The sequence below is a fragment of the Nocardia sp. NPDC059180 genome, assembly GCF_042754945.1.
In the GTDB taxonomy this organism is placed as follows: Bacteria; Actinomycetota; Actinomycetes; order Mycobacteriales; family Mycobacteriaceae; genus Nocardia.
Genome location: NZ_JBHZBU010000004.1, coordinates 1 through 57,671, shown reverse-complemented (window position 1 = coordinate 57,671; position 57,671 = coordinate 1). Strand labels below are relative to the sequence as shown.

The following is a 57,671-nucleotide window of genomic DNA, read 5'->3' as shown; positions in this document are numbered from 1 at the left end:
GATCCGGGCCTGGTACTTGCCCATGTGGGTGAGCGCGACGCGATGGTTCACATCACCGACGGCGTACAGCCACGGCAGGCCGGGGACGGTCAGCTGATCGTCGACCTCGACATAGCCGGGCGCCAATCCGACCGCTTCCAGCCCGAGTTCCCAGGTGGCGGGTCCGCGTCCGGCCGCGACGACGATCTCATCGGCCTCGAGCTCGGATTCGCCGCTGCCGTCGCGGACGGTAACCGTCACCGGCCCGCCGTGGACCCGGCCTTCACCCGTGCCGCGAACGTCGGGTCGCGCCACCCGCACCGGCTCGGTTCCGAACCGGATCCGGACGCCACGCTCGGTCAACGCCTCGGCGATCCGGTCGCGGGCGAACGGCTCGACGCGCCCGAGCAGCGAACCACCGCGCACCGCCATGGTGACCACCGAGCCGAGCGCCGCCAGCCAGGTCGCGGCCTCGCACGCGACGACTCCACCGCCGACGATCAGCACCCGGCGCGGCACCTCGGTCAGATTGGTGACATCGCGCGAAATCCACGGCAGAGCCGCCCGCAGACCGGGCACATCGGGGATATTCGCGGTCGTCCCGGTCGCCAGCACGACGGCCTGCCGGGCGCGCAGCGTCCGGCCGTCGACCTCGACCAGGCGTTCACCGGCCAACCGACCCGCACCGCGCACCACTTCGATGCCGTTGTCGTGTGCCCAGTCGGCTTGCGACGAATCGTCGTGGTTGTGCACGAATTCGTCGCGTCTGCGCAGTACCGCGGCCACGTCGAGTCCGTCGGCGCGCACGCCGGGCATGGCACGCGCACCGCCGAGCACATGCCAGGGGCGCAGCAGCGCCTTGCTCGGAATACAGGCCCAATAGGAGCATTCACCGCCGACGAGCTCACGCTCGACGATCGCGGCGGTCCGCTCGCTTCCTGCGACGGCATACGAGGCGGCGTTCTCCCCCGCCGGGCCGCCGCCGATCACGATGACGTCGAATTCGGTGGTGTCCACGGGCCGCTACTGGAGGTAGCCCTCGACCTGTCTGGCGGAGCTGACCTGCGTATTGTCTGGTGACTCACCCGCTTCGATGCGGGCTCTGCGATGGCGGAGCAGATCCCAGCACTGATCGAGCATCACCTCGAGTTCGGCCAGTCGCTGCCGTTCCGATTTCGGATCCAGCTCGCCCCGCGTCGCCTGCGACCGCAGTTTGTGCTCCTGCTCGACCAATTCCTTGATGCGCCCCAGGATGTCCTGTTCGGTCATAGGGCTCACTCTACGGACCCAGCCGGTCGAGCCGGGTGATTCGCGCCGCGGCGGTTCAGTCGGGTGCGCGCAGCAGATAGGTGTCCATGATCCAGCCCTTGTCCGCACGCAACTGCGCCCTGAGCTCGCGGATCCGGTCGCCGACCTCGGCGACAACGCCTTCGATCAGCACCTCGTCAGCCATCCCGAGGTAGGCGCCCCACCAGATCCGGGTCTCGCCGGGCACGCTTGTGAAAGCGCAGTCGCCGTCGAGCATGACCACCGTGGATCCGCCGCCGAGCCCTTCCTCACGCAGCCGGCGGCCGGTGGTGATGTGTACTGGTTCACCGATGCGATGCAGCACCGTCCTGTGGCAGGCGGCCAGCGCCTGCACGCTGGTCACGCCGGGAATCACGGCGTAGTCGAAGCCGATGGTGCCGCGCGCGAGGACGCGTTCGACCATGCGCAGGGTGCTGTCGTAGAGCGACGGGTCGCCCCACACCAGAATCGCGCCGACGCCGTCGACCCGCGCGAACTCCTGCTCCAGCAGCAGCGAGCGGCGTTCGTGCCAGTCGGCGACCACCTCGCGGTAATCCGAGCCGTCCATCGGGTTGCGTTCGCGCGGCGGATCGGCGATCTCCACGATCCGGTACGGATGATCCATATGCTCGGCCAGGATGGTGGTGCGCACGTCGACGAGTTCCTGTTTCTCGGCACCCTTGCCGATCACGAAGAACACCTCGGCCTCGCGCATGGCCTTGATGGCCTGCACCGTCACTTGGTCCGGGTCGCCGGCGCCGATGCCGATCACGTACAGCTTCCGCATGCGGCGAGCCTATTGGCCCGGCCCGCCGCGTCGGGCGGGCCGGGTCCCCGAACTATGCTCGAGGTCGTGGCCACCACCCCAGACACCCAGTACGAAGAGTTGCTCCGTCAGGTGCTCACCTCCGGCACTAAGAAGGCCGACCGCACCGGTACCGGCACCCGCAGCGTCTTCGGCCATCAGCTGCGCTACGACCTGTCGGCCGGGTTTCCGCTGATCACCACCAAGCGGGTGCATCTGAAGTCGATCGTCTACGAGTTGCTGTGGTTCCTGCGTGGTGATTCCAATGTGGGCTGGCTGCGCGAGCACGGTGTGACGATCTGGGACGAATGGGCGGCGCCGGACGGCGAGCTCGGGCCTGTCTACGGCGTCCAGTGGCGATCTTGGCCCACGCCGGACGGCAGTCATATCGACCAGATCTCCCAGGTGCTGCGCACCCTGCGCGAGGACCCGGATTCGCGGCGCATGATCGTCTCGGCCTGGAATGTGGCCGAACTGGACAAGATGGCGCTGGCGCCGTGCCACGCGTTCTTCCAGTTCTACGTCGCCGACGGCAAACTGTCCTGCCAGCTGTATCAGCGCAGTGCGGACCTGTTCCTGGGCGTGCCGTTCAATATCGCCAGCTATGCGCTGCTGACCCAGATGGTGGCCCAGCAGACCGGGCTCGAGCCGGGTGAGTTCATCTGGACCGGCGGTGATTGCCATATCTACGACAATCACGTCGAGCAGGTCACCGAGCAGCTGACCCGCGAGCCGTACCCGTTCCCCGCTCTGCGGCTTCGCCAAGCGCCGTCGCTGTTCGACTACTCCTTCGACGACGTCGAGATCGTCGGCTACCAGCACCACCCGGCGATCAAGGCCCCGGTGGCCGTGTGAGTTCCGCGCGCGTCATCGGTCTCATCTGGGCGCAGACCCTCGACGGCGTCATCGGAGTCGACAACCGGATTCCGTGGCGGGTGCCCGAGGATATGGCCAACTTCAAAGCGGTCACCATGGACCATCCGGTGGTGATGGGCAGGCGCACCTGGGATTCGCTGCCGCCCCGGTTCCGTCCGTTGACCGGGCGCCGCAATATCGTCGTGACCCGCCAGTCGGACTGGGCCGCCGAGGGCGCCGAACGCAGCGGCTCGCTGCCTGAGGCACTGGAGCTGGCCGCACCCGAGGACGTGTGGGTCATCGGCGGCGGCGAAATCTACCGCGCCGCACTGGAATACGCCACCGAACTACTCGTCACCGAAATCGAGGCCGATATCACCGGCGACGCCTACGCCCCTGCCATCGATCCGCAATGGCAGGCCGACGCGGACACGCCGTGGCAGCAGTCGAGTGCGGGACCGCGCTACCGGATCCGCCGGTACACCCGACGCGGCTGAATACCGCGCCACTTCGCCCGGCTCAGCGCGGGCAACCCCGCAAAACGCCCGAGCGGCGGTCACAGGTCGGGCATACTCAGCGGTATCGGCCCCGAACACCAGCCCTGTTCCGGGGTGTGATCTGCGAAAGGCAGTCCATGGACAAGAAATCGCTGACCGCGGTCGCTCGCCAGCAACTCAAACTGGCAGCCACCGCCACGAGCGGCCGTAGCTCGCAAACGATCTACGGCGGCCACGCGCAAACCCTGCGCCAAACCGTCGTCGGTCTCACCGCGGGCCAGAGCCTGGCCGAACACGACAATTTCGGCGATGCCACCTTGCTGGTGCTCAGCGGCACCCTGACCTTGATCAGCGGCGCCAACGAATGGAAGGGCTCGTCGGGCGATCTGCTCGTCGTGCCCAAAGCGCGGCACAGCGTCAAGGCCGTCGACGACGTCGCTTTCCTGCTCACCGTCGCGAAATAGCCCGGCGCGTCGCGATGTAGGTGAGGCTTACGAAACAGCAACGCACGACCCATGATCCGGGTGAGTCCTAACACGCCAAAGCCGATTCGCTGCGGTCAGCACGCTCCCAGCTATTAGGCTTGGTGATCATGGGTGAGCCGCAGCCGATCCTCGAACCGCTCACACCGTCCGCGATCTTCCTCGTCGCCACCATCGACGAGGGTGGCGAAGCGGCGGTGCGTGACCTGCTCGCCGACCTCGCCGGACTGCGCCGTTCGGTCGGATTCCGGTTACCCGGGGCGGGACTCACCTGCGTCGCGGGCGTCGGCTCCGCAGCGTGGGACCGGCTGTTCTCCGGGCCGCGCCCCGCCGAACTGCACGAATTCCCCGGCTTCGACGGTCCGCGCCACCAGGCCCCCGCCACACCGGGCGACCTGCTGTTCCATATCAAGGCCGAGGTGCACGACGCCTGCTTCGAACTGGCGATGGCCATCGGCAACCGGCTCGCAGGCGCCGCAACCGTCGTGGACGAGACCACCGGCTTCCGGTATTTCGAACAGCGGGACCTGCTCGGATTCGTGGACGGCACCGAGAACCCCGAGGGCGCGCTCGCCGAATCGCCTGCCGGGCGGGTGGCGCTGATCGGCGACGAAGACCCCGATTTCACCTGCGGCAGCTACGTCATCGTGCAGAAATATGTGCACAAGATGGGCGAATGGGCGGCAACCTCGGTCGAGGAACAGGAACGCGTCATCGGACGCACCAAGCTCGACGATTTCGAACTGCCCGATGACGTCAAACCCGCGAACTCCCACGTCGCGGTGAACACCATCGTCGACTCCGACGGCACCGAACGGCAGATCCTGCGCGCCAACATGCCCTTCGGCAGCATCCGCGAGGACGAGATGGGCACCTATTTCGTCGGCTACGCGGCCACGCCGAGCGTCACCGAGGAGATGCTGATCCGCATGTTCCTCGGCTCCGACGAGGCCGAGTACGACCGGATCCTGGATTTCTCCACCGCCGTCACCGGCGGCCTGTTCTTCGTCCCCTCGCAAGACTTCCTCGATGATCTGCCCGACCCACCCGACGCGTCATCGGCAGACGACACCCCCGCCGCACCTGCCGCACACGGCTCTCTCGGTATCGGCACGTTGAAAAGGAGCAGCTGACCCATGAACAACCTGCATCGTGAACTCGCGCCGATCACCTCCGAGGCCTGGTCGGCGATCGAGGAGGAAGCCACCCGCACGTTCAAGCGGCATATCGCGGGCCGCCGGGTGGTCGACCTGTCCGGGCCGCACGGCACCGACTACTCCGCCGTCGGGCTGGGACGGACCGCGCCGATCGCCGCCCCCGACGACGGCGTGCAGGCCCGGCAGCGGCTGGTCGCGCCGCTGGTGGAACTGCGGGTGCCGTTCACGCTGTCGCGCGAGGAGCTCGACGATGTCGAGCGCGGCGCCCAGGACGCCGATCTGGACCCGGTCAAGGACGCTGCCAAGCGCATCGCCTGGGCCGAGGATCGCGCCATCTTCGAGGGCTACCCCGCCGCCAACATCACCGGCATCCGGGCCGCGGCGTCGAACGCGCCGGTCGCGGTGCCCGAGGATCCGCGCCTGGTGCCCGAGGCGGTCGCGCAGGCTTTGAGCGAGCTGCGGCTGGCCGGTGTCGACGGACCGTACTCGGTGCTGCTGAGCGCCGACCTGTACACCGCCGTCAGCGAGACCTCTGATCACGGTCACCCCATCCGCACCCATATCGAGCGCCTCATCCCCGAGGGCGAGATCATCTGGGCGCCCGCCATCGACGGCGCGTTCGTGCTCACCACCCGCGGCGGCGACTTCGATCTCCAGATCGGCCAGGACCTGTCCATCGGCTATCTCAGCCACGACGCGGAATCGGTGCAGCTGTACTTCCAGCAGAGCCTGACCTTCCTGGTCTACACCGCCGAGGCGGCTGTCGCGCTGCAGGCTTGAGGTGTTCCCGCGCAGATCACTGGTGGTCTCGCCCGCATCGCGGCAGTATGGTCCTGACCAGCGAGTTGCGGTAGCGGACGGAGACGAGATGACCCTGGTGCACGCGGGCGTGGTGCCCACCAAGCGGGCGATGAGCTACGGCGTGCTCGGCATCGCCGTGACGGTCGCGCTGTGCCTGGGGGTCATCGCCGTGTTCGGCGTGAACCGGGTGTTCACCGGGCTGCTCGCCGGTGCCGTCGCCGGCGTGGCGGTGCTCGTCGCCCTGTTCACTCGCGACGCGATCGTGCTCACCGAAGACGCGATCTACCAGCGCACCCCGTGGGCCGAGACCTGCATCGATTGGGGCCGGGTGGTTGCGGGCCGGTTCACCCTCGACGACAGCGCCCGGTGGTCGCTCGCACTCGACCTGGCCGGCGGCGACGAGCAGCACGGTGAACTGGTGCTGCTGTCGATCCCGCCCGTGAGCGGGCCGGTGTCGAGTGCCTACGACATGCGCAAACGCGAGCAGGTCGACCAGATCCGGGACATGCTGCGCCGCAAGAAGATCCCGGTGATGGTGCTGCCGGAGATCGCGGGCGCGCTGCATCAGCACTGGAAGATCGCGCCGCCGACCCACTGAGCGCACGCGGGGTTCGCGAGTGGCCGCGGCCGCGCACCTCGGATACGTTGGCAATCGTGTCGATGATGAAGGGCGCCAACGTCGCTGTTCCACTGGCCGCGGTTCGCGTCGAATTGGGATGGCGATCCGGGCCCGGCGTTCCCGACGCGGACGCGTCGGCGCTGCTGCTCGCCGGCGGCAAGGTCCGCTCCGACAACGACTTCGTGTTCTACAACCAACCCGCCCATCCGTCGGGCGCGGTCCGGCACGAGGGCAAGCAGCAGGGCGCCACGGTGCTCGATCTGCTGTCGGTACAGCTGGACCGGGTCGAGGCCCAGATCGACAGCATCGTCATCGCCGCCTCCGCCGACGGCGGCACCTTCGGCCAGTTCCACGGCCTGTACGTGCGGCTGGTCGATCCGGCGGGCGGCGCCGAGGTCGCCCGCTTCGACAGCACCGGCGCCAGCACCGAAACCGCATTCGTGCTCGGCGAGCTGTACCGCAGGCAGGGTGCGTGGAAGTTCCGCGCGGTCGGGCAGGGGTACGACACCGGGCTCTCCGGGTTGGCCACCGACTTCGGCATCTCGGTCGACGAGGACCCCGCCCCGGCGGCACAACAGCCGATCACGCCGCCGCCCACACAACAGTCGGGACAGGCGGGCGACCGGCCGATCAATATGACCAAATTGTCGCTCACCAAAGACGCGCCCTCGGCCTCGCTCACCAAACGTGGCGTTACCGGCGGCACAATGCGGGTGAATCTGAACTGGTCCAACGGTAAGAGCGGACTGTTCGGCAAGAAGAGCGGCACCACGGTCGATCTGGACCTGTGCTGCATGTGGGAGCTGACCAATGGGAACAAGGGGCTCGTCCACGCGGTCGGCAATTTCGGCTCACTCGAGACCGAACCCTATGTGCGCCTGGACAAGGACGACCGGACCGGCGACGACGACGCCGGCGAGAACCTCCATATCAACCTCGACCATGTCGGTGACTTCCGCCGACTGCTGGTGTACGCGAACATCTACGAGGGTGCATCGGATCTGCGTGGCGTGCAGGCGACCGCGACCCTCCATCCGGTGGGGTCGCCGCCGATCGAGATGAAGGTCGATGGCTGCAACGATAATTCCCGCGCTATCGTGCTCGCCCTGATCGAGAACATCGGCGGCGAGCTCGTCGTGCGGCGCGAAGGCGTATTCGTGCCGCCACCGGCCGAGCCGCCGCACTGGGTGAACCAGGCAGTCGACCAGGCCTACGGTTGGGGCCTGTCTTGGGTAGCGGGCAAGCGCAAGTCCTGAGACCCGTCCGCCACGCGGTGCGACAGGCACCCTGAACCGAATCAGCGCAGCTCGCGGAAGAACTCGCGAATATCGGAAGTAAGCAGCACCGGTTCCTCCAGTGCCGCGAAATGACCGCCGCGATCGACGTCGATCCAGCGGGTGATCGTGTCGGCGGTGCCCGCGTACTTGCGGATGGCGACATCGTGGGCGAACACGATGACCCCGGTGGGCACACCCGAGTTCTGCTTCTCGGCGCCCCACGGTTGCTCCTGCGCGTATCCGACATAGGCTGCCGTACCCGCCGTACCGGTGAGCCAGTACAGCATCACGTTGGTCAGCAACCGGTCCCGGTCGATGATCTTGTCCGGATCCACCGGACGCGGATGGGTCCACTCGCGGAACTTGTCCATGATCCAGGCCAGCTGGCCGATCGGTGAGTCGACCAGTCCGTAGGCCAGGGTCTGCGGGCGGGTCGACTGGATGGAGATGTAGCCGAACTCCTCCTCCATGAACGCCTCGGTGCGGCGTACCCGGTCACGTTCGAGTTCGGTCAGTGCTGCCATCTCCTCCTCCGGGAGGGGCAGCGGCAGGTAGTCGCCGACACCGCCGTTGACGTGCACGCCCGCGACCCGGTCCGGGGCGAAGCGGCCCAATTCCGGGCTCACCGCGCCACCGAAATCGCCGCCCTGCGCCCCATAGCGGGCATAGCCGAGCCGCGACATCAGCTCCGCCCACGTGGCCGCGATTCGTTCGACCGTCCATCCGGCTTCGCCGATCGGACCGGAGAATCCGAATCCGGGCAGCGAGGGAATGACCAGGTGGAACGCGTCCGCCGGATCGCCGCCGTGGGCGCGGGGGTCGGTCAGCGGACCGATCAGGTCGAGGAATTCGACGATCGAACCGGGCCAGCCGTGCGTCAGGATCAGCGGGAATGCGTCCGGTTCGGGTGAGCGGACGTGCAGGAAGTGGATCAGCTGTCCATCGATCTCGGTGGTGAACTGCGGGAGTTCGTTCAGCTGCCGTTCGGCTGTGCGCCAGTCGTAACCGTTGCGCCAGTAGTCGGCCAGCTCGCGAAGCCAGGCGGTGGGTACGCCGGTATCCCAGCCGTCGCCGGGCAGCGCCGCGGGCCAGCGAGCGGTGTCGAGCCTGCGATGCAGGTCGTCGAGTTCGCTCTGCGGGATATCGATGCGGAAGGGAGTGATCGCTGTCGTCATGAGAATTACAGTAGAAACCAGTTAGGGCAGATTCCGCCCTAAGCAAGCGGGAGAATCACAATTATGTGGGAGACATCGGGACGGCTGCTGCGCTTGCTGTCGCTGTTGCAGATGCATCGCGAATGGACCGGCGGCGAGCTGGCCGAAGAACTCGGTATCGACGTGCGGACCGTGCGCCGCGATGTCGATAAGCTGCGCACCCTCGGCTACCCGGTGGACGCGGCCCGCGGCGTCGCCGGATATCGGCTCGGCGCAGGCAGCACGCTGCCACCGCTGCTGCTCGACGACGACGAGGCCGTCGCGGTGGCGATCGGTCTGCGCACCGCCGCCAGCGGCACCATTTCGGGCATCGAAGACAGTTCATTGCGGGCGCTGACCAAACTGGAACAGATGCTGCCGTCGCGGCTGCGACATCGGGTGAGCACCCTGCATTCGGCGACGATCACCGTCGCCGCCGGCGGCCCCACCGTCGACCCGGAAACCCTCACCGCCCTCGCCTGCGCGATCCGTGACCGGCACCGCCTGCGTTTCGACTACCGAAGCCATGACGGGACAACGTCATTGCGGATCACCGAACCGCATCGGCTCGCCCATACCGGCCGCCACTGGTACCTCATCGCCTGGGACGTCGACCGCGCGGACTGGCGCACCTTTCGCGTCGACCGCCTGCTGCCACGCATCCCCACCGGCCCGCGCTTCGCCCCACGCGAAGCGCCAGAGGTGGATCTGGCGGGCTACGTCTCCGACAACGTGTCCGTGGCGCCCTACCGCTATGCCGCCCGCGTGACCATCGCGGTATCGGCCGATATCGCCACCGAACGCATCCCGCCGACGATCGGCGTCGTCGAACCGATCGACGCCGAATCCTGCCTGCTACGTACCGGATCCAACTCCCTCGACGAACTCGCGATCTATTTGGCGCTGTTCGATCTCCCGATCCGCATCCATGAACCGCCCGAGTTGATCGATCGGGTCCGCGCGATCACGGCGCGGCTCGGCGCGGCTGTCGACTGATCATCGCGTCGGCAGGTGTTCCGCCGAGCCGCGCGAAGTGGGGTCGGCGCCTACGAATCATGTGCCCACGCAGCACGATCGGCGAGGCCGGCAAGGATGACGTCCAGCCCGGCCCGGAATTCGTGTTCGGGTGTGACGGTCCGGGCATCGGCTGCGGTCTGCGCGAGGAAGGGATACTCCTCAGGAGAAAGACCCGCCATGATGGCGGTGCCCGGTCCCGACAGTGCGCCGTAGTGCTCGTTCTGCAGGAAGCCGAGTAGGTAGCCGATGAGGGTGCGTTGGGCGATGACGCGGTCGACGCCGGTGAGTCCGCCGTCGGTGAGCGCCGACAGCGTCGCATCGATCAAGCCGAGGGAACCGCGGGCCGACTGACGGTGGCGCAGAATCAGGGGCACCGCTTCGGGATGTTCGGCCGAGGCCAGACGCGTCCGGTTCAGTAGCACACGGACTCGTTCGCGCCAGTCCAGACCGGGCGGCAGCGTGAGGTCGATGGCGGCGAAGATGCGTTCGACCACGAGGATCTCGAGCGCCGCCCGGTCGGCGACGTAGCGGTACAGCGCCATGGTCGCCGTACCGAGTTCCTTGGCGACCGCGCGCATGGTCAGCGCGTCCAGGCCGTTCCGGTCGATGACGGCGAGCGCAGCACCGGACAGATCGTCGGTGGTCAGCGAACGAGGACGCGGCATGGATTGACAGCGTACGCGATACGCGCATACTGGTCGTAGGCGTACTTTGTACACTTAAGGAGACTCGATGCCACTCCCCACCACCGTGACCAGCCGCGATCTGGTCACCATCACCGGCGCTCCGGTGCCGCTACCCGATCCGGACTGCCTGATCCATCTACAGTTCCGCCGGTTCGCGGGCTGCCCCGTGTGCAGCCTGCATCTGCGTTCGATCGTCAACCGGCTGGATGAGATCGTCGCCTCGGACATCCGCGAGGTCGTCGTATTCCATTCCAGCGCGGAGGAATTGCGGAAATACGCTGCGGATCTGCCGTTAGCCGTTATCGCTGACCCCGAGCGGAGGCTCTACCGCGAGCTCGGGGTGGAATCGGCGCCGCGCGCGCTGCTCGATCCGCGCGCCTGGCCCACCATCGTCCGCGCTGTCGCCCGTGAACTGCGTTCTTCCAGGAAGCCGGGGCATATCGCGCCACCGAGCCGCCCTGATGGAGGTCGCTTCGGCCTGCCTGCGGACTTCCTCATCGCACCTGATGGCCGGGTGATCGCGGGCAAACGCGGTGACCACGCCGACGATCAATGGTCAGTCGATGAACTGCTCGCTCACGCCTCCCGGGTCGAGGCGTATCGATGAATATCGCTCGCCCACGCCTCGCCCAGGCCGCCGCACTGCTGGCCAGCGGCCTGCTCGGCGGCGCCTTCCTCTACGGCGGGGCCAATGTGCTCTACGCCTTCCGCGAGGTGCCTACCGATGTGCGCTTCACTTTCCACACCGCATTGATGTCGGCGAACAGCGTTGTCATGCAGGCACTCATGGCGTCCACATTCGTCAGCTGCCTGGTGCTCGCCGTGCGGTCCCGTGCGGCCGAACGCTGGGTTGCCGGTATCGCGACGATCATCTCGGTCGCGGTATTCGCGATCACCCGTCTCGGCAATGTGCCCATCAACCAGGACATCAAGGAGTGGGCGGTCTCCGGACCGTCCGCCGACTACGCCGACCTGCTGACCCGCTGGGAGAACTTCCACATCGCCCGCGTGGCCTGCGCCGTCCTGGTCTTCGTCCTGATCGTCACCACCACCCTGTTGCCAACGAAGGAGCCTCGCTCATGATGACCATCGATATCTTCGCCTCCGATCCCACGCTCGCCGGTGAACGCGGCGACGCCCTGGCTCAGCTGCTGCTGCGTACCCTCACCACCGAGGAATCGGCACCGGAGGCGGTGATGGAACGCGCTCGCGAGTTCACCCATGTGCTCGTGCACCACCCCGCCACCTGGGCCACCGGCGGCCCGAGCCCGTCCGGCGCACCGCGTTATCTGGTCCGCGTCACCGTTCCCGGTTCCTGGGTCGGACAGGACTTCGGCCAGGGAATGATCCCGCTGATCACCAACACCATCGCCGAGTTCGAGGGCGATCCGCAACGGCTGCACAGCAACCCCCATTGCGTCGTACAGATCCTCGGCGTCCGTGAACACAGCCTCGGCACCTTCGGCCGAGCCACCGACACCGCCGAACTCACCAGACTGATGACCGCCGACTACCGCCCCGAAGACGACACCCGCGACATCCCCGAGGGCTACGCCGTCGACCCGACCTGCGGCATGACCCTCGAAATAGCCACCGCCCCCTTCACTCTCGACCACAACGGCGAAACCCGCGTCTTCTGCGCCCCGGTCTGCCGCAAGGTTTTCGCCGAGGAGCACGCCCTCACCTGAGATCTCCGCGACATTCGTTGCGCGCCTTCTGGTTCGGTGCGCGGGGCGGCCCGCTTCCTGGGCCGCCCCCACGGGTGGAGGACGAACAGTCGCAAGATCAGGGCAGCAGGGCGGCCGGGTCGATCGTCACCTCGAACGGGCTTCGCAAGGTGACCTTCTCCCCCGCGGGCACCCGATGCGTCTGTTGGTAGGTGTTGTCGCTGCCGAGGACATGGGCAAAAAGAACCGGCAGTTCCTCTCCCGGCAAACGGCCCTTGAACGAGTTCATCTCGAATCGCCAATAGTTGGGGATTCCCGCGGCCGCATAGAGCACCGGCTTGACCATGCGGTCCTGCAGGGTCGTGGAGCCAGAAACGACCTCGACGGCCAACAACACCTGGTCAACGGGAATGCCGCGGCCGTCCATCGGAATATCGCCCTTTCCGACGACAAGATCGGGGATCGGCTCATCCTCGCCGATCAAGACCCCGACGCCAACGATCGTGAAGAGTCCGGGCGGCAACGAATCATCGAGTGCACGCTCCAGCCACTTGATGAGCCACTGGTGGCGCGGTTTGGGCGCGGCATTCACAACGAGCTGGCCATTCAGCACCTCGCAACGCAGTCCGTTTTCGGGCAGTTGATCGAGGTCTGCGGCTGTCCAACGATCCGACCGGGGAACCGGCATCGCCATCGGAACCACCTCCAGCCACATGGGAGTGAGCACCGGTAGTCGCGGTACCCAGCGAGTTTAGCTCACCTCGTTCCGTCGAGCCCGCCTGCGCCGGTCTACATGGTGACCTGCGCAGGCGGGACGAACGCGGCTACCCCTCACTCACTATCCGCGCCTCACCAGCCCCGTCGCTCGCTTCACCGGCAGCGGTGAACCAGTGCGTGACCTCCCCGTCGGCGATGTCGTCCGCAGGCTCGCCGCCGGTCGGGAGGACCGAGAGGGCGCCTGCGGTGGCGGAGGCCAGGAACTCGTCCGCTGCGGCACGACCCGCACCCACCGTGGTGAAGGTGGCCGATTCGTAGTCGATCTCGTTCACCTCGCGCAGGTGTTCGGCACGGTCGAGGGCCTGGGTTTGGGTCAGGACGCTCGGGGTGGCGTCGGTGAGGAGGACGAGGGCCGGGTGGTCTTCGCCGAGGGGGCGGGCCCGGTCGGCGTAGGAGACCGGGTGGCCGGGTGCTGCGGCTAGTTCGGCGGCGATCTCGGGATCCGAGGGGTCGATGCCGGGCAGGCCGTTGTTTTCCGCACCGATGACGAAAGCGGCTCCGGTGGCGGTGATCTCGTCGGAGGTCAGGCCTGCGGCGAAGAGCAGGGCGGCGCCTGCCTTCTGGACGGCCCAGGCCGCCACCACGGAATCCACCGAACGCGGCAGCGTCACCGCGACGACGTCACCCGGGCCCACCTCGCGAGCGATGAGCAGCCTCGCCAGCTGCGAGGACCGGCGGTCCAGCACCTGGAAGGCGATCTCCTCGTCACCGGCGAGCAACGCGGGCGCTTGCGGATCTTCCTCGACCACCTCGGCCAGCACCTTGGCGACGGTGCGGGCACCGACCCGGCCGACCGGTTCCGGCGCGGCGGTCGCGGCGGCGATCCCCGAATCGGCGAGCAGGCGGGCCCGTTCACCGGCGTCGAGGATGTCGATATCGCCGACCACCTTGGCCGGATCACTGGCCAGCGCGTCGAGCACACGCTGCAACCTGGTCGAGAGGATCTCGACCTCGTCGGCGGTGAACCTGCTGCTCAGGTACTTCAGCGTCAGCTCGATCGTCGATTCGGCCGTCACCAGCAGGGTCAGCGGGTAGTGCGTGGCGTCGTTGACGCCGACACCGGTCACCGACATGCCGTCGATGGAGCTGGCCGCCGAAATGGCTTCCTTGTCCATCGGATACGACTCGAACACCAGCAGTGTGTCGAACTGCGACGCCGGTCCGGCCACCCGCTGGATATCGGTCAGCCCGACATAGTGGTGGTCGAGCAGATCGGCCTGCTCATGCTGCAAGCCCTCCAGCAGTTCGCCGACGCTCTGCCGGTCATCGACACGCACCCGCACGGGCAGCGTATTGATGAACAGACCCACCATCGACTCCACACCGGGCAGCTCCGCGGGCCTGCCCGACACCGTCGCGCCGAACACCACGTCGCCGCGGCCGGTGAGCCTGCCGAGCAGGATGCCCCACGCGGCCTGCACCAGCGTGTTCACCGTGACGCCGAGTTCGGCGGCGTGCTTGGTGAGCTTGCGGGTGCGGTCGGCGTCGATCTGGGTGATCAGCTTGCCGATCTCGTACTGCTCGGCGCCGCGCGGCTGCGGAGCCAGCTGGGTCGGTTCGCCGACACCGTCGAGCGCCCGCGCCCAGGCCCGCAGCGATTCCTCGCGGTCGCGTCCGGCCAGCCAGCCGAGGAAGTTGCGGTAGGAGGTCACCCGCGGCAGCGCGGTCTGATCGGCGCGCACTGCGTACAGCACCAGCAGATCCCGCATGAGCAGCGGCATGGACCAGCCGTCGAGCAGGATGTGATGGGTGGTGATCGCCAGGTGCCACTGGGTCTCGCTGGTGCGCAGCAGGGTGAACCGCATCAGCGGCGGCACCGCCATATCGAAGTGCGTCGCCTGATCGGCCGCGATCCGGCGCCGCAGCTCACCGAGGCGCTCGGCCTCGGGCAGCTCGCGCAGATCCACCTCGGTCCACGGCGCCTCGACCCGATCCAGCACCACCTGCACTGCCTGCCCCGACGAATCGGTGACGAAGGCGGTCCGCAGGTTCGGGTAGCGGTCGATGATGCCCTGCGCTGCCGCCCGCAGACGGGAAACGTCCAGGCTGCCACCGAGATCCACCACGGCCTGCATGGTGTAGACGTCGACGGTGGCCTGCGTCATCAGCGCGTGGAACAGCAGTCCCGACTGCAGCGGCGACAGCGGCCACACCTCCGACAGCGCCGGGAACTCGCGCTCCCACTGCTCGAGGTCGGTCTGGCCGACGCGCACCAGCGCCATATCCGACGGCGTGAAACCACCGGCTTCGGGACGACGAGCGTGGCTCGCCAGCGCCTCGAGTGCGGCGACCCAGAGATCGGCGAACTCGCGCACCCGCTCCCGGCTCAGCAGCCCGGACGGGAACGCGAACGACGCGCCCAGCTCCGGTCCGTCCACACCGTCGGTGACGATGGCGTTGATATCGAGCACCGCATTGGCGGGCATATCCCGATCCATCTCGACATCGAGCGTTCCGAGATCGGCAACGGGCACCCAGCCGAGTTCGGTGAGTTCCTCGGGGATCTCACCGGCCGACATCCGGCCCAGGTAGTTGAAGCTGATCTGACCGGTCGAACCACCGTCGAGCTGTGCGCCGGTCTCGTCGTTCAAGTAGCGCAGCATGCCGTAGCCGAGGCCCTTGTCCGGCACACCGAGCAGCTGTTCCTTGACCGACTTGACGATCGCACCGAGCGCGGCGCCGCCGGCGAAGGCGTCGTCGAGATCGGCCTCGCCGAGCGCCAGCCGCACCGGGTAGGCCGACGTGAACCAGCCGACCGTGCGCGACAGATCCGCACCCGGAACGACCTCTTCCTCACGACCGTGGCCCTCGAGCTTGATCAGCGCGGACCCGTGCTCGTCACCGCGCCAGCGCGCGACCGCCATGGCCAGCGCCGAGAGCAGACCGTCGTTCACACCGCCCCGGTACAGGCCCGGCACCGCGGTGAGCACGGCATCGGTCACCTCGGCCGACAGTGTCACCTCGACCCGCTCCACTGTGGCGAAGGTGTCGACCTTCGGGTCGAACGCCCGCGTCCCCAGCTGCGGATCGGGAGTGGCCGTAACCTCCTGCCAGAACGGCAGTTCCGCGACCCGCTCGTCCTCGGCAGCGGCGTCGACCAGGCTGTGTGCCCAGCGCCGCATCGAGGTGCCGTTGGCGGGCAGCGTCACCTGCTGACCGGCCTCGAGCTGCGACCACGCCACCGCGAAGTCCGGGATCAGGATGCGCCAGGACACACCGTCGACCACGAAGTGGTGGGCGACGATCAGCAGCACATCGCGCCGGTCGCCGTCGAAGGCGAACCAGACGAACTGCGCCATGGCGGCTTCGGCCGGATCGAGTCGCCCGAGGGCGGCATCGAATTCGGCGGTAGCCAGCTCGGTCAGCTCGGCCTCGGTGATGTCCGCGGACGCCTCGACCCGGTGCACCAGCGCATCGACGTCGACCGCACCGCGTTCCAGCGCCTCGAACGTCCACGACTGCCCGTCGCGGCGCAACCGCGAGCGCAGCACATCGTGGTGATCGAACACGGCCGCGAGGGTGGCGACCAGCGTCTGCCGGTCGATGCCCTCGGGCAGCCGCAATGCCATGGACTGCGAGAACCGGTCGTAGGACGAGCCGCCCTCGAGGATCTGCGCCATGATCGGCGTCAGCGGGATTTCGCCGACACCGCCACCGGGCAGTTCTTCCAGGCGGATCTGGCCGGGCGCCGCGCCGAGCGTGGCGACCTCGGCCAGCGAGGCCACGCTGCGCCGCTCGAACACATCACGCGGGGTGAACACCACACCGCGCGCCTTGGCCCGCGACACCAGCTGGATCGACAGGATGCTGTCTCCGCCGAGGGCGAAGAACGAATCGTCCACGCCGATCTGGTCCACGCCGAGCACCTCGGCGAACACCTCGGCGATGACGGCCTCGATCTCGGTGACCGGCGCCCGGAATTCGCGCGGCGCGAGCTGCGGTTCCGGCAGTGCCTTGCGGTCGAGCTTGCCGACCGGGGTCAGCGGGATCTCGTCCAGTACCACGATCGCGGTGGGCACCATATGCGGCGGCAGGCCGCGCGAGACGAACTCGGTGAGCCGCTCGGTATCGATCTCGTGACCCGGCACGGCAAGCACGTACGACACCAGGATCGTCGCGCCTGCGTCGGTCTCGCGGCCGAGGGTGATCGCGAATTCGACGTCGGGATGCTTGCCGAGCGCGGTGTCGATCTCGCCGAGTTCGACACGGAAGCCGCGGATCTTCACCTGGAAGTCCGAGCGACCGACGTAGTCCAGCTCCCAATCCACTGTGTCGAGGGCGGTGTTGCCCGCACGCAGCTCGGGTTCGGCGTACCAGCGCACCACGTCACCGGTGCGGTACATGCGCGCGCCCTCGGTGCTCCACGGGTTGGCAACGAAACGGTCGGCGGTGAGGTCGGCCCGGTTGTGGTAACCACGCGCCAGCGCGCCACCGGCCAGGTACAGCTCACCGGCGACACCCGGCGGCACCGGGTTCATCCGCGCGTCGAGCACCAGCGCGGTCATGCCGTGGACGGGGCGGCCGATGGTGATGTGGCGGCCGGGGTTCAGGCGTGCATACGAGGAGATGATGGTCGTCTCGGTCGGACCGTAGGCGTTGAAGTACTTACGGCCCGGCTCCCACTTGGCCAGCAGTTCCTGGGTGGTGACGTCACCACCGACGGAGGCGACCTCGAGCGCTTCCATCCCCTCGGGATCGACAGTGCCGAGCACCGCGGGCGTGATGATCGTGTGCGTCACGCGTTCGGTGCGCAGCAGCTCCGCCAGGTCCGGCCCACCGATGATGGTGGACGGCACGATGACCAGCGTCGCGCCGGTGTAGCCCGCACACACCCATTCCAGCACCGACGGGTCGAAGCTCGGCGAGCAGATGTGCAGGAACCGGTGATGCGATTCCAGGTGGTACAGATCCGTTGCCACGTCGGCCAATCCACCGATACCGGCGTGGGTGACCATGACGCCCTTGGGCAGACCGGTCGAGCCGGAGGTGTAGATGACGTAGGCCGGGTGGCGCATGGCCAGCGAGCTGATCCGGTCGGCATCGGTGACCGGCGCCGCCGACTGTGCGGTGATCAGGTCACCGATGGCCGAATCGTCCAGGCTCAGCCATTCCACCTCGCGTGGCAGCCGGTCCAGGTACTCCTCGGCGGTCAGGCCGAGTACGGCACCGGAGTCGTTGACCATGTGGCGCATCCGGTCTTCCGGATACGTCGGGTCGATCGGCACATGCGCGCCGCCGGCCTTGGCCACCGCCCAGAACGCGGCCACCATCTCGTAGGAGCGCGGGAACGACAGCGCGACGATGCGCTCCGGTCCGACACCGCGGTCGATGAGCACCCGCGCCAGCCGCGAGGAGTACTCGTCGAGTTCCCGGTAGGTGATGGAGCGGCCCTGGTAGCGCACCGCGATCTGCTCCGGGTTCAGGGTGGCGCCCCGGTTGAGCAGATCCGGCAGCAGACCGGTGGCCATCACGTCTTCGCCGTGCACATGCGTCAGCAGCTCGAACTCGGCGGTGTCCAGGATCGGCAGGTCGCCCACCGGCTGCTGCGGCGCGGCGGTGATCGCTTCGAGCAGCCTGGTGAAGCGCTGCGCGAACACCTCGACGGTGGCGTCGTCGAACAGGTCACGTGCGAAGGAGAATTCGGCGTACATGCCGGCACCGTCGTCACCGGCGGCTTCCCGGATGGTCAGCGACAGATCGAACTTGGCGGTGTCGACGTCGAAATCGACGGCGCCGACATGCAATCCGGGCAGTTCGAAGCTGTTCTCCGGCAGGTTCTCGAACGACAGCGCCACCTGGAACAGCGGATGCCGCGCGGTCGAACGCTCCGGGTTGAGCAGTTCCACCAGCCGCTCGAACGGCAGATCCGCGTGCGCGAAGGCTTGCAGATCGGCGTCCTTGGTCGCGGCGAGCAGATCACCGAAGGTGAGTTCACCGCGCACATGCGAACGCAGCACCAGCGTATTGACGAACATGCCGATGACGTCGTCGAGTTCGGCTTCACCACGACCGGCGATCGGGGTGCCGATGGCGATGTCGTCGGTACCCGACATCCGTGCCAGGAACACCGCGAGCGCGGTGTGCACGACCATGAACATGGTCGCGTTCTGCTCCCGGGCGACCTCGGTCAGCCTGCGATGCAGGCCCGCCTCGATCGGGAACACCACGCGCCCACCGGCGAACGACTGGGTCGTCGGCCGGGTGCGGTCGGCGGGCAGGTTCAGCTCGTCGGGCAGACCGGCCAGCGCGCCGCGCCAGTAGTCGGCCTGCTTGCTGATCAGGCTCTCCGGATCCGATTCCGCACCGAGTACCTCGCGCTGCCAGACGCTGAAATCGGCGTACTGCACAGGCAGCGGCGCCCAGCCCGGCTCGACACCGCCGGCGCGGGAGGCGTAGGCCACCATGACGTCGCGGGTGAGCGGCCCCATGGACCAGCCGTCGGCGCTGATGTGATGCGCCACGAAGACCAGCACGTATTCGCCTGCATCGACCTGGAGCAGCTTGGCGCGCAAGGGCACTTCCACCGTCACGTCGAAGCCGGTGGAGATGACCTCGATGATCCGCTCGCGCAGCTCCTCGGCACCGACGGTGACCGGCGACAGATCCGGCACGGCCTGGTCGGCGGGCAGGACCACCTGGTGCGCGGCGCCACCCTGTTCGGGGTAGACGGTGCGCAGGGTTTCGTGCCTGCCGACGACATCGGCGACGGCCAGTTGCAGCGCGGCGACATCGAGGTCGCCGGTCAGCCGCACCGCGACCGGGATGTTGTTGACGGCCGATTCGGTGTCGAACTGGTTGAGGAACCACATCCGCTGCTGCGCCAGCGACAACGGCACCTGCTCCGGACGCGGACCCGCGACCAGCGCGCGCCGCCCACCGGCACCGGCATGCTGTTCGACCTTCACCGCGAGACCGGCAACGGTCGACGCCTCGAACAACGCACGCACCGGCACGCGAGCGTCCAACGCCGCACCGAGTCGGGCGGCGACCTGGGTGGCCAGCAGCGAGTTGCCGCCGAGTGCGAAGAAGTCGTCGTCGGCACCGACCCGCTCGGCCCCGAGGACCTCGGCGAACACATTCGCCACGATCTCTTCGATCGGCGTCGACGGCGCACGGAATTCCTGCACCTCGAACTCCGGCTCCGGCAGGGCCTTGCGGTCGAGCTTGCCGTTGACGTTGAGCGGCAGCGCATCCAGCACCACGAACGCCGACGGCACCATGTACGACGGCAGCGCGGCCGACAGAGCCGACTTCACCCGCGCCACATCGAGACCGGCACCCTGCCGCTCCAACCCGACCTCGTCCACACGCGCGGCGGAACCCGCGGTGGGCACCAGATACGCCACCAGACGATCGCCCGTGCGCGCATCCGACTTCGCCAGCACCGCGGTCTGTGCGATCTCCGGCAATGCGAGCAGCGCCGACTCGATCTCACCGAGCTCGATCCGGAAACCACGGATCTTCACCTGGAAGTCGGTGCGGCCCCGATACTCCAGCTCGCCCGCACCACCCCAGGCGACCAGGTCACCGGTGCGGTACATGCGCTCGCCGGTCCCGAACGGGTTGGCCACGAACCGATCCGCGGACAGATCCGCCCGGCCGAAGTAGCCACGCGCCAGCTGCGCGCCCGCCAGGTACAGCTCACCCGCGACACCGTCGGGCACCGGGTTCAGGCGTGCGTCGAGCACGTAGACCTGGCTGTTCCACTGCGGCGCACCGATCGGCACCGAGGTGATGTCGGCCGCGCCGACCCGGTGGGTGGTGATCGAGACGGCGGCCTCGGTCGGGCCGTACAGGTTGAACAGTTCGGTGCGCGGATGCTCGGCGCGGAAGCGCTGGGCCAGCGTGCCGGGCAGTGCCTCACCGATGGCAAGCACCCGCCACAGCGAATCCGGCAGCTCGCCGGTCAGCAGCGCGTCCAGCATGGACGGCACCACATGCAGCGTGGTCACCCATTCGCGCGCCATCAGCTCGTTCAGGTATGCGGGATCGCGATGGCCGTCGGGCGAAGCGATGACCAACCGGCCACCGCAGACCGCCGCCGACCAGAACTCCCACACCGACAGGTCGAAGGTCGCCGCGGTCTTGAGCAGCACCGCGTCGGCCGCGTCGAGCGCGAATTCGGCGATCTTGTACTGCAATTGGTTCGCGATCGCCGCATGCGGCACCGCGACACCCTTCGGGCGTCCGGTCGAACCGGAGGTGAAGATGACGTAGGCGGTGTGCTGCGGCAGCAGCGGCGCCACCCGGTCGGCGTCGGCGATCGAGGCATCGCTCAGTGCGGACAGATCCAGCTCGTCCAGCGAGATGACCGGCGCGGCATCCGAATCGAATTCGGCGTCGTCGTTGGTCAGCACGCACACCGGTGCGGCCGTCTCCAGGATGTAGCCGGTCCGCTCGGCGGGCTGATCCGGATCCAGCGGCACGTAAGCACCACCGGACTTGGTCACCGCGTACATCGCGACCACCAGATCCACCGAACGCCGCAGCGCAAGCGCCACCCGCGACTCGGGGCCGACCCCGAGCGAGATCAAATGCCGGGCCAGGCGGTTCACGCGGGCGTCGAGTTCGGCGTAGGTGAGCTGGGTGCCGTCGTCGGTGACCAGCGCGACCGACTTCGGCAGCGCCGCGACCGTGGCATCGAGCAGCGAGACCAGCGTGGCCTCGGTGTCGACGCGATGGTCGGTGGCATTGCGGCCGGCCAGCAGCCGGGTCCGCTCGGCGTTGTCGAGCAGTTCGATATCGCCGACGGCGGTGCGCGGCGCGGCGACGATCTCGCCGAGCAACCGGGCGAACCGGTCGACGAAGCCCTGAACCGTGCCGTGATCGAACAGATCGGTCGCGTAGGTGAAGAAGCCGGTGATGCCGGTGGGCTCACCCGCGTCGCCGTAGCGGTCGGTCGCGATCAGGTGCAGATCGAACTGGGAGAGCTTGGTGTCGATATCGAGACCCGACACCGCGAGACCGGGCAGTTCCAGGCTCGCCTGCGCCAGGTTCTGGAACGACAGACCCACCTGGAACAGCGGATGCCGTGCCGTCGACCGCACCGGGTTGAGCACCTCGACAAGGCGCTCGAACGGCACGTCGGCATTGGCGAACGCCTGGATGTCGGTATCGCGCTGGCGATTGAGCAGTTCGGTGAACGGTTCTCCGGCGTCCACCCGGGTGCGGAACACCAGCGTATTGACGAACATGCCGATCAGGTCGTCGAGCACGGCTTCGCCACGGCCGGCCATCGGGGTGCCGATGGCGATGTCGTCGGTACCCGACAGCCGCGACAGCAACACCGCGAGGGCGGTGTGCACGACCATGAACAGCGTCGCGCCCTCGGCCCGCGCCAGTTCGATCAGTGCGCGGTGAGTGTCGGCGTCCACATGCAGTTCGACCTTGCCGCCCGCGAAGGTCTGTACGGCCGGACGCGGACGGTCCGACGGCAGATCCAGCTGGTCGGGCAGATCGGCGAGCGCTTCGGCCCAGTAGGCGACCTGCTTGGCGGCCAGCGAACGCGCGTCGTTCTCGTCACCGAGCAGCTCACGCTGCCAGATGCTGTAGTCGGCGTACTGCACCGCCAGCGGCGCCCAGCCCGGCGCCTCGCCGCCCGAGCGGGCCGCGTAGGCGGTCATCAGATCCCTGGTCAGCGGGCCGACCGAGGAGCCGTCACCGGAGATGTGGTGCACGACCATCGCGAGCACGTATTCGTTATCCGCCGAACCGGTCTCGTTCGCGATCTGGAACAGCGCCAGCTTCATCGGCACCTCGGTGGTGACGTCGAAGATGGTGGAGGTCAGCGCCACCACGGCGGCTTCGATCTCGTCCGGCGCGACCACCCGCACGTCCAGGCGCGGGATCGCCCGCGCCGGCGGCAGGATCACCTGCACCGGACCGTCCTCGTGCTGCGGGTAGACCGTGCGCAGGATCTCGTGCCTGGTGACCAGGTCCGCAATCGCCGCACGCAGCGCCGCGACATCCAGATCGCCGGTCAGCCGCACCGCGATGGGCACGTTGTAAGCGGCCGAGGAGGTGTCGAAGCGGTTGAGGAACCACATTCGCTGCTGGGCCAGCGACAGCGGAATCTCCTGCGGCCGTTGACCCGCGGTGAGCGCCTTGCGCCCGCCCGCCTCGGCGTGCTGTTCCACCCGCACCGCGAGCGCGGCAACGGTGGACGCCTCGAACAGCAGACGCACCGGCACCCGGGTATCGAGTGCCTCGCCGAGCCTGGCCGCCACCTGGGTGGCCAGCAGCGAGTTACCGCCCCAGGCGAAGAAGTCGTCGTCGAGGCCGAGTCGCTTGGTCTCGGAGTCCGGCCGCTCGGCGACCCGAAGCACATCGGCGAAAACGTTCGCCACGATCTGCTCGATCGGGGTGACCGGCGCCCGGAACACCGCCTTCTCGAAGGTGGGTTCCGGCAGCGCCTTACGGTCCAGTTTGCCGTTGGCGTTGAGCGGCAGCGCGTCGAGTTCGACGACCACCGACGGCACCATGTACGACGGCAGCTCCGCCGCCAGCGCCGCCGTCAACGCACGCTGCTCGATCGCGCCGTCGGTGGGCACCACGTACGCGACGAGCCGGTCACCGATATTGGGGTCGGTGTGCGCGAGCACCGCGGCGGCACTCACGCCCGGTTGCCGCAGCAGCGCGGCCTCGATCTCGCCGAGCTCGATCCGGAAGCCACGGATCTTGACCTGGAAGTCGGTGCGGCCCCGGTACTCCAGTTCACCGTCGCCGTTCCAGGCCACCAGGTCGCCGGTGCGGTACATGCGCTCGCCGCTGCCGAACGGATCGGCGACGAAGCGGTCCGCGGTCAGGTCGGCACGGCCGAAGTAACCGCGCGCCAGCTGCGCACCGGCCAGGTACAGCTCACCGGACACGCCCACCGGCACCGGCCGCAGCCGCGCGTCGAGGACGTAGACCCGGCTGTTCCATTCCGGAGCACCGATCGGCACGGACGGCTCGTCGGCCACGGTGACGCGGTGGCTGGTGATCGACACCGCCGCCTCGGTCGGGCCGTAGAGGTTGAACAGCTCGGTGCCATTGCCTGCGAGGAACCGCTGTGCGGTCGCGGCGGGCAGCGCCTCACCGATGGCCAGTACCCGGCGCAGCGACGCGGGCAGCTGTCCGCCGGCCTCGGTCAGCAGCGCGTCCAGCATCGACGGCACCACATGCAGCGTGGTGACGGCGGTGTCTCGCATCAGCTCGTTGAGGTAGGACGGATCGCGATGACCGTCGGCGGTGGCGATCACCAGACGCCCACCGCAGACAGCGGCCGTCCAGAACTCCCACACCGACAGGTCGAAGGTCGCGGCCGTCTTCAACAGCACCGCGTCGTCGGCGCCGAGCGCGAATTCGGCCGTCTCCCACAGCAACTGGTTGACGATCGCCCGGTGCGGCACGGCCACGCCCTTGGGCTGACCGGTCGAACCCGAGGTGAAGATGACGTAGGCGGTATGGGCAGGCGTCAGCTCACCGCGCCGCTCGTCGGCGGCCACCGGACCGGCGGCGAAGCCGGACAGGTCGAGCTCGTCGATATGCACGACGTCGGCCGCATCGGCCCGGAAATCGTCGCGCGCGGTGGTCAGCACGCAGACCGGTGCCGCGGTGGTGAGGATGTAGTCGGTGCGCTCGGCAGGCTGATCGGGGTCGATCGGCACATACGCCGCACCGGTCTTGGCGACGGCGTACATGGCGATCACCAGGTCGGCGCTGCGCCGGATGGCCAGTGCCACCCGGTCCTCCGGTCCGACACCGCGCCCGATCAGGTAGCGGGACAGGCGGTTGACCTGCTCGTCCAGGTCGGAATACGACAGCCTCGCGAAGCGCGACGATGAGGGGTGGCGGTCGGGCGACGGGTGGGCCTCGCGAACGCCTGACGGCTCGTCGGCGACCAGCGCCACGGCGTCGGGGGTCGCGGCCACGGTTGCATCCAGCAGCGACACGAGAGTGGCCGACGCATCGACAGCGTGTGCCGTGTCGTTCCACTCGGTGACGATGCGCTCGGTCTCCGCCGGAGCCAGCAGATCGATCTCACCCACCGGCTGGGTCGCGTCCTCGACCACCGCATCCAGCACGCGCAGGAAGCGGTCGGCGAAGCCCTGGACCGTCGCCTCGTCGAACAGGTCGATGGCGTAACCGAACTCGGTGATGATCTCGGCCGGGGTGCCGTCGTCGGCGTAGCGGTCGTACAGGGTGACGTGCAGGTCGGTCTTGGCCAACTGCGAGTCGAAGTTGACCGCGCCGACCGACAAACCGGGCAGCTGGAAGGTGGTCTCGGCCAGGTTCTGGAACGACAGGCCCACTTGGAACAGCGGGTTGCGCGCGGTCGAGCGGACCGGGTTGAGCACCTCGACCAGCCGCTCGAACGGCACGTCGGCGTTGGCGAACGCCTCCAGGTCGCGTTCCTTCACATCGGCGAGCAGATCGGCGAACCGGTCGCCGGGCGTGATCGCGGTGCGGAACACCAGGGTGTTGACGAACATGCCGATCAGATCGTCGAGTTCGCGTTCGCCACGTCCGGCGATCGGGGTGCCGACGGCGATGTCATCGGTGCCCGACAGGCGCGACAGCAGCACCGCGAGCGCCGCATGCACGACCATGAACAGCGAGGCGTTGTTGGCCCGTGCCAGCTCGTGCAGGCGGGCGTGGCGCTGCGGATCGATCTCGAACCGGATGGCCTTGCCGTGGAACGACTGCGCGGGCGGGCGCGGCCGGTCGGCGGGCAGTTCCAGCTGATCGGGCAGATCGGCGAGTGCCGACTTCCAGTAGCCGACCTGCTTGGCGGCCAGCGATTCCGGATCGTCTTCGTCGCCGAGTACCGCGCGCTGCCACAGGGCGTAATCGGCGTACTGCACCGGCAGCGGCGCCCACTGGGGGGCGTCACCGTTGACCCTGGCCACGTAGGCGGCCATCACGTCACGGGCCAGCGGGCCCATGGACGAGCCGTCGGCGGCGACGTGGTGCACGGTGAAGGCCAGCACGTGATCGTCGGTCGCGGCGCCGGTGTCGTCGGCGACGATGCGGAACAGCGCCACCGCCAACGGCACCTCGACGGTGACGTCGAAGGTGGTCATGGCGAATTCGATGACCTTGGCGACCAGCTCGGATTCGGGCACCGCGATCACCGTCAGATGCGGCGCGGACCGCTCGGCGGAACCGATCACCTGGTGCGGGCCGTCGGCCGAGCGCGGGTAGATCGTGCGCAGCACCTCGTGGCGGGTGAAGACGTCGCCGATGGCCTGCTCCAGCGCACCGACATCCAGACGGCCCGACAACCGGACCGCCAGCGGAATGTTGTCCACCGCGGAGGTGGCGGTATCGAACTGGTTGAGGAACCAGTACCGCTGCTGCGCGGGCGAGAGCGGAATCCGATCCGGCCGCTCCCCCGCCGTCAGCTCGGGCCGGGTCCGGCCGGAACCGGCATTGCGCTCCACCCGGCCCGCCAGGGCGGCGACGGTGGACGCCTCGAACAGGTCGCGGACGGCCAGCTGGGTGTCGAGGGCCGCGCCGAGTCGCGCGGTGACCTGGGTGGCAAGCAGCGAGTTGCCGCCGAGGGTGAAGAAGTCGTCGTCGAGGCCGATCCTGGCCACACCGAGCACGTCGGCGAAGGTTCCGGCGACGATCTCCTCGATCGGCGTGGACGGCGCACGGAAGGCCTTGGCTTCGAATACCGGCGCGGGCAGCGCCTTGCGGTCGAGCTTGCCGGAGGCATTGAGCGGGAATTCCTCCAGCACGACGAACGCCGTCGGCACCATGTATGCGGGCAGTTCACCACCGAGCTGCGTGCGCACACCTTCGATGTCGATGCTCTGCCCGGCGGTGGCCACCAGGTAGCCGACCAGCTGGTCGCCGAGGCGGTCATCGGAGCGGACCACCACGACCGACTGGGCGATCTCGTCGAGCCCGGTGAGCGCGGCCTCGATCTCGCCGAGCTCGATACGCAGACCACGCAGCTTCACCTGGAAGTCGGTGCGGCCCAGATACTCCAGCTCACCGGCGGCATTCCACGCCACCAGGTCACCGGTGCGGTACATCCGCTCGGACATGCCGAACGGGTTGGCGACGAACCGATCCGAGGTCAAATCCGGACGGGCGACATAGCCGCGCGCCAGCTGCTCGCCGGCCAGATACAGCTCACCCGCGACACCGATCGGCGCCGGGTTGAGCCGTGCGTCCAGCACATACACCTGCGTGTTGAATACCGGAGCACCGATCGGCACCGACACCGTGTCGGCCTCGGTCACCTCATGGAACGTGACGTCGACCGCGGCTTCGGTGGGGCCGTACAGGTTGTGCAGCCGAGCGCCGGTCAGTTCCTGCATCCGCTGCGCCGTGGTGGCGGGCAGCGCCTCACCGGAGGCGAAAACGTTGCGCAGGCTGGTGCATTCGTCGGCGCGTTCCTCGGCCACGAAGACCGACAGCATCGACGGCACGAAGTGAGTGGTGGTGACCCGCTCGGCGGTGATCAGCTCGACCAGGTAGGCCGGATCGCGATGGCCGTCCGGCTTGGCGACGACCAGACGCGCACCGATCTGCAACGGCCAGAAGAACTCCCACACCGACACATCGAACGTCGCGGGCGTCTTCTGCAACACCACATCCGTGGCATCCAACTCGTACGCCGACTGCATCCACACCAGACGGTTCACGATCGCCCCGTGCGAGACCGCCACGCCCTTCGGACGACCGGTCGAACCGGAGGTGAAGATGACGTAGGCGGTATGCGTCGGCAGCAGCGCCGCGGTCCGCTCGGCATCGGTCACCGCGGCGGCCGAGTAGCCGGACAGATCGAGGGATTCGAGCTCCAGCGTGGTCCGCGCGCCTGCGTCGAATTCGTCGGCGGCCGTGGTCAGCACACACACCGGGTCCGCGGTGTCGAGGACATAGTGGGTGCGGTCGGCGGGATGATCCGGGTCCAGCGGCACGTAGGCGCCACCGGCGACGGTCACCGCGTACATGCCGACGACCAGTTCGATCGAGCGACGCATACCGAGCGCGACATGGGTGTCCGGTCCGACACCGAGCGAGATCAGGTGGCGGGCCAGGCGGTTCACCCTGGCGCTGAACTGGGCGTACGTCAGTGTGGTGTCGGCGAAGGTCAGTGCGGGCGCTTCGGGTGTGTGCGCGGCCCGGGCCTCGAACATCGCCACCAGCGTCGCGGCATCGGTGCCGGACGGGCTCGCCGACAGCGCGGCGGCCACATCGAATTCGGTCGCGTTCCACTCCCGGACCACCAGGTCACGTTCGCCCGCGTCGAGCAGTTCGGTGTCACCGAGGACTGCGGACGGATCCGTCACCGCCGAACGCAGGACCCGCAGCAGCCGCTCGGCGAGCGAGGCGACGGTGTCGCGGTCGAACATATCGGTGGCGTAGGCGAATTCGGCCGTCATACCGTCGGCGGCGTCGGTGAGGTTCAGGTGCAGATCGAACTTCGCCGTCACCACATCCAGCGGCATGCCCCCGACCTCGAGGCCGGGCAGCTCGAAGGTGGCCTCGCCGGTGTTCTGGAACGACAGCATCACCTGGAACAGCGGATGCCGCGCCTGTGAACGCGCCGGGTTGAGGATCTCCACCAGCCGCTCGAACGGCAGGTCCGCATGTCCGAAGGCGGCGAGGTCGGATTCCCGGGTGCGGGCGAGCAGGGCGGTGAACGGCTCATCCGCCCGCACCTCGCTGCGCAGCACCAGGGTGTTGACGAACATGCCGATAGCGTCGTCGAGCACGGCCTCACCGCGTCCGGCGACGGCGGTGCCGATGGCGATGTCGTCGCTGCCGGACAGCCGCGACAGCAATGCCGCGAAGGCCGCGTGCACGACCATGAACAGGCTGGCGCCGTGCTGGCGGGCGAGGGTGTTCAGCCCGTGCAGCAGTTCGGCGTCGATACCGAATTCGTAGACCTCGCCGCGGTTGGAGGCCACCGCGGGCCGGGACCGGTCCGCGGGCAGATCCAGTTGATCGGGCAGACCCGCCAGTGTGGCCGACCAGTAGGCCACCTGCTGGGCGATGAGCGAGGACGAATCCTCCTCCGAGCCCAGCGTGTCACGCTGCCAGAGCGCGAAATCGGCGTACTGCACCGGCAGCGGCGCCCAACCCGGCGCCTCACCGCGGGTGCGGGCCGCGTAGGCCACCATCACGTCGCGGGCCAGCGGACGCACCGACCAGCCGTCACCGGAGATGTGATGCACCACGAACACCAGCACGTGGGTGTCCGGCGCGTCGCCGTCGACCACGCGGAACAGTTCGGCGCGGACCGGGACCTCGGCGGTGACGTCGAACCCGGTCAGCACCAGTGCGCTGATGCGGTCGGCGATCTCGGCCTGCGGCACATCGATCGGGGTGAGGTCGATGCGATGATGCCCGGTCGGCAGCACCACCTGCACGCCCTGGCCGTCGGCGGTCTGCGGGTAGACCGTCCGCAGCACCTCGTGCCGGTCGATCACATCCGCGACCGCCAGCGCCAACGCGCCGGTGTCGAGTGTGCCGGTGAGGCGGACCGCGAGCGGGATGTTGTTGACCGCGGTCTGGTTGTCGAAGCGGTTCAGGAACCACATGCGCTGCTGCGCCAGCGACAGCGGCACCTCGTCCGGACGCGGTCCGGCCACGAGTTCAGGCCTGCGGCCGGTGCCCGCATGCGATTCCAGCTTGACCGCGAGCGCGGCGACCGAGGGCGCCTCGAACAGGGTCCGCACCGGGACGCGGGTGTCGAGGGCGGCGCCGAGGCGAGCCACGACCTGGGTGGCGATCAGCGAGTTGCCGCCGAGATCGAAGAAGTCGTCGTCCAGGCCGACCTGGCGTTCCCCGGGCAGGCCGAGCACCTCGGCGAAGGTCGCCGCGACGATCTCTTCCACCGGCGTGGACGGTGCACGGAATTCGCGTGCCTCGAACTCCGGTTCCGGAAGCGCGCGCCGGTCCAGCTTGCCGTTCGGGTTGAGCGGCATGGCGTCGAGCACCACGATCGCGGCCGGGACCATGTAGGACGGCAGGCGGCCGGACAGGTGCGTGCGCAACGCCTCGACGTCGACGATCGCGCCGCCGGCCGGCACCACGTAGGCGACCAGCAGGTCGCCGGTGCGGGCATCGGAGCGGACTACCGCCACCGACTGGGCCACCGATTCGTGTGCGGTGAGCGCATTCTCGATCTCGCCGAGCTCGATGCGCAGACCGCGCAGCTTCACCTGGAAGTCGGTGCGGCCGAGGTAGGTGATGGCACCGTCGGCGCCGCGGGTGACGAGGTCACCGGTGCGGTACATGCGGGCGCCTGCGCCGAACGGGTTGGCCACGAAACGATCAGAGGTCAGATCCGCGCGACCGAAGTAGCCGCGAGCCAGCTGATCACCAGCGAGGTACAGCTCGCCTGCGGCACCCGGAACGACCGGATGCAGACGCGCGTCCAGCACGTAGGCCTTGGCGTTCCACACCGGCAGGCCGATCGGCACGGCGCCGTCGACCTCGGCGGCGACCGGGGCGGCCGTCGCATGCACGGTGAACTCGGTCGGGCCGTACAGGTTGTGCAGCTCAGCGGTGCTGACCCGGCGGATCGCCTCGACCGCATCGCTGGTGAATGCCTCACCGGCGATGAACAGCGCACGCAGCGAGGCGAGTTCGGCACCGGCGACGCTGCCCGCGAACACCGTCAGCATGGACGGCACGAACGAGGTCATGGTGACGCGCTCGGCGGCGATCACCTCGGCCAGGTACTGCGGATCGCGATGACCGTCCGGGCTCGCGACCACCATGCGGCCACCTGTCGAGAGCGGGCCGAACAGCTCCCACACCGACACGTCGAAGGTCGCCGGGGTCTTGAACAGCACCACATCGTCGGCGCCGATGGCGTATTCGCCGGTGATCCAGCGGATCTGGTTCACCACCGCGGCGTGCGGCACCGCCACACCCTTCGGGCGTCCGGTCGAACCGGAGGTGAAGATGACGTAGGCCGGATGCTGCGGCCGCAGCGGCGCAACGCGTTCGGCGTCGGTCACCGGGGTCGCGTCGTAGCCGGACAGGTCCAGCTCGTCGAGCACGACGGTGGACAGACCTGCGGCGTCGAAACCGTCCCGCGCTGTGGTGATCACGCACACCGGTGCCGCGGAGTCGAGCACGTAGTCGATGCGCTCGGCGGGCTGATCCAGATCCAGCGGCACATAACCGCCACCGGCCTCGTGCACCGCGTACATGGCGACGACCAGGTCGACCGACCGGCGCAGCCCGAGCGCGACCAGGCTCTCCGGCCCGACGCCCGCGCCGATGAGGTGACGTGCCAGTCGATGCACCCGGTCACCGAATTCGGCGTAGCTCAACGATGTTCCGGTGGCCGGATCGACGATGGCGACGGCGTCCGGCGTGGCAGCGGCCTGAGCGAGGAACCCGTCCACCAGGGTGGCCGGGGCGCCGAGGTCGCGAGTGGTGTCGTTCCACGCGCGCAGCGCCCGGTCGGCCTCACGGGCGTCGAGCAGGTCGATATCGCCGATGGCGCGATCCGGTTCGGCGGCCAACGCCGCGAGCAGCCGGTTGAACCGGCGGCCGAACTGGGCGATGGTCGCGGCGTCGAACAGGTCGGTGGCGTAGATCAGTTCGGCGGTGATGCCGCCTTCCTCGCCGTTCTCCGACAGCACCAGCTGCAGATCGAACTTGGCGACGTCGATCGGCAGATCGACACCGCTGACCGTGAGGCCGGGCAGTTCCAGGCTGTTCTGGCCGGTGTTCTGGAACGACAGCATCACCTGGAACAGCGGATGCCGCGCCTGCGAACGCGCCGGGTTCAGAATCTCCACCAGCCGCTCGAACGGCAGATCCGCGTGCCCGAAGGCCGCGATATCGGTGGCGCGGACGGTGCGAAGCAGATCGGTGAATGTGGCGCCGCCGTCGATCGGGGTACGCAACACCAGGGTGTTGACGAACATGCCGATCAGATCATCGAGCGCGCGCTCACCACGACCGGCGATCGGCGTGCCGATGGCGATATCGGGCTCACCCGACAGCCGCGACAGCAGCACCGCCAGCGCGGCGTGGGTGACCATGAACAACGTCGCGCCGCGCGTGCGCGCCAGCTCGGTGAGCTTGGCGTGGGTCTCGGCGTCGATCGCGAACACCTCGGTGGCGCCCTGGCCGGAGGCGACCGCAGGACGCGGCCGGTCGGCAGGCAGATCGAGCTGTTCGGGCAGGCCGGTGAGGGTCCGCGACCAGAAGCCGATCTGCTCGGCGATCACCGATTCGGGATCGTCCTCCGAGCCGAGTACCGCACGCTGCCACAGCGCGAAGTCGGCGTACTGCACATCCAGCGGACGCCAGGCCGGTTCGCCGCCTTCGACGCGGGCGCCGTAGGCGGTCATCACGTCGCGGGTCAGCGGGCCCATGGAGAAGCCGTCGGCCGAGATGTGGTGCACGACAAGGGCGAGCACGTGTTCGGTCGGGCTGATCTCGAACAGCCGGGCCCGGAACGGCACCTCGCTGGTGACATCGAACCCGGTGCGCACCAGCTCGGCGACGCGCGCGGGCAGTTCGGCCTCGGTGACGTCGACCGGGCTCAGATCCGGGATCACCTTCGCGGTGGGCACGGCCTGCTGATACGCGGTGCCCTCGACCTCCGGGTAGAAGGTGCGCAGCGATTCGTGCCTGGCCAGCACATCGGCGACCGCGATCTGGAGGGCCTGCCGGTCCAGCAGACCCGACAGCCGCACCGCCGCTGGAATGTTGTCCACCGCGGAGTCGGGATCGAATCGGTTGAGGAACCACATCCGCTGCTGGGCCAGCGACAGCGGCACCAGTTCGGGACGCTGCTGCGGCACCAGCGCGGCGCGCGCACCGGCACCGGCGCGGGATTCGGCCCGTGCGGCCAGCGCGGCGACCGAGGACGCCTCGAACAGTTCGCGGACACCGAGATCGGTATCGAGCGCGGCCGAGAGCCGGGCGGCGACCTGGGTGGCGCTCAGCGAGTTACCGCCGAGGGCGAAGAAGTCGTCGTCGAGGCCGACCCGCTCCACACCGAGCACATCGGCGAAGGTGGTGGCCACGATCTCTTCGACCGGTGTGGTCGGAGCGCGGAACACCGCCGCCTCGAACACCGGGGCGGGCAGCGCCTTGCGGTCGAGCTTGCCGGAGGCATTGAGCGGGAACTCGTCGAGCACGACGACCACCGCGGGGACCATGTAGGAAGGCAGCTGCCGACCCAGATCCTCGCGCAAGGTCTCGGTGTCGATCGGAACATCCTGCGCAGCAACCACATACGCTACCAGCTGATCGCCGGTGTGCTGATCGCCGCGGACCACAACGACCGACTGGGCGACCTCGTCCAGACCGGTCAGGGCGGCCTCGATCTCGCCGAGCTCGATGCGCAGACCACGCAGCTTCACCTGGAAGTCGGTGCGGCCCAGGTAGTCCAGCTCGCCGTCGGCCGTCCAGGCCACCAGGTCGCCGGTGCGGTACATGCGCTCGGAGGTACCGAACGGGTTCGCCACGAACCGGTCGCTGGTCAGGTCTGGCCGCGCTACGTAGCCACGCGCCAGCTGGGTACCCGCGAGATAGAGCTCACCCGCGACACCGACCGGCACCGGACGCAGCCGCGCGTCCAGCACGTAGACCTCGGTGTTGTAGACCGGCGCACCGATCGGAACCGTATCGGTGTCGGCGTCGGTCACCTCGTGGAAGGTGACGTCGACCGCGGCTTCGGTGGGGCCGTACAGGTTGTGCAGGCTCGCACCCGTCAGCTCACGCAACCGGTGCGCGGGCTTGGGCGAGAGCGCCTCACCGGAGGCGAACACCATGCGCAGCGAGTCACACTGCGCAGCCGCGGCGTCGGCCACGAAGACCGCGAGCATGGACGGCACGAAGTGGGTGACGGTCACGCCCTCGGCGGAGATGATCTCGGCCAGGTAGGCGGGATCGCGGTGCCCGTCGGGCTTGGCGACGAGCAGACGCGCACCGATCTGCAACGGCCAGAAGAACTCCCACACCGACACGTCGAAGGTAGCGGGTGTCTTCTGCAACACCACGTCCGAAGAGTCGAGCTGGTACGCCGACTGCATCCACACCAAACGGTTGACGATCGCCCCGTGGGAGACCGCAACACCCTTCGGACGGCCGGTCGAACCGGAGGTGAAGATGACGTACGCCGTGTTCGACGGCCGCAGCGGCGCCTGCCGCTCGGCATCGGTCACCGGGCCATCGGCGTAGCCGGACAGATCGAGCAGGTCGATGCGGACCTGCGCGGTGTCGATATCGAGATCGTCACCGGAGGTCAGCACACACACCGGATCAGCAGTGGCCAGAATGTATTCCGTGCGCTCGGCCGGATGATCGGGATCCAGCGGCACATACGCGCCACCGGCCACGCTCACCGCGTACATGCCGACCACCAAGTCGATGGAACGACGCATACCGAGCGCCACATACGATTCCGCGCCGACACCGCGTTCGATGAGCCAGCGGGCCAAGGTATTCACCCTGGCGGTGAACTCGGCATACGAGAGACTTGTGCCCTCGAAGCTGACCGCAGTCGCGTCCGGAGTACGTGCCGCTTGCGCCTCGAACATCGAGACCAGCGTCGCGACGGCGTCCACCTCATGCGCGGTGTCGTTCCAGCCCGACACCACCAGCTCGCGTTCGGTGGCATCGAGCAGTTCGATATCGCCAACGGCCACAGCGGGTTCGGCGGTGATGGTGGCGAGCACCCGCAGCAGCCGGTCGGCGATGCGGCGCACGGTCTGCTCATCGAACAGGTCGCGCAGGTAGCCGGCGCGGATGCGCAGCTGGGTATCGAGCTGGGCGATGAGCGTCAGCGGGTAGTGGGTGGCATCGGCCGCGTCCAGGCCGGTCACCGCCATACCGTCGATATCGGCGGCCTGGGCCTGGATGCCCTCGGCGTCGACCGGGTAGGACTCGAACACCACCAGGGTGTCGAAGAGTCCACCGATTCCGGCGGCGGACTGGATCTCGGCCAGACCAACGTAGTGGTGGTCGAGCAGATCCGCCTGCTCGCCCTGGGTGCGGGTCAGCAGCTCACGCACCGATTCGGCGGCGTCGAAACGAACCCGCACCGGCACGGTGTTGATGAACAGGCCGACCATCGATTCGACGCCGGACAGCTGTGCCGGGCGGCCGGACACGGTGGTACCGAACAGGACGTCGTCGTGACCGGTCATCCGGCCCACCAGAATCGCCCAGGCAACCTGCAGCACCGTATTCGCGGTGACGCCGAGGTCGGCGGCAAGCGCGGTCAGCCGCGCGGTAGTGGCCTCGTCCAGCTCGAACAGGTACTCACCCGACAGCGAGGTGATCTCGCGACCGGCATCCGGGCGGGCCAGCAGGGTCGGCTCACCGATCCCGCGCAGAGCGTCGGTCCACGCCGCGACCGACGCGGTGTGGTCCTGCTGGGAGACCCATTCCAGGAAGTGCTTGTAGGAGCGCACCGCGGGCAGCGCGTTCACATCGCCGTGCACCGCGTAGAGCACCAGCAGATCCCGCATGAGCAGCGGCATCGACCAGCCGTCGAGCAGGATGTGGTGGTTGGACACCACGAACTGCCAGCGCGCGCCACCGTCGGCTGCGGCGTCGGCGACCTGGATCAGGGTGAATCGGATCAGCGGCGGTTCGGCCAGATCGAAGCGACGCATCCGGTCGGCGTCGATCAGGTCGGTGGCGTCACCGGTTTCGGTGCGGTCGTGTTCGGACCAGTCCACGCGGACGCTGTCCAGCACCACCTGCACCGGGTTGCCGTCGTGGTCGGAGACGAACGCGGTGCGCAGGTTCTCATAGCGGTCCACGAGCGCCTGGGCGGCCGAGCGCAGCCGGTCGGCGTCGACACGACCGGTGAGCGTCAGCACAGCTTGCGCGGTGTAGACGTCGACCGAATCGGCGGCGAGCCTGGCGTGGAACAGCAGACCCGATTGCAGCGCCGACAGCGGCCACACATCGGTCAGCGCAGGGAAGCGCTGCTCCCAGCCGTCGATATCGCGCTGCGCGCTGCGCACCAGCGCGAAGTCGGACGGTGTGTGCCCGCCCGCGCCGGTCGAATTGGCGTGCCGGGCAACCGCTTCCAGCGCGGCGACCCAGAGGTCGGCGAACTCGGCGACCGACGAGGCGTCTAGCAGGGTGGACGGGTAGCCGATATTGGCGGTCAGCTTGTCGCCGACCACGATCGCGTTGACGTCCAGCGGTGCCATCGCGGGCATATCGGCGTCGTATGCGCCGCCGAGGGAGCCGAGTTCGGGTGCGGGGATCCAGCCGAACCCGCGCAGCGATTCCGGCACGTCACCGTCGGACACCCGGCCCAGGTAGTTGAAGCTGACCTGTCCGGGCAGCTCGACCGGCAGTTCGGCGGCGGTGTCGTTGTTCAGGTAGCGCAGCAGGCCGTATCCGATGCCCTTGTCCGGCACCGCGAGCAGCTGCTCCTTGACCGCCTTGAGCGCGGCGCCGAGCGCGGGACCGCCGGCCAGCGCGGCATCAATGTCGATCCCGTGCAGATCGAAGCGCACCGGGAAGATCGCGGTGAACCAGCCGACCGTGCGCGACAGATCGGCACCGGCGACGATGTCTTCCTCGCGGCCGTGGCCTTCCAGGCGGATCAGCAGCGAGTCGTCGGCGCGGACGCCGCTCGCGCGCCGGGACCGCCACGCCGCGGTGGCCAGGGCCAGCGCGGTGAGCAGACCGTCGTTGACACCGCCGTGGAACAGTGCGGGCACCGTGGTGAGCAGGGCCTTGGTGACCTCGGCGGACACCTCGACCTGATGCTTCTCGATGACACCCGAGGTGTCGACCGCCGGGTCCATCGGACGTTCGGTCAACAGCGGATCGGCCGCGCCGACCACCGAACGCCAGTAGTCGAGTTCGGCGACCCGCCCGGCGCTGCGCGCTTCCCGTTCGAGACCGTGCGCCCAGGCACGCATCGAGGTCGCGGGGGCCACCAGCTCGGGGTCCTGGCCGGCGGTCAGCTGGCCCCAGGCCGCGACGAAATCGGGCACCAGGATGCGCCAGGACACGCCGTCGACCACCAGGTGGTGCGCGACGACGATCAGGCGTCCGGCGCGCTCGGCGCGATCGGGTTCCAGCCACACGAACCGGACGACGACTCCCTTGGCCGGATCGAGCCGGTTCAGCGTGGCGTCGAGTGCGTCGGTCGCGATCTCGAGCAGTTCCGCGTCGTCGGCGTCGGCGGCGAACACGGTGTTGTCGATCAGCGCCGCCACATCGACGGTGCCCGGTGCCGCGGTCTCGACGATCCACTCACCGCCGGCACGGCGCAGGCTCGCGCGCAGCATGTCGTGGCGGTCGATGACGGCGCCCGCGGTGGCCGCGATGCCCGCCCGGTCGATTCCGGCCGGAAGTTCCAGCGCGAGAGTCTGATTGAACCGGCTGAAGGAGCCGCGCCGCTGCGCCATGAACCGCACCACCGGGGTGAGCGGCATGGTGCCGACGCCGCCGCCGGGCAGTTCATCCAGTGCGGGTGCTGTGGTGCCCGTGCCGTCGGTGGTCTCGGCGACCGCGGCCAGTCCGGCGACGGTGCGCTGTTCGAAGACGTGACGCGGGGTGAACACCACGCCGCGTGCCTTGGCCCGGGAGACCAGCTGGATGGAGACGATGCTGTCGCCGCCGAGAGCGAAGAACGAATCGTCCACACCGACCCGCTCGACACCGAGCACCTCGGCGAAGACTTCGGCGATGGTCTGCTCGATCGGCGAGCGTGCGGCCCGGAACACGACCTCGGTCGCGAAGACCGGCTCCGGCAGCGCCTTGCGGTCCAGCTTGCCGACGGGGGTCAGCGGTACGCGGTCGATCACCATGATCGACGACGGCACCATGTACGCGGGCAGTCGCTCCTCGACGTGCGCGGTCAGCGTCGCCACGTCGATCGAACGGCCCTGCGAGGCCACCACATACGACACCAGCGAGACTGCCCCCGCGGCGTTCTTATGGCCGACGGTGACCGCGAAGTCGACGGTCTCGTGCGAGGCCAGTGCCGCGTCGATCTCGCCGAGTTCGATGCGGAAACCGCGCACCTTCACCTGGAAGTCGGAGCGGCCCACGTACTCGACCTCGCCCGTGCGAGTCCAGCGAACCACGTCGCCAGTGCGGTACATCCGCTCGCCGTCGCCATAAGGATTGGCAACGAACCGGTCGGCGGTCAGCCCCGGACGCGCGTGGTAACCGCGCGCCAGCTGCACGCCCGACAGATACAGCTCACCCGCGACGCCCACCGGCACCGGCCGGAGCTGGGCGTCCAGGATCAGCGACCGCATACCGCGGATCGGCCCGCCGATGGTCACCGTCTCGCCCGGCACCAGCGGATCGCTGATGTTGGTCATGATGGTGGTCTCGGTGGGGCCGTAGCCGTTGTGGAAGTGGCGGATCTGGCCGGCGTCGCCGTCGAGCGGCACCGCCCACTTGGCCACCAGTTCCGGCGGGCACGCCTCGCCACCGGCGACCAGCACCCGCAGGGTGTCGAGGCCGCTCGGATCGAAGGTGGCCAGCGCGGCCGGGGTGATGAACGCGTGGGTGACGCGCTCGGTGCGGATCAGCTCCGACAGCTCCTCGCCGCCGTACACACCCGGTGGGACCACGACAAGTGCGCCGCCGGGACCGACCGCGAGCAGCAGCTCGAGGATCGAGGCGTCGAAGCTGGGCGAAGCGAAATGCAGTGCGCGGGAGTCGGAGTCGAGGGCATAGCGCTCGATCTGCTCCGCGCTGAAGTTCGCGAGGCCGGTATTGGTGACCACGACGCCCTTGGGGACGCCGGTGGAGCCGGAGGTGTAGATGACGTAGGCCGGATGTTCCGGACGCACCGGACGGACGCGTTCGACGTCGGTGATCGGACCGCCGTCGACGGCATCCAGGTCGAGGTCGTCGAGTACCAGCCAGCGCGCCGATACCGGCAGACCGTCTCGCACCGAGGCAACGGTGAGGCCGACCGGCGAACCGGAGTCGGTGACCATATGCGCGATGCGCTCGGCCGGGTAGTTCGGGTCCACCGGTACGAAGGCCGCGCCGGTCTTGGCGACCGCCCAGGCCGCGAACACCGAATCCGCCGAACGCGGAACACCGACGGCCACCAGATCCTCGGCACCGATGCCTTCGGCAATCAGCAGGCGGGCCAAGCGGTTCGAGCGCTCGTCCAGCTCGCCGTAAGAAACTGCTGTCCCCTCGAACACCACTGCGGGCGCCTTCGGGTCGCGCGCGGCGGCTTCGGCGAGCAACTCGGCCAGCACACGCGGCGCCACTGCCGGTGCACCCGTGCGGCTGACCAGATCGGTGCGTTCGGCGGCATCGAGGACGTCGATGGCGCCGACGGTGATCGACGCGTCGGCCGCGATGGCGTCGAGCACCCGGCGCCAACGCCGAGCGATCTCGGTGACGGTGTCCTCGTCGAACAGTTCGGTGGCGTAGGTCAGGGCCAGCGCCATACCGGAACCGGGTTCGCCGTGATCGGACAGCGTGAACTGCAGATCGAACCGGGCGACGTTCTCTTCCAGATCGAGCGCCGAGACCGAAAGGCCGGGCAGTTCGAGGCTGGTGCGGTCCAGGTTCTGGAAGGCGAGCATCACCTGGAACAGCGGGTTACGCGCCTGCGAGCGTTCCGGGGCGAGCAGTTCCACCAGCCGCTCGAACGGCACATCGGCATTGCCGTAGGCGTCCAGGTCGGTGCGGCGCACGCGGTCGAGCAGGTCAGTGAACGATTCGGCCGGGTCGATCCCGGTGCGCAGCACCAGCGTGTTGACGAACATGCCGACCAGATCGTCGAGCGCTTGCTCACCACGGCCTGCGATGGGGGTGCCGACCGCGACGTCGTCGCTGCCGGACAGCCGCGACAGCAGCACCGTCAACGCGCCGTGCATGACCATGAACAGCGAGGCGCCGCTGCGGCGGGCGACCTCGTCCAGCGCGGCGACCAGATCGCCGGGCAGCTCGGTGTGCACGGTGGCGCCGCGCAGCGACGCGATGGCGGGACGCGGCCGGTCGGTCGGTAGAGCCAGCTCGTCGGGGATGCCGTCGAGCACGCGCTGCCAGTAGCCGACCTGACGCGACATCAGCGACTGCGTGTCGTCCTCGGAGCCGAGCACCTCGCGCTGCCAGAGCGCGAAATCGGCGTACTGCACGGCCAGCGGCTCCCAGCCGGGAGCGCTGTCCTGGATGCGCGCGGTGTAGGCCAGCATCACGTCACGGGTGAGCGGCCCCATGGAGAAGCCGTCGGCGGCGATGTGATGCACCACCACGACGAGCACATGCTCGTCCGCGCCGACCTGGTACAGCCGGGCGCGCAGCGGAACCTGTTCGGCCACATCGAATCCGGTGGATACGAACGCCGTGACGACCTCGATCAACTCGGCGGACTCGACCGAGACCGGGCTCAGATCCAGGCTGATCTGTTCAGCGGGCACGATCACCTGCACCGGGGTGCCGCCGTGCTCCGGGTAGCGAGTGCGCAGCGATTCGTGCCTGCGCACCACATCGGCCACCGCGAGCCGCAGGGCCTCGGCGTCGAGCGCGCCGGACAGCCGCAGCGCGATCGGCAGGTTGTAGGCGGCGGAGGTGGTGTCGTATTTGTTCAGGAACCACATGCGCTGCTGCGCGAACGACAGCGGCACGGTTTCGCCGGTGGCGCGCGTACGGGCCGTCAGCCGGGTCCTGGCATCGGTGCCGGTATGCGATTCCACCCGCGCGGCCAGCGATTCCACCGTGGATGCCTCGAACAGCGCACGCACCGGCACCGTGGTGCCCAACGCCGCGCCGATACGCGAGACGACGCGGGTGGCGATCAACGAGTTACCGCCGAGATCGAAGAAGTCGTCGTCGACGCCGACCCGCGGCAGATCGAGGACCTCGGCGAATACCGCGGCCACCGTCTCCTGCACCGGGGTGACCGGTGCACGGAACGCGCGCGCCTGCACCGCCGGCGCGGGCAGCGCCCGGCGATCCAGCTTCCCGTTGACCGTCAGCGGAATCCATTCCAGCCGCACCACGGCCGAGGGCACCATGTAGGCGGGCAGCAGTCCGGCCGCGCCGTCGCGCACCTCGTCCAGGTTCGGCGCGGTATCCGGATCCGACACCACATAGGCGACGATCCGCTGGTCGCCCGGCTGATCCTCGCGCACGATGACCGCGGCCTGGGCGATATCGGGCTGGGCAAGTACGGCGGATTCGATCTCACCGAGTTCGATGCGGAAGCCACGCACCTTCACCTGGTCGTCGGCGCGACCCAGGTATTCGAGTTCACCGAAGCGGTTCCAGCGCGCAAGGTCGCCGGAGCGGTACAGCCGCGATCCCGCGCCGTCGGCGTCGCCGAGCGGGTTGGCCACGAACCGGGCAGCGGACAGATCCGGGCGGCCGAGGTAACCGCGGGCCAATTGCGGTCCGGTCACATACATTTCGCCTGCGACACCGACCGGGACCGGACGCAGCCGGTTGTCGAGCACGAACACCCGCAGACCGGCGATCGCACGACCGACCACGCTTCCCGCGGCATCGGCGATGGTCGCCGCGTCGAGCGCACGGTAGGACACGTGCACCGTGGTCTCGGTGATGCCGTACATGTTGACGAGCACGGGCGCCGTATCGCCGTGCCGGGCAACCCAATCGGAGAGCCGGCGCAGTTCGAGCGCCTCACCGCCGAACACCACGTACCGCAGCGACAGTGGTGTGGCGTCCTGCGCATTACGGTCCGCCTCGGCCAGCTGATAGAAGGCCGACGGCGTCTGGTTGAGGACGGTGACCTTCTCGGCACGCAACAGTTCCAGGAACTGCTCCGGCGAGCGCGAAGTGTAGTAGTCGACGACCACCAGGGTGCCGCCGAACAGCAGCGGACCCCACAGCTCCCACACCGAGAAGTCGAAGGCGTAGGAGTGGAACAGCGTCCACACGTCGTCGGGTCCGAAACCGAAGTCGCGATCGGTATTGGCGAACAGCCGCACCACATTCCGGTGCGCGACCGCGACGCCCTTGGGGCGGCCGGTCGAACCGGAGGTGTAGATGACATAGGCGACATGGTCCGGGTGCAGCGGTGCCCGCCGGTCGGCGTCGGTGATGGGCGCGTCGTCGGCGTCCTCGACATTGCCCGCCTCCACGGCGAACCCGTCGAGCACCACGCTCGGCAGATGGGCCGGCACCGTGACCTGGACCGTCGAATCGATGACGACGCTGGTCGGTGCGGCATCGGCGAGCACGTAAGCGATGCGGTCGGCGGGGTAGGCCGGATCGACGGGCACATAACCCGCACCGGTCTTGACCACCGCGAGCAGCGCGACCACCAGGTCCAGCGACCGCGGCAGGATCACCGCGACCAGCGACTCCGGGCCTGCACCGTCGGCGATCAGCCTGCGCGCCAGCACATTCGCGCGCCGATCCATTTCCGCGTAGGTGAGGGTGTCGACCCCGAAACGAGCCGCGATCCGGTGCGGATGTGCGACGGCAGCGGCGTCGAACAGGGTCGACAGCGTCGCGCCGGAGTCGGCGAAGATGCCTGCGCGCTCCGTTGCCAGCAGGTCGGTGCCCGAAGACACCCACCGCTGCGACACATCGAGCCGCTCGGCCTCACCCAGCAGATCGATATCTCCGACGGCGACCGACGCGTCCTCGGTGACACCGCGCAGGATCCGCACCAGGCGGTCGGCGAACGCCGAGACCGTCTCCGAGTCGAACAGTTCGGTGGCGTAGTTCCACGACAGCGACAGCGCGCCGTCACCGATCTCGCCGACGGTGAGCTGGATGTCGAATTTCGCGGTGCCCGGGTCGAAGTCGACCACATCCAGGTCGAGGCCGGGCAGCGCGATGGTGCCCATATCCGCGGCCGAGGCGGCCTCGAAGGTCAGCGCGATCTGGAACAGCGGGTGATGGGCCTGCGAGCGGGCCGGGCTGATGACGTCGACCAGCCGCTCGAACGGCACATCGGCGTGGGCGAACGCCTCGAGATCGGTCCGGCGGACCTGCGCGAGCAGTGCGTCGAACGCCACGGCCGGCTCGACCTGAGTGCGCAGCACCAGGGTGTTGACGAACATGCCGACCAAGTCGTCGAGGGCCTGCTCACCACGTCCGGCGATCGGGGTGCCGATGGCGATATCGCTGCTGTTGGACAGCCGCGCCGCCCAGGTCGCCAGCGCCGCGTGCACCACCATGAACAGGGTGACACCGTTGGCGCGGGCCAGCTCCTCCAGTTCGCCGCGCAGCTGCGCATCGATCGAGAAAGTGTGCGTGCCACCGGCATTGGTGGCGATCTCCGGGCGCGGCCGGTCGGCGGGCAGCTCGATCTGGTCCGGCAGATCACGCAGCCGCTCGGTCCAGTAGGCGATCTGCGCGGCGGACACCGATTCCGGATCGGTCTCCTCGCCGAGCACCTCGCGCTGCCACAGCGCGTAGTCGGCGTACTGCACCTCGAGCGGTGCCCAGGCGGGGATCTCGCCCCTGGTGCGCTCGGCGTAGGCAGTGACCACATCGCGCAGCAGTGGACGCAGCGAGAAACCGTCCGAGCTGATGTGGTGCATGACCAGCACGACCACATGGGTCCGCGGATCGACCGACAGCAGCGCGGCCCGGAACGGGATCGCGCCGGTCACATCGAAGTAGGTGCTCGCCAGTGCCACGATCCGCGCCGGGAGCTCCTCGGCGGTGACCGATTCGGCACTCAACCGCACCCGGACCTCGTCGACGGGCAGAACCCGCTGGTAGCCGGTCCCCTCCACCTCGGGGTACACCGTGCGCAATGCTTCGTGCCTGGCCAGCACATCGCCGAGGGCGGCGTTCAGGGCGGCGATATCGAGTTCACCGGTGAGCCGGATGGCGACCGGGATGTTGTTGACCGCGGTCTGGTTGTCGAATCGGTTGAGGAACCACATCCGCTGCTGTGCGGGCGAGAGCGGCACCAGTTCGCCACGCTCACGCGGCTCCAGCGGAATCTGCCCGCCCGCACCGGCGGAGGACTCCACCCGGGTGGCCAGCGCCGCGACGGTCGGCGCCTCGAACAGCACCCGCACCGGGATCTGGGTGTCCAGTGCCGCACCGAGACGCGCCGCGACCTGGGTGGCGACCAGCGAGTTGCCGCCGAGGCCGAAGAAGTCGTCGTCGAGACCGACACGCTCGACGCCGAGCACGTCGGCGAAGGTGCCTGCCACGATCTCCTGCACCGGAGTCACCGGTGCGCGGAACGCCGTCGCCGCGAAGGTCGGCTCCGGCAGCGCCTTGCGGTCCAGCTTGCCCGAGGCGTTGAGCGGGAAGGCGTCGAGCACCACATAGGCCGCGGGCACCATATAGGCGGGCAGCTGCTGCGCGAGTTCGGTGCGCACCGCGTCGACGTCGACCACGCGGTCCGGGTCGGCGACCACGTAGGCGACCAGCTGATCACCGGTGTGCTCATCGGCGCGCACCACGACCACGGCCTGTGCGACCGATTCCAGTGCGGTGAGCGCGGATTCGATCTCACCGAGCTCGATCCGCAGACCACGCAGCTTCACCTGGAAGTCGGTGCGGCCCAGGTACTCCAGCTCGCCGTCGGCCGTCCAGGCGACGAGGTCACCGGTGCGGTACATCCGCTCAGCGGTGGTGAACGGGTTGGCCACGAACCGATCCGTGGTCAGATCCGGCCGTCCCACATAGCCGTGCGCGAGCTGGGCGCCCGCCAGATACAGCTCACCCGGGACGCCCGCCGGGACCGGCCGCAGCCGCGAATCCAGCACGTACACCTGGGTGTTGAACACCGGGGCACCGATCGGCACCGAGGTGGTGTCGGAATCGATCACCTCGTGGAAGGTGACGTCGACCGCGGCTTCGGTGGGGCCGTACAGGTTGTGCAGCCGAGCACCGGTCAGCTCGCGCAAACGCTGCGCGGTGACCGCGGGCAGCGCTTCACCGGAGGCGAACACGTTGCGCAGGCCCAGGTATTCGGCAGCCAAGGGCTCGGCGACGAACACCGAAAGCATCGACGGCACGAAGTGCACCGTGGTGACCTGCTCATCGGCCATGAGCTGCGCCAAGTAGGCCGGATCGCGGTGGCCGTCCGGCTTGGCGACGACCAGGCGCGCACCGACCTGCAAGGGCCAGAAGAACTCCCACACCGACACGTCGAAGGTCGACGGCGTCTTCTGCACCACCACATCGTCGGCGGCCAGACCGTACTCGGCGTGCATCCACACCAACCGGTTGACGATCGCCGCATGGCTGACCGCGACGCCCTTGGGGCGGCCGGTCGAGCCCGAGGTGAAGATGACGTAGGCGGTATTGCCGGGACGCAGCGGACGATGCCGGTCGACATCGGTGAGCACCTCGTCGGAGAACTCCGACAGATCCAGCTCATCGATGCGGACCTGCCGCGACAGTGTGCTGTCCAGGTCGGCGCCGGAGGTGAGCACGCACACCGGGCGCGCGGTCTCCAGGATGTAGTCGATGCGCTCGGCCGGATGATCCGGATCCAGCGGCACGTAGGCGCCACCGGCAACGTTCACCGCATACATGCCGACGACCAGGTCGATGGAGCGCCGCATACCCAGCGCCACATACGATTCCGGGCCCACACCGGCCTGCTTGAGCCAGCGCGCCAATTGGTGCACCCGGGCGGCGAACTCGGCGTAAGTGAGACTTGTCCCCTCGAAGGTGACCGCGTACGCGTCCGGAGTGCGTGCCACCTGCGCCTCGAACAGCGAAACCAGCGTGGCTGCGGCATCGCCGACCGGCGAGGTCAGCGCGGCGTCGACCGGGAATTCGGTGTCGTTCCACCGGTCGAGCACGCGGGTGCGTTCGATCGAGTCGAGCAGCTCGATATCGCCCACCGCGGCGCCCGGCGCGTCCGCCACACCACGCAGCACCCGCAAGAACCGCTCGGCGAAGCTGCTCGCATAGCCGGAGTCGAACAGGTCGGTGGCGTAGACGAGTTCGGCTTCCATCTCCGAATCCGCGCCCGGCACCTCGCTCAGCGTGAGCTGGAGATCGAACTTGGCCGTCGGCTGATCGATGCCGAGTTCGGTCACGGTCAGGCCGGGCAGCTCCAGCGACGTGCGTCCCAGGTTCTGGAACGACAGCATCACCTGGAACAGGGGATGGCGGGCCTGCGAACGCGCCGGGTTCAGCACCTCCACCAACCGTTCGAACGGCACGTCGGCGTGTGCGAAAGCCGCCAGATCCCGTTCGCGGACCTGGGCCAGCAGCTCGCCGAACGACTGCGCCGGATCGATCTCGGTACGCAGTACCAGGGTGTTGACGAACATGCCGACCAGATCGTCGAGCGCCTGCTCACCACGGCCTGCCACCGGGATGCCGACGGCAATGTCGTCGGAGCCGCTCAGTCGCGCCAGCAGTGCCGCGAACGCACCGTGCACCACCATGAACAGCGTGGTGCCGCTGCCGTGCGCGACCTGGTTCAGTTCCTCGATCAGCGCGCCGGGCACCCGGAACCGGTGCGTGCCCGCACCGTAGGTCGCGACGGCGGGACGCGGGCGTCCGGCCAGCCGCAGCTCATCGGGCAGACCGGCCAGCGCGGTGCGCCAGTAGTCGAGCTGCTCGGAGATGAGCGAGGTCGGATCGTCCTCGGAGCCGAGGGCATCGCGCTGCCAGAGCGCGAAGTCGATGTACTGCACCGCCAGCTGCGGCCAGCCCGGCTCGACCGACGCTGTCCTTGCCACATAGGCGGTCATCAGATCGCGAACGAGCGGCCGCATGGAGAAGCCGTCCGCGGCGATGTGGTGCACCACCACGGCCAGGATGAAGTCCTGCTCCCCCACCTGGAACACCCGCAGCCGCACCGGGAGTTCGGTGGTGACGTCGTAGCCGTGGCTCGCGAATTCGTAGAGCGCCGAACCGATCTCGTTCTCACCGAGCGCGATGACGTCCAGCTCCGGAATCGCCCGTGTCGAAGGCAGCACCCGCTGATAGGCGATCCCGTCGTGCGACGGGTAGATGGTGCGCAGCGATTCGTGCCGCACGATCACATCCGAGATCGCACCGCGCAGCGCCTCGAGATCGAGCACACCCTGCAACCGCACCGCCGCCGGAATGTTGTTGGCGGCCGAATCGGCGTCGAAGCGGTTGAGGAACCACATGCGCTGCTGTGCCAGCGACAGCGGCGGACGCTCCGGGCGCACCTGCTCGGTCAGCGCCTGCCTGGCACCGGTGCCCGCATGGGATTCCATCCGTGCGGCCAGCGCGCCGACCGTGGGTGCCTCGAACAAGGTGCGCACGCCGACCTGGGTGTTCAGCGCGGCGCTGAGCCGTGCCACCACCTGAGTGGCGACCAGCGAGTTGCCGCCGAGTTCGAAGAAATCGTCGTCGACGCCGACGCGAGTCACGCCGAGCAGATCGGCGAAGACCTCCGCCACGATCTCCTCGATCGGCGTCGAGGGCGCGCGGAAGCTCTTGGCCTCGAACACCGGCGACGGCAGCGCCTTGCGGTCCAGCTTGCCGCTGGCGTTCACCGGGAAGGCATCCAGCACAACCAGAGCGGCCGGGATCATGTAGCCGGGCAATGTCGCGCCGAGCGCGGCTTTCACCGCGTCGGTGTCGACCACGGCATCCGGTTCCCTGACCACGTAACCGACCAGCTGATCGCCGGCATGCGCGTCCGTGCGCACCACGACGACCGACTGCGCGATCCCCGGCTGCGCCAGCAGCGCCGCCTCGATCTCGCCCAGCTCGATGCGCAGGCCGCGCAACTTCACCTGGAAGTCGGTGCGGCCCAGGTACTCCAGCTCGCCATCCGCCGGCCCACCCGTCGCCCGGCCACCGCCCCTCATCGAATCGCTTCGCGATGCAGTCGTCCATCGGACGAGGTCGCCGGTGCGGTACATGCGCTCGCCGGGCACCCCGTACGGATTGGCGACGAACCGGTCGGAGGTCAGATCGGCGCGGCCGAGGTAGCCGAGCGCCAGCTGATCGCCCGCGAGATAGAGCTCTCCCGCGATACCGGGGGCGACCGGTCGCAGCCGGGCGTCGAGCACGAAGACGCGGGTGTTCCACACCGGGCGGCCGATCGGCACCGAGACGGTATCGGCGTCGGTGGCCTCGTGGTAGGTGACGTCGACGGCAGCTTCGGTGGGGCCGTACAGGTTGTGCAGCCGGGCGCCGGTCAGCTCACGCAGCCGGGCCGCGGTCGGCGCGGGCAGTGCCTCACCGGAGGCGAACACCTGCCGCAGCCGCGGCGAAGGCAGCGCGGCGGCGTCGCCGTTCTCGTTGCCGAGCGTCGCGACGAACACCGACAGCATCGACGGCACGAAGTGTGCGGTGGTGATGCCCTGTTCGGCGATGATGCGCGCCAGGTAGACCGGATCGCGATGACCGTCGGGCTTCGCGACGACCAGGCGCGCACCGGTCTGCAAGGGCCAGAAGAACTCCCACACCGACACGTCGAAGGTGGCGGGCGTCTTCTGCAACACAGCGTCGGCGGCGTCGATCGGGTATTCGTGCTGCATCCACAGCAGCCGGTTGACGATCGCCGCGTGGCTCACCGCGACGCCCTTGGGGCGGCCGGTGGAACCGGAGGTGAAGATGACGTAGGCGGTCGCCGCACCCAGGATCGGCTGCGCCCGTTCGGTATCGGCGATCGGCGCGATGCCGAACTCGGTGAGGTCGAGCGTGTCGACCGCGAGCACCGGCACGGTGGCGGCATCGAAATCGTCACGCGTGGTGGTCAGTACGACCGCAGGGCGCGCGGTTTCCAGCACATAGTCGGTGCGGTCGGCCGGCTGATCGGGATCGATCGGGACATAGCCCGCACCGGTTTCCAGCACCGCGTACATGGCGACGACCAGATCCACCGAACGCCGGATGGCCAGTGCCACCAGCGAATCCGCGCCCACTCCGTCGGCCAGCAGGCGGCGGGCCAGCTGATGGACCCGCCCGGCGAATTCGGCGTAGGTGAGCAGTTCTTCGCCGAAGACCAGCGCCACGGCGTCAGGCGTCGACGCGGCCTGCTGCTCGAACAGCGACACCAGCGTGGCATCCGGCACCGGGTAGGCGGTGTCGTTCCAGTCGGTCAGGACCTTGGCCCGCTCATCGGAGGCGAGCAGGTCGATATCGCCGATGGCGATGGTCGGGTCGGCGACGATCGCGGCAAGCACCCGGTCCAGGCGACGCGCGAAATCGGCGACGGTCGATTCGTCGAACAGGTCGAGCGCGTAGGAGAACTCGGCCGACATACCGGCGGCCTCGCCCAGCTCGTCCTGGGTCTCCGAGAGCGTCAGTTGCAGATCGAACTTGGCCAGGCGTGCGTCGTAATCGATGCCGTTGACCGAAAGCCCTGGCAACTCCAGGCTGGCCTGCCTGGTGTTCTGGAAGGTCAGCATCACCTGGAACAGTGGATGGCGCGCCTGCGAACGGGCCGGGTTGAGCACCTCCACCAGTCGCTCGAACGGCACATCGGCGTGTGCAAAGGCGTGCAGGTCGGTTTCGCGGGCCCGCGCGAGCAGATCGTCGAAACCGGCGGCACCGTCGACCTCGGTGCGCAGCACGAGGGTATTGACGAACATGCCGATCAGGTCGTCCAGCGCGGCCTCACCACGGCCGGCGACCGGGGTGCCGATGGCGATATCGCTGGTGCCCGACATCCGCGCCAGCAACACCGCCAGCGCCGAATGCATCACCATGAACAGCGACGCGTTATGCCTGCGGCCCAGTTCCACCAGCGCACGCTGGGTCTGCCCGGAGATGACGAACGGGTAGGTACCGCCGCGATAGGACGCCACCGCGGGACGCGGGCGATCCGAGGGCAGCACCAATTCGTCCGGCAGGTCGGCGAGTTCGTGCGACCAGTGCCGGATCTGGTTGGAGATCAACGAGTTCGGATCGTCCTCGGAGCCGAGGACCTCGCGCTGCCACAGCGCGTAGTCGGCGTACTGCACCGGCAGCGCCGACCAGGCGGGCGCCTCCCACGAGGTGCGCGCGGCGTAGGCCACCATGACGTCGCGGGCCAGCGGCCCCATCGACCAGCCGTCGGCGGAGATGTGGTGCACCACCATGCCGAGTACGTACTCGGACTCGTTGATCTCGAACAGGCGCGCGTGCAGCGGCACTTCGCTGGTCACGTCGAACGCCATCGAGGCCAGCTCGACCAGATGGTCGATCAGATTGTGCTCGGTGACCGGGATCGGGGTCAGGTCGGGCACGATCTGGGCGGCGTCGAGCACCACCTGCACCGGCCCGGCGCCCGTCTCCGGGAACACCGTGCGCAGTGACTCGTGGCGGTCGATCACGTCGATGACCGCGACCTGGAGCGCGGCGACGTCCAGATCACCGGAGAGCCGGATCGCGACCGGAATGTTGTTGACCGCGGAGGCGGTGTCGAAGCGGTTGAGGAACCACATCCGCTGCTGTGCCAGCGACAGCGGCACCTCTTCCGGACGTACCCGGGCCACCAGCGCCTTGCGCGCACCGTCACCGGCATGCGATTCCACCCGGGCGGCCAGCGCCGCGACGGTGGACGCCTCGAACAGCATGCGCACCGGCACCCTGGTGTCCAGTGCGATGCCGAGGCGGGAGGCGACCTGGGTGGCGATCAGCGAGTTGCCGCCGAGTTCGAAGAAGTCGTCGTCCACACCCACTCGGGTGACGCCGAGGACCTCACCGAAGATCTGCGCGACGATCTCCTCGATCGGCGTTGTCGGAGCGCGGAATTCGCGCACCTCGAACACCGGCGCGGGCAGCGCCTTGCGATCCAGCTTGCCCGACGGGTTGAGCGGCAGTGCTTCCAGCACCACGATCGCCGACGGCACCATGTACGAGGGCAGCGTGCGGTGCAGCGCTCCCTTGATGCTGTCGATATCGACCGGGCCCGCCTGCGTGACGACATAGCCGACGAGCTGATCGCCCGCGACGGTGTCGAGGACGAGCACCACGGCCTGGGTGACGGCGGGATGATCCAGCAGTGCGGTCTCGATCTCACCGAGCTCGATGCGCTGACCACGGAACTTGACCTGGAAGTCGGTGCGGCCGATGTATTCCAGCACGCCCGCCGAGCCGACCTCGGGATCGTGCGGTTCGGTCCAGCGCACCAGGTCGCCGGTGCGGTAGAGCCGCGATCCCGGCGGGCCGAACGGATCGGCGACGAAGCGTTCGGCGGACAGGTCGGCGCGGCCGTGATAGCCACGCGCGGTCTGCGTGCCACCCATGTACAGCTCACCGGGGACACCGACGGGAACCGGCGAGAGCCCCTCGTCGAGCACATAGGCGCGTGCGTTCCACACCGGACGGCCGATCGGCACCGTGCTGGGCGCGACCTCGGTCAACTGCCACGCGGTGGCGTGCACGGTGAACTCGGTGGGGCCGTACAGGTTGTGCATCGCGGCGGTGGAGAACTGCCGGAACGCGGTCACCGTGGCAGGCGGCAGCGCCTCACCGGCCACCAGAACCGCACGCAGCGAAGCACATTCGGCCGAGTTCGCGGCACCGGCGAACACCGAGAGCATCGAGGGCACGAACGAGGTCATGGTGACCCGGTGCCGTCCGATGATCTCCGACAGGTACAGCGGATCGCGATGCCCGTCCGGCGCCGCGATCAGCACACGGGCGCCGACGGCCAGCGAACCGAACAGCTCCCAGACCGACACGTCGAAGGTGACCGGCGTCTTCTGCAACACCACATCGCCGGGGCCGATGCGGTATTCGGCGGTGATCCAGGCGATCTGGTTGACCACCGAGGCATGGCTGACCGCAACACCCTTGGGGCGACCGGTCGAGCCGGAGGTGTAGAGCACGTACGCCGTATTGGCCGGACGCAACGGCGCACGGCGGTCGGCATCGGTGACCGGGGCGTCGGAGTACTCGCTCAGATCCTCGGTATCGAGGAAGATGACCGGCACATCACTCGCGGTGACGTTGTCGGCGATGGTGGTCAGCACGCAGACCGGTGCCGAGGATTCGAGCACGTATTCGGTGCGCTCGGCCGGATGGTCGGGGTCGATCGGCACGTAGCCGCCGCCCGCGGTCATGGTGGCGTAGAGCGCGACGAGCATGTCGACCGAACGCCGGATACCGACGGCGACCAGCGATTCCGGGCCGACACCTGCGTCGATCAGCTTGCGCGCCAGGCGGTTGACCCGGCTCGCGAACTCCGCGTAGGTGAGTTCCTCGTCGAGTCCGTCGATTCGGCCGCTGCCGTCGAAGATCACACCGAGGTCGTCCGGGCGCTGCCGGACCTGTTCGGCGAACAGATCGAGCACGGTGGCCGCGGGCACGTCGTGGGTGGTGTCGTTCCAGCCCGCGAGGACGGTGGAGCGCTCGGCGTAGTCGAGGATCTCGATATCGCGCACGGCGGTAGCCGGTTCGGCGACAACGGTTTCCAGCACCCGCAGATAGCGGCGAGTGAATTCGTCGACGGTATCGGCGTCGAACAGATCGGTGGCGTAGGAGACCACGGCCGACATGCCGGCCGGGGCACCGTCGCCGCCGCGCTCCTCGGTGACCGTCCATTGCAGGTCGAACTTGGCGATATCGACCTCGAGCTCGTCGGCGGTCACCGACAGCCCTGGCAGCTCCAGCGCCGCGTGCGACATCTCCTGGAACGACAGCATCACTTGGAACAGCGGGTGGCGCGCCTGCGAACGGGTCGGGTTGAGCACCTCGACGAGCCGCTCGAACGGCACATCGGCGTAGGCGAACGCCGCGAGATCGGTTTCCCTTGTCCGGGTGAGGAATTCGGTGAACTGCTCGCTGCCGTCGACCTCCGAACGCAACACCAGGGTGTTGACGAACATGCCGATCAGATCATCGAGAGCCTGCTCACCGCGACCGGCCACCGGCGTACCGATGGCGATATCGCTGGTCCCCGACAACCGTGCCAGCAGCACCGCCAGCGAGGCGTGCATGACCATGAAGAGGCTGACGCCCTGCGCGCGGGCCAACGCGGACAGTTGCTGATGCAGGTCGGCGTCGATGGTGAAACCGACCCGGCCACCCTGGAAACTCTGCACCGCCGGACGCTGCCGGTCGGCGGGCAGATCCAGCTGATCGGGCAAGCCGGCCAGCGCCTGCTGCCAGTAGCCGATCTCGCGGGCGGCCATCGACTCCGGATCCGATTCCGAGCCGAGCAGTTCACGCTGCCAGATGCTGAAGTCCTGGTACTGCACCGGTAACGGCGACCAGCCGGGCTCGGAGCCCTCGGCGCGCGCCAGATAGGCGGCGGCCACATCGCGGGCCAGCGGGCCGAAGGAGAATCCGTCCGCGGCGATGTGATGCACCACGAACGCCACCGCGTACTCCGGCGTGCCGTTGCCGCGACCACCGGTCACCTCGTAGATGCGCACCCGGATCGGCAGCTCGCGGGAGACGTCGAATCCCATGGAGGCGAATCCGGCCAGCACACCGTGCAATTCGGATTCATCGATCGGCTCGACCGTGATGCCGAGATCGACCTGCTCGACCGGGATGACGAACTGATAGCCGCCGTCACCGGATTCCGGGAAGATCGTGCGCAGCGATTCCTGCCGCGCCACTACATCGTTCAACGCCGTCTGCAGCGCTTCGACGTCCACCCGGCCGCGCAACCGCACCACGAACGGCAGGTTGTAGGTCGGCACCGTGGGATCGAACTGGTTGATGAACCACATCCGCTGCTGCGCCAGCGACAGCGGCACCCGCTCGGGCAGACGCTGCGCCACCAGCGGCGGTCGCACACTATCGGCGGGCACCGAATTCTCCGCCCGCGCCGCGATTCCCGCGACGGTCGGCGTCTCGAACAGCGCACGCACACCCAGCTGGGTGCTGAACGCCGCACCGATCCGCGACACCACCTGCGTCGCGACCAGCGAGTTGCCACCGAGATCGAAGAAGTTGTCGTCGATGCCGATCCGGTCCTGGCTCAGCACATCGGCGAAGATGCCCGCCACGACCTGTTCGGCCTGGGTGCGCGGGGCACGGAACCCGGAGGCGTCCGCCGCGAACACCGGCTCCGGCAACGCCTTACGGTCCAGTTTGCCGCTGGTGTTGAGCGGGAAGGCGTCCAGCACCATGATCGACGCGGGCACCATGTAGCTCGGCAGCTTCTCCGCGACGAACCGCGTCAGCTCGGCCGATTCCACGCTCAGGCCCGGCGCGGGCACCACGTACGCGACCAGCTGCTGGCCGGTGGCGGTGTCGACCACCAGCACCACGGCCTGGCTGACCGCGGTGTGCGCGAGCAGATCGGTTTCGATCTCACCGAGCTCGATGCGCTGACCACGGAACTTGACCTGGAAGTCGGTACGGCCGATGTACTCGAGGACACCGGCCGCGTTCCAGCGCACCAGGTCGCCGGTGCGGTACATGCGCTCGCCGTCCGGCGAGAGCGGGTTGGCGACGAACCGGTCCGAGGTCAGATCCGGGCGGCCGCGATAGCCCCGCGCGAGCTGACGTCCACCCAGGTACAGCTCGCCCGGCGCACCGATGGGCGCGGGCCGCAGCCGCGAATCCAGAACATAGACCTCGACATTCCACTCCGGAATACCGATCGGCACCGTCACGGTGTCGGCGGCCGTGGCCTCCCAGTAGGTCACCGAGACCGCGGCCTCGGTCGGGCCGTACAGGTTGTGCAGGCCTGCGGAGGTGATCGCGCGGAACGCCGCCGAGGTCTCCGGCGGCAGCGCCTCACCGATAACGAACACCGCGCGCAACGAGTCGACCTGCGCGGGCGTGGCATGCGAGACGAACACGGTGAGCATCGATGGGACGAAGTCGGTGAACGTCACCCGATGCTTCGCGATCATGTCCGCGACGTAGATCGGGTCGCGATGCCCGTCCGGTGCGGCGATGACCAGCTTCGCGCCGACCATCAGCGGCAGGAAGTAGCCCCACAGCGACACGTCGAAGGTGGTCGCGGTCTTCTGCAGGTACACATCGTCGGCGGTGAGCTGGTACTCGTCCAGCATCCACAGCTGCTGGTTGACGATCGCGTGATGGGTGACCGCGACGCCCTTGGGGCGGCCGGTCGAACCCGAGGTGTAGATGACGTAGGCGGTGTTGTCCGGACGCAGCGGGGCCGAACGGTCCGCGTCGGTGATCGGCTCGGCCGAGAAGTCCGCGACATCGAGGGTGTCGATCTCCACGCGCTGCACCGATTCGGGCAGCTCCAGCTCGTCGGTCGAGATGGTCAGCACACAGACCGGTGCCGCGCTGTCGAGAATGTAGGCGGTGCGGTCGGCCGGATGATCCGGGTCGATCGGCACGTACGCGCCACCGGCCTTCAGCACCGCGTGCATGCCGATGACCAGCTCCAGCGAGCGGCGCATACCCAGCGCGACCAGCGACTCCGGGCCGACACCGTCGGCGATGAGGAACCGGGCCAGCCGGTTCACCCGCTCGTCGAACTCGGCGTAGGTGAGGGTGGCGCCCTCGAAATCGAGCGCGATGTTGTCCGGGGTCAGCGGGATCTGCGCGTCCAGCAGCGCGGGCAGCGTGGTGGTCGGCACCTCGTGCGCCGAATCGTTCCACTCCACCAGCGACTCGGAGCGTTCGGCGGCTGAGGTGACCTCGAGCTGCCAGACCGAGCTGTCGGCGTCAGCAGCCAGGAACCGGTCGAAGAACTCGAGGAACCGGCCGTGGTGGCGGCCTGCCTCGTCGTCGGTGTAGAGGTTCGGGTTGGTCTCGAAGTCGATATGCGAGCGGGTGCCCGCGACCGACTGATAGAAGTTGACGCCGAGATCCTCGATGCTGCCGGTGGACAGCACGCTGAGCTGGCCGACCATCGGGCCGAGCACCAGCTCGTCGTGGAACAGCATGATGTTGACCCACGGACCGAAGAACTCCGTGGTGACGACACCATCACCGGCCGCGTCACGGCGGATGTCCTCATGCCGGTAGCGCTGATGACGCAGCGCCCCCGACACCTCGACCTGCACCTCACGCAGCAGTTCGGTGACCGAGGTGTCGTATCCGACGCGCAGCCGCAGCGGCACGATATTGGAGGCCACACCACCGGAACGGCGCATCGCCGCCGTGGTCCGGGCGGTGACGGGGAGGCTGAGGATGACGTCCTCGGTGCCGGTCAGCTGCGCCAGGTAGGCGGCGAAACCGGCGATCAGCATCGCGGCAGGCGAGGAATCGTGCCTGGTGACGGCCTCGGCGAGCAGCGAATCCTGCTCCTCCGATAGAGCAGCGCTGACGATCCCGTTCACCGGAGACGGCGGCGCCGAACGTCCGGCCAGGCTCGAGCCCTCCTCGAGGCCTGCCACCCGCTGCGCCCAGTGCTCCTTATCGGACTGGAAGCGTGTGCTGTCGCGGTAGGTGATCTCGGTTTCGTAGAGCTTGCGCAGGTCGGTCGACTTGCTCGGCGCGGGCTCGGCACCGGTGACGTAGGCGGTGTAGAGCTCGGCGATCCGGGTCATGAACGTCATGGCGCCGAAGCCGTCGAGGGCGATGTGGTGGGCGCGCGAGTACCAGAACCAGCGCTGGTCCTCGATGCGCAGCGCGGCGGCGCGGATCAGGCGATCTTTGACGATGTCGAGGGGGTGCGAGTACTCCGCGCGCATCCATTCCTGGGCGGCGGCTTCGGGGTCGTCGGCCTCGCGCAGGTCGACGTATTCGAGGGTGGCATCCAGCGACGGGTCGACGGTCTGCAGCGGTTCACCGTCACGTTCGATGATCCGCAGGAAGCCCGATCCCATATCGCGGGCGGCCTCGGAGCTGGCCCGCTCGAGGGCTGCTACATCCAGGTCGCCGCGCAGATCGACGTACTGCGCGATGTTGACCGGTACCTGAGGATCGACATGCTGGGCATACCAGATACCCAGCTGCGCCGGGGACAACGGAAAGTACTCATCCCGCTCACCACCAGTTTCGCCGTTTCCGCCGAAATCCAGCCGGTCCAACCGTAACCTCGCTTCCGGAACACCACGCAAGCGCTCCCCGACGACACCCGGACAGGACGCTCACCTATCCAAGCGTGGCGTCCACATCTGCGGGTTCAGTTCTCGTATCAATCAGGCAAAAATGTTCATTGGCACTATCTGTCCGCCGGGCCGCTGTTGTTACATGGGCACGACCGGACCCGAGGTCGCCCACGCGGCACATCCGCGAACTTCGCTGCTGATCACCGAATCAATCTACCGTCGCCCTGGGCAGGGAACCAACCAACGCCCATAGCGTCAGCGCATCGTCGCTGGCGACAGGGCGGGGCCGGGTTGCCGGGCGTTTCCGGGCCACTCACCGCGACCATAGTTTCAGCGTGAGCGGTGTGACAACCGATCGGGGTCGGCTCTGGGTGTGAGGTGGGTCTTGGGCGTGGGTCGGGCGCGGCCCACCGTCGGCATCATCGGCACCGCCGAAGGCCGAGAACCTACTCTCGTGCCGGGTTTGCCCGACTGCACTCTGTCGACACTCGACGAATTCGGATGGAACCAACGCCGGGTCCGGCGCGTCCATGTCTGCGTAGGTAAGTTCTGGGCTCAGTCGGCGGAGTAAGGGGTTCTGGGGTGGGTATCGAGATTCCCGAGGCATTGCAGTGGGCCGCGAAGTATGTCGTCGGTGCGGGTGATTGGCCCGAGGGCGACGAGACGGCGATGCGGCGGATGGCCGACGCCTACAACACCGCCGGCACCACCCTCGACGACCTCGGCGATGATGCCCAACTCAAGGTCAACCAGCTCCTCGCCGCCCTGGACGGGCAGACCGCCGACGCGATCGAAGCGTTCTGGAAGAAGCTCGGCAACAATGACGG

The 57,671-nt window shown here is 68.4% G+C and carries 18 protein-coding genes and 1 pseudogene (1 of these 19 running past the window's edge); 12 read left to right on the top strand and 7 right to left on the bottom strand.

The window, feature by feature from the left end:
- The 3 genes in view from ACFXNW_RS14565 to cobF are tightly spaced (at most 55 nt apart) and all read right to left on the bottom strand, a layout consistent with a single transcriptional unit that may run on beyond the window.
- Positions 1–996 carry the 5' portion of a dihydrolipoyl dehydrogenase family protein gene (locus ACFXNW_RS14565; RefSeq protein ID WP_379418177.1) on the bottom strand. Its footprint begins 429 nt before the window's first position, so only the first 996 of its 1,425 coding nucleotides appear in the window; the start codon lies at positions 994–996; its stop codon lies beyond the left edge, outside the window.
- A 6-nt stretch (positions 997–1,002) separates the two neighbouring features.
- Positions 1,003–1,248, bottom strand: a complete 246-nt coding sequence (locus ACFXNW_RS14560; RefSeq protein WP_379418176.1) for a DUF2630 family protein — start codon at positions 1,246–1,248, stop codon at positions 1,003–1,005.
- A gap of 55 nt (positions 1,249–1,303) precedes the next feature.
- Positions 1,304–2,053, bottom strand: a complete 750-nt coding sequence (cobF, locus tag ACFXNW_RS14555; RefSeq protein WP_379418175.1) for a precorrin-6A synthase (deacetylating) — start codon at positions 2,051–2,053, stop codon at positions 1,304–1,306.
- Between the two features lie 66 nt (positions 2,054–2,119).
- On the opposite strand from cobF, the gene ACFXNW_RS14550 reads away from it, so the two are divergent.
- From ACFXNW_RS14550 to ACFXNW_RS14520, 7 genes are all read left to right on the top strand, one after another.
- Complete coding sequence (locus tag ACFXNW_RS14550) at positions 2,120–2,926, top strand: thymidylate synthase (RefSeq protein WP_379418174.1); 807 nt, start codon at positions 2,120–2,122, stop codon at positions 2,924–2,926.
- Entirely contained in the window at positions 2,923–3,423 is a 501-nt protein-coding gene (locus ACFXNW_RS14545; RefSeq protein WP_379418173.1) for a dihydrofolate reductase, read from the top strand. Before ACFXNW_RS14550 ends, ACFXNW_RS14545 begins: the two co-directional genes overlap by 4 nt.
- A 137-nt stretch (positions 3,424–3,560) precedes the next feature.
- Positions 3,561–3,887, top strand: a complete 327-nt coding sequence (locus ACFXNW_RS14540) for a cupin domain-containing protein (RefSeq protein ID WP_280233526.1) — start codon at positions 3,561–3,563, stop codon at positions 3,885–3,887.
- A gap of 128 nt (positions 3,888–4,015) precedes the next feature.
- Positions 4,016–5,038 carry a Dyp-type peroxidase gene (locus tag ACFXNW_RS14535; RefSeq protein WP_379418172.1) on the top strand — a complete coding sequence of 341 codons (1,023 nt, stop codon included), beginning with the start codon at positions 4,016–4,018 and terminating at the stop codon, positions 5,036–5,038.
- Between the two features lie 3 nt (positions 5,039–5,041).
- Entirely contained in the window at positions 5,042–5,842 is an 801-nt protein-coding gene (locus tag ACFXNW_RS14530) for a family 1 encapsulin nanocompartment shell protein (RefSeq protein WP_379418171.1), read from the top strand.
- Between the two features lie 88 nt (positions 5,843–5,930).
- Positions 5,931–6,461 (top strand): hypothetical protein, encoded by a 531-nt coding sequence (locus tag ACFXNW_RS14525; protein ID WP_379418170.1) that lies wholly within the window; start codon positions 5,931–5,933, stop codon positions 6,459–6,461.
- A 62-nt stretch (positions 6,462–6,523) separates the two neighbouring features.
- The gene (locus ACFXNW_RS14520) at positions 6,524–7,738 is read left to right on the top strand and encodes a TerD family protein (RefSeq protein ID WP_379418643.1); all 1,215 of its coding nucleotides are present in this window, start codon (positions 6,524–6,526) and stop codon (positions 7,736–7,738) included.
- A gap of 41 nt (positions 7,739–7,779) precedes the next feature.
- On the opposite strand, the gene ACFXNW_RS14515 is transcribed toward ACFXNW_RS14520, so the two are convergent.
- On the bottom strand, positions 7,780–8,934 hold the full coding sequence (locus ACFXNW_RS14515) for an epoxide hydrolase family protein (protein WP_379418169.1): 1,155 nt from the start codon (positions 8,932–8,934) through the stop codon (positions 7,780–7,782).
- A 63-nt stretch (positions 8,935–8,997) separates the two neighbouring features.
- On the opposite strand from ACFXNW_RS14515, the gene ACFXNW_RS14510 reads away from it, so the two are divergent.
- Positions 8,998–9,948, top strand: coding sequence for a helix-turn-helix transcriptional regulator (locus tag ACFXNW_RS14510; protein ID WP_379418168.1), 951 nt, complete (start codon positions 8,998–9,000; stop codon positions 9,946–9,948).
- A gap of 50 nt (positions 9,949–9,998) precedes the next feature.
- Here ACFXNW_RS14510 and ACFXNW_RS14505 read toward each other — a convergent pair whose 3' ends face one another.
- On the bottom strand, positions 9,999–10,634 hold the full coding sequence (locus ACFXNW_RS14505) for a TetR/AcrR family transcriptional regulator (RefSeq protein ID WP_379418167.1): 636 nt from the start codon (positions 10,632–10,634) through the stop codon (positions 9,999–10,001).
- Between the two features lie 67 nt (positions 10,635–10,701).
- Between ACFXNW_RS14505 and ACFXNW_RS14500 the strand changes: the two genes are divergently transcribed.
- The 3 genes from ACFXNW_RS14500 to ACFXNW_RS14490 are packed head-to-tail and all read left to right on the top strand — an operon-like array spanning position 10,702 to position 12,343.
- Positions 10,702–11,262, top strand: a complete 561-nt coding sequence (locus ACFXNW_RS14500) for a peroxiredoxin-like family protein (RefSeq protein ID WP_379418166.1) — start codon at positions 10,702–10,704, stop codon at positions 11,260–11,262.
- Positions 11,259–11,738: a DUF1772 domain-containing protein gene (locus tag ACFXNW_RS14495; protein WP_379418165.1), complete on the top strand. Its 480-nt coding sequence runs from the start codon at positions 11,259–11,261 to the stop codon at positions 11,736–11,738. The genes ACFXNW_RS14500 and ACFXNW_RS14495 overlap by 4 nt, the downstream gene beginning before the upstream one ends.
- A complete protein-coding gene (locus ACFXNW_RS14490; RefSeq protein WP_379418164.1) occupies positions 11,735–12,343 on the top strand; it encodes an ATPase in 609 nt (202 codons plus the stop codon). The genes ACFXNW_RS14495 and ACFXNW_RS14490 overlap by 4 nt, the downstream gene beginning before the upstream one ends.
- Positions 12,344–12,440: 97 nt before the next feature.
- Here ACFXNW_RS14490 and ACFXNW_RS14485 read toward each other — a convergent pair whose 3' ends face one another.
- Both ACFXNW_RS14485 and ACFXNW_RS14480 read right to left on the bottom strand, forming a co-directional pair.
- On the bottom strand, positions 12,441–13,016 hold the full coding sequence (locus ACFXNW_RS14485; protein ID WP_379418163.1) for a Uma2 family endonuclease: 576 nt from the start codon (positions 13,014–13,016) through the stop codon (positions 12,441–12,443).
- A 130-nt stretch (positions 13,017–13,146) separates the two neighbouring features.
- Entirely contained in the window at positions 13,147–56,823 is a 43,677-nt protein-coding gene (locus ACFXNW_RS14480; RefSeq protein WP_379418162.1) for a non-ribosomal peptide synthase/polyketide synthase, read from the bottom strand.
- Between the two features lie 603 nt (positions 56,824–57,426).
- Between ACFXNW_RS14480 and ACFXNW_RS14475 the strand changes: the two are divergent.
- A pseudogene (locus ACFXNW_RS14475) lies at positions 57,427–57,671 on the top strand (hypothetical protein); the annotation flags it as partial.

Coding starts and splice junctions, on each gene's coding strand:
- ACFXNW_RS14490 (WP_379418164.1), top strand. CDS start 11,735: ATGATGACCATCGATATCTTCGCCTCCGATCCCACGCTCGCCGGTGAA.
- ACFXNW_RS14530 (WP_379418171.1), top strand. CDS start 5,042: ATGAACAACCTGCATCGTGAACTCGCGCCGATCACCTCCGAGGCCTGG.
- ACFXNW_RS14515 (WP_379418169.1), bottom strand. CDS start 8,934: ATGACGACAGCGATCACTCCCTTCCGCATCGATATCCCGCAGAGCGAA.
- ACFXNW_RS14520 (WP_379418643.1), top strand. CDS start 6,524: ATGATGAAGGGCGCCAACGTCGCTGTTCCACTGGCCGCGGTTCGCGTC.
- ACFXNW_RS14535 (WP_379418172.1), top strand. CDS start 4,016: ATGGGTGAGCCGCAGCCGATCCTCGAACCGCTCACACCGTCCGCGATC.
- ACFXNW_RS14500 (WP_379418166.1), top strand. CDS start 10,702: ATGCCACTCCCCACCACCGTGACCAGCCGCGATCTGGTCACCATCACC.
- ACFXNW_RS14495 (WP_379418165.1), top strand. CDS start 11,259: ATGAATATCGCTCGCCCACGCCTCGCCCAGGCCGCCGCACTGCTGGCC.
- ACFXNW_RS14560 (WP_379418176.1), bottom strand. CDS start 1,248: ATGACCGAACAGGACATCCTGGGGCGCATCAAGGAATTGGTCGAGCAG.
- cobF (WP_379418175.1), bottom strand. CDS start 2,053: ATGCGGAAGCTGTACGTGATCGGCATCGGCGCCGGCGACCCGGACCAA.
- ACFXNW_RS14525 (WP_379418170.1), top strand. CDS start 5,931: ATGACCCTGGTGCACGCGGGCGTGGTGCCCACCAAGCGGGCGATGAGC.
- ACFXNW_RS14540 (WP_280233526.1), top strand. CDS start 3,561: ATGGACAAGAAATCGCTGACCGCGGTCGCTCGCCAGCAACTCAAACTG.
- ACFXNW_RS14485 (WP_379418163.1), bottom strand. CDS start 13,016: ATGGCGATGCCGGTTCCCCGGTCGGATCGTTGGACAGCCGCAGACCTC.
- ACFXNW_RS14510 (WP_379418168.1), top strand. CDS start 8,998: ATGTGGGAGACATCGGGACGGCTGCTGCGCTTGCTGTCGCTGTTGCAG.
- ACFXNW_RS14505 (WP_379418167.1), bottom strand. CDS start 10,634: ATGCCGCGTCCTCGTTCGCTGACCACCGACGATCTGTCCGGTGCTGCG.